Annotated in this window: 46 protein-coding genes and 1 tRNA gene; 22 read left to right on the top strand and 25 right to left on the bottom strand. The window is 54.1% G+C overall.

Annotated features, from left to right (window positions below):
• Both GKAS_RS07730 and GKAS_RS07725 read right to left on the bottom strand, forming a co-directional pair.
• A partial coding sequence (locus tag GKAS_RS07730) for a glycoside hydrolase family 127 protein (RefSeq protein ID WP_035893148.1) occupies positions 1-1,211 on the bottom strand: 1,211 nt, incomplete at its 3' end.
• Positions 1,212-1,221: 10 nt separating this feature from the next.
• Positions 1,222-2,622: an MFS transporter gene (locus GKAS_RS07725; RefSeq protein ID WP_035893146.1), complete on the bottom strand. Its 1,401-nt coding sequence runs from the start codon at positions 2,620-2,622 to the stop codon at positions 1,222-1,224.
• A gap of 239 nt (positions 2,623-2,861) precedes the next feature.
• Here GKAS_RS07725 and GKAS_RS07720 point away from each other — a divergent pair, with 239 nt between their 5' ends.
• Positions 2,862-3,680: an AraC family transcriptional regulator gene (locus tag GKAS_RS07720; protein ID WP_035893145.1), complete on the top strand. Its 819-nt coding sequence runs from the start codon at positions 2,862-2,864 to the stop codon at positions 3,678-3,680.
• Positions 3,681-3,683: 3 nt separating this feature from the next.
• Here the strand turns inward: GKAS_RS07720 and araD are convergent, their stop codons facing one another.
• The 8 genes from araD to yiaK all read right to left on the bottom strand — a co-directional run bounded on the left by araD (position 3,684) and on the right by yiaK (position 11,282).
• Positions 3,684-4,379: an L-ribulose-5-phosphate 4-epimerase gene (gene araD, locus GKAS_RS07715; protein WP_035893143.1), complete on the bottom strand. Its 696-nt coding sequence runs from the start codon at positions 4,377-4,379 to the stop codon at positions 3,684-3,686.
• Positions 4,373-5,233: an L-ribulose-5-phosphate 3-epimerase gene (locus GKAS_RS07710; RefSeq protein WP_035893141.1), complete on the bottom strand. Its 861-nt coding sequence runs from the start codon at positions 5,231-5,233 to the stop codon at positions 4,373-4,375. Before GKAS_RS07710 ends, araD begins: the two co-directional genes overlap by 7 nt.
• A complete protein-coding gene (gene ulaD / locus GKAS_RS07705; RefSeq protein ID WP_035893140.1) occupies positions 5,233-5,889 on the bottom strand; it encodes a 3-keto-L-gulonate-6-phosphate decarboxylase UlaD in 657 nt (218 codons plus the stop codon). Before ulaD ends, GKAS_RS07710 begins: the two co-directional genes overlap by 1 nt.
• Complete coding sequence (locus GKAS_RS07700) at positions 5,886-7,391, bottom strand: FGGY-family carbohydrate kinase (RefSeq protein ID WP_035893139.1); 1,506 nt, start codon at positions 7,389-7,391, stop codon at positions 5,886-5,888. Before GKAS_RS07700 ends, ulaD begins: the two co-directional genes overlap by 4 nt.
• A gap of 83 nt (positions 7,392-7,474) precedes the next feature.
• Entirely contained in the window at positions 7,475-8,803 is a 1,329-nt protein-coding gene (locus GKAS_RS07695; RefSeq protein ID WP_035893137.1) for an MFS transporter, read from the bottom strand.
• A 41-nt stretch (positions 8,804-8,844) separates the two neighbouring features.
• Positions 8,845-9,780: a DUF4862 family protein gene (locus GKAS_RS07690; RefSeq protein WP_035893136.1), complete on the bottom strand. Its 936-nt coding sequence runs from the start codon at positions 9,778-9,780 to the stop codon at positions 8,845-8,847.
• Between the two features lie 25 nt (positions 9,781-9,805).
• Positions 9,806-10,273, bottom strand: coding sequence for a YhcH/YjgK/YiaL family protein (locus GKAS_RS07685; protein ID WP_035893135.1), 468 nt, complete (start codon positions 10,271-10,273; stop codon positions 9,806-9,808).
• 10 nt (positions 10,274-10,283) lie between these two features.
• Complete coding sequence (gene yiaK, locus GKAS_RS07680; RefSeq protein WP_035893133.1) at positions 10,284-11,282, bottom strand: 3-dehydro-L-gulonate 2-dehydrogenase; 999 nt, start codon at positions 11,280-11,282, stop codon at positions 10,284-10,286.
• A 302-nt stretch (positions 11,283-11,584) separates the two neighbouring features.
• Here yiaK and GKAS_RS07675 point away from each other — a divergent pair, with 302 nt between their 5' ends.
• Entirely contained in the window at positions 11,585-12,400 is an 816-nt protein-coding gene (locus tag GKAS_RS07675; RefSeq protein WP_035893132.1) for an IclR family transcriptional regulator, read from the top strand.
• 128 nt (positions 12,401-12,528) lie between these two features.
• On the top strand, positions 12,529-12,990 hold the full coding sequence (locus GKAS_RS07670; RefSeq protein ID WP_035893131.1) for a 4Fe-4S dicluster domain-containing protein: 462 nt from the start codon (positions 12,529-12,531) through the stop codon (positions 12,988-12,990).
• On the opposite strand, the gene GKAS_RS07665 is transcribed toward GKAS_RS07670, so the two are convergent.
• The 4 genes from GKAS_RS07665 to GKAS_RS07650 all read right to left on the bottom strand — a co-directional run bounded on the left by GKAS_RS07665 (position 12,982) and on the right by GKAS_RS07650 (position 19,711).
• Positions 12,982-14,697: a ShlB/FhaC/HecB family hemolysin secretion/activation protein gene (locus tag GKAS_RS07665; protein WP_035893130.1), complete on the bottom strand. Its 1,716-nt coding sequence runs from the start codon at positions 14,695-14,697 to the stop codon at positions 12,982-12,984. The genes GKAS_RS07670 and GKAS_RS07665 overlap by 9 nt on opposite strands.
• 104 nt (positions 14,698-14,801) lie before the next feature.
• Positions 14,802-15,881, bottom strand: a complete 1,080-nt coding sequence (locus GKAS_RS07660; protein WP_246870726.1) for a collagen-like triple helix repeat-containing protein — start codon at positions 15,879-15,881, stop codon at positions 14,802-14,804.
• Between the two features lie 366 nt (positions 15,882-16,247).
• The gene (avtA, locus tag GKAS_RS07655) at positions 16,248-17,501 is read right to left on the bottom strand and encodes a valine--pyruvate transaminase (RefSeq protein ID WP_035893129.1); all 1,254 of its coding nucleotides are present in this window, start codon (positions 17,499-17,501) and stop codon (positions 16,248-16,250) included.
• Positions 17,502-17,674: 173 nt separating this feature from the next.
• A complete protein-coding gene (locus GKAS_RS07650; protein WP_035893128.1) occupies positions 17,675-19,711 on the bottom strand; it encodes an alpha-amylase in 2,037 nt (678 codons plus the stop codon).
• A 306-nt stretch (positions 19,712-20,017) separates the two neighbouring features.
• On the opposite strand from GKAS_RS07650, the gene GKAS_RS07645 reads away from it, so the two are divergent.
• On the top strand, positions 20,018-20,872 hold the full coding sequence (locus GKAS_RS07645) for a protein bax (protein ID WP_035893127.1): 855 nt from the start codon (positions 20,018-20,020) through the stop codon (positions 20,870-20,872).
• Positions 20,873-20,938: 66 nt separating this feature from the next.
• Here the strand turns inward: GKAS_RS07645 and xylR are convergent, their stop codons facing one another.
• From xylR to xylF, 4 genes are all read right to left on the bottom strand, one after another.
• Entirely contained in the window at positions 20,939-22,123 is a 1,185-nt protein-coding gene (xylR, locus tag GKAS_RS07640; RefSeq protein ID WP_035893126.1) for a D-xylose utilization transcriptional activator XylR, read from the bottom strand.
• Positions 22,124-22,193: 70 nt separating this feature from the next.
• Positions 22,194-23,375 (bottom strand): xylose ABC transporter permease XylH, encoded by a 1,182-nt coding sequence (gene xylH / locus GKAS_RS07635; protein WP_035893125.1) that lies wholly within the window; start codon positions 23,373-23,375, stop codon positions 22,194-22,196.
• Entirely contained in the window at positions 23,353-24,894 is a 1,542-nt protein-coding gene (locus GKAS_RS07630; protein ID WP_035893150.1) for a xylose ABC transporter ATP-binding protein, read from the bottom strand. The genes xylH and GKAS_RS07630 overlap by 23 nt, the downstream gene beginning before the upstream one ends.
• Positions 24,895-24,951: 57 nt before the next feature.
• A complete protein-coding gene (gene xylF, locus GKAS_RS07625) occupies positions 24,952-25,944 on the bottom strand; it encodes a D-xylose ABC transporter substrate-binding protein (protein ID WP_035893123.1) in 993 nt (330 codons plus the stop codon).
• Between the two features lie 358 nt (positions 25,945-26,302).
• On the opposite strand from xylF, the gene xylA reads away from it, so the two are divergent.
• The 3 genes from xylA (at position 26,303) to yiaB (ending at position 29,706) form a co-directional block, all read left to right on the top strand.
• A complete protein-coding gene (gene xylA / locus GKAS_RS07620; RefSeq protein ID WP_035893121.1) occupies positions 26,303-27,625 on the top strand; it encodes a xylose isomerase in 1,323 nt (440 codons plus the stop codon).
• Positions 27,626-27,706: 81 nt separating this feature from the next.
• A complete protein-coding gene (xylB, locus tag GKAS_RS07615) occupies positions 27,707-29,161 on the top strand; it encodes a xylulokinase (RefSeq protein WP_035893119.1) in 1,455 nt (484 codons plus the stop codon).
• A 167-nt stretch (positions 29,162-29,328) separates the two neighbouring features.
• On the top strand, positions 29,329-29,706 hold the full coding sequence (gene yiaB, locus GKAS_RS07610) for an inner membrane protein YiaB (protein WP_035893117.1): 378 nt from the start codon (positions 29,329-29,331) through the stop codon (positions 29,704-29,706).
• Here the strand turns inward: yiaB and GKAS_RS07605 are convergent.
• Entirely contained in the window at positions 29,671-30,666 is a 996-nt protein-coding gene (locus GKAS_RS07605) for an acyltransferase (protein ID WP_035893115.1), read from the bottom strand. The two genes, yiaB and GKAS_RS07605, sit on opposite strands and share 36 nt — an antisense overlap.
• 316 nt (positions 30,667-30,982) lie before the next feature.
• Between GKAS_RS07605 and GKAS_RS07600 the strand changes: the two genes are divergently transcribed.
• The 5 genes from GKAS_RS07600 (at position 30,983) to GKAS_RS07580 (ending at position 36,817) form a co-directional block, all read left to right on the top strand.
• Entirely contained in the window at positions 30,983-31,288 is a 306-nt protein-coding gene (locus GKAS_RS07600; protein ID WP_035893113.1) for a YsaB family lipoprotein, read from the top strand.
• Between the two features lie 137 nt (positions 31,289-31,425).
• Complete coding sequence (glyQ, locus tag GKAS_RS07595; RefSeq protein WP_035893112.1) at positions 31,426-32,337, top strand: glycine--tRNA ligase subunit alpha; 912 nt, start codon at positions 31,426-31,428, stop codon at positions 32,335-32,337.
• A 9-nt stretch (positions 32,338-32,346) separates the two neighbouring features.
• Entirely contained in the window at positions 32,347-34,416 is a 2,070-nt protein-coding gene (glyS, locus tag GKAS_RS07590) for a glycine--tRNA ligase subunit beta (RefSeq protein WP_035893111.1), read from the top strand.
• Positions 34,417-34,745: 329 nt separating this feature from the next.
• Positions 34,746-34,898 carry a type I toxin-antitoxin system toxin HokA gene (hokA, locus tag GKAS_RS07585; protein WP_035893110.1) on the top strand — a complete coding sequence of 51 codons (153 nt, stop codon included), beginning with the start codon at positions 34,746-34,748 and terminating at the stop codon, positions 34,896-34,898.
• Positions 34,899-35,197: 299 nt separating this feature from the next.
• Positions 35,198-36,817, top strand: a complete 1,620-nt coding sequence (locus GKAS_RS07580; RefSeq protein ID WP_035893108.1) for an ABC-F family ATP-binding cassette domain-containing protein — start codon at positions 35,198-35,200, stop codon at positions 36,815-36,817.
• Positions 36,818-36,871: 54 nt separating this feature from the next.
• On the opposite strand, the gene cspE is transcribed toward GKAS_RS07580, so the two are convergent.
• Both cspE and GKAS_RS07570 read right to left on the bottom strand, forming a co-directional pair.
• Entirely contained in the window at positions 36,872-37,084 is a 213-nt protein-coding gene (cspE, locus tag GKAS_RS07575) for a transcription antiterminator/RNA stability regulator CspE (protein WP_035893107.1), read from the bottom strand.
• 340 nt (positions 37,085-37,424) lie between these two features.
• A complete protein-coding gene (locus tag GKAS_RS07570; RefSeq protein WP_035893106.1) occupies positions 37,425-38,798 on the bottom strand; it encodes an MFS transporter in 1,374 nt (457 codons plus the stop codon).
• A 420-nt stretch (positions 38,799-39,218) separates the two neighbouring features.
• On the opposite strand from GKAS_RS07570, the gene GKAS_RS07565 reads away from it, so the two are divergent.
• Positions 39,219-39,929, top strand: a complete 711-nt coding sequence (locus tag GKAS_RS07565; RefSeq protein WP_035893105.1) for a DUF3053 domain-containing protein — start codon at positions 39,219-39,221, stop codon at positions 39,927-39,929.
• A 39-nt stretch (positions 39,930-39,968) separates the two neighbouring features.
• Here the strand turns inward: GKAS_RS07565 and ghrB are convergent, their stop codons facing one another.
• Both ghrB and GKAS_RS07555 read right to left on the bottom strand, forming a co-directional pair.
• On the bottom strand, positions 39,969-40,943 hold the full coding sequence (gene ghrB / locus GKAS_RS07560) for a glyoxylate/hydroxypyruvate reductase GhrB (RefSeq protein ID WP_035893104.1): 975 nt from the start codon (positions 40,941-40,943) through the stop codon (positions 39,969-39,971).
• A gap of 138 nt (positions 40,944-41,081) precedes the next feature.
• The gene (locus GKAS_RS07555; RefSeq protein WP_035893103.1) at positions 41,082-41,741 is read right to left on the bottom strand and encodes an OmpA family lipoprotein; all 660 of its coding nucleotides are present in this window, start codon (positions 41,739-41,741) and stop codon (positions 41,082-41,084) included.
• 166 nt (positions 41,742-41,907) lie between these two features.
• On the opposite strand from GKAS_RS07555, the gene GKAS_RS07550 reads away from it, so the two are divergent.
• Positions 41,908-44,241, top strand: coding sequence for a molybdopterin guanine dinucleotide-containing S/N-oxide reductase (locus GKAS_RS07550; protein ID WP_035893101.1), 2,334 nt, complete (start codon positions 41,908-41,910; stop codon positions 44,239-44,241).
• Here GKAS_RS07550 and GKAS_RS07545 read toward each other — a convergent pair.
• Together GKAS_RS07545 and tag are read right to left on the bottom strand one after the other, a co-directional pair.
• A complete protein-coding gene (locus tag GKAS_RS07545) occupies positions 44,219-44,650 on the bottom strand; it encodes an N-acetyltransferase (protein WP_035893099.1) in 432 nt (143 codons plus the stop codon). The two genes, GKAS_RS07550 and GKAS_RS07545, sit on opposite strands and share 23 nt — an antisense overlap.
• Complete coding sequence (gene tag / locus GKAS_RS07540; protein ID WP_035893097.1) at positions 44,628-45,209, bottom strand: DNA-3-methyladenine glycosylase I; 582 nt, start codon at positions 45,207-45,209, stop codon at positions 44,628-44,630. Before tag ends, GKAS_RS07545 begins: the two co-directional genes overlap by 23 nt.
• 157 nt (positions 45,210-45,366) lie before the next feature.
• Here tag and GKAS_RS07535 point away from each other — a divergent pair, with 157 nt between their 5' ends.
• The 8 genes from GKAS_RS07535 to GKAS_RS07500 all read left to right on the top strand — a co-directional run.
• On the top strand, positions 45,367-46,074 hold the full coding sequence (locus GKAS_RS07535) for a hypothetical protein (protein WP_035893096.1): 708 nt from the start codon (positions 45,367-45,369) through the stop codon (positions 46,072-46,074).
• Between the two features lie 173 nt (positions 46,075-46,247).
• A complete protein-coding gene (locus tag GKAS_RS07530; protein ID WP_035893094.1) occupies positions 46,248-47,450 on the top strand; it encodes an L-lactate MFS transporter in 1,203 nt (400 codons plus the stop codon).
• Between the two features lie 213 nt (positions 47,451-47,663).
• The gene (gene eptB / locus GKAS_RS07525; RefSeq protein WP_035893092.1) at positions 47,664-49,355 is read left to right on the top strand and encodes a kdo(2)-lipid A phosphoethanolamine 7''-transferase; all 1,692 of its coding nucleotides are present in this window, start codon (positions 47,664-47,666) and stop codon (positions 49,353-49,355) included.
• A gap of 80 nt (positions 49,356-49,435) precedes the next feature.
• Positions 49,436-49,512: transfer RNA gene (locus GKAS_RS07520), tRNA-Pro, on the top strand.
• Positions 49,513-50,220: 708 nt separating this feature from the next.
• Positions 50,221-51,828, top strand: coding sequence for a dipeptide ABC transporter periplasmic-binding protein DppA (dppA, locus tag GKAS_RS07515; RefSeq protein ID WP_035893091.1), 1,608 nt, complete (start codon positions 50,221-50,223; stop codon positions 51,826-51,828).
• A gap of 160 nt (positions 51,829-51,988) precedes the next feature.
• The gene (dppB, locus tag GKAS_RS07510; RefSeq protein ID WP_035893089.1) at positions 51,989-53,008 is read left to right on the top strand and encodes a dipeptide ABC transporter permease DppB; all 1,020 of its coding nucleotides are present in this window, start codon (positions 51,989-51,991) and stop codon (positions 53,006-53,008) included.
• A 9-nt stretch (positions 53,009-53,017) separates the two neighbouring features.
• Positions 53,018-53,920, top strand: coding sequence for a dipeptide ABC transporter permease DppC (gene dppC / locus GKAS_RS07505; RefSeq protein ID WP_035893087.1), 903 nt, complete (start codon positions 53,018-53,020; stop codon positions 53,918-53,920).
• A 10-nt stretch (positions 53,921-53,930) separates the two neighbouring features.
• On the top strand, positions 53,931-54,132 hold a 202-nt coding region (locus tag GKAS_RS07500; protein ID WP_035893085.1), incomplete at its 3' end, for an ATP-binding cassette domain-containing protein.

Genomic DNA, 54,132 nt, shown 5'->3' with positions numbered 1-54,132 from the left:
GGCTTCACGTGGTCATAAATGTGGTTAAATTGCAGCGTTTTCGGGTGCACTTCTAGCGGGTTAACGTAGAAGAAGTGCTTGCCGTCCAGCGCCATGCCGCCGAGCACCGTGTTGTACAGGGCACGTTCCATGACGTCGGCGTACTGGCTGTCACCTTCCATTTCCAGCATGCGGCGAGCAAACATCATCAGGCCGATCGAAGCGCAGCTTTCAGCATAGACCGTATCGTTCGGCAGGTCGTAGTCACTGCTGAAGGCCTCACCGCTGCTCTGTGAGCCGATACCGCCGGTAATGTACAGTTGGCGCTGTGCCATGTTGTTCCAAAGACGCAGGCAGTCCTGACGTTTACTTTCATCGTTGCTCAGTCGGGCAAGGTGCGCCACGCCGGTCATCAGGTAGACAAAACGCACCGCGTGGCCGATGGCGGTTTGCTGCTCGGCAAGCGGTTGGTGCGCCTGGCTATAAGCTTTGTCTTTCACCATCCAGGCCGGGCCGTAGGTATTCCAGTAGGAGGTTTTACCGCGCTTTTCGTACTCATCATCATAGAAATGCGGCTGTTTACCGCGCTCTTCGACGAAGTAGTTCACCAGCGCCATGTAACGCGGTTCCTGAGTCACTTCGTACAGACGCATCAGCGCCAGTTCAATCTCCGGATGTCCTGGATAGCCGTGGATCTGTTGCTCACCGGTGCCGAAGACCTGATGGATATGGTCGGCCAGGCGACATACCACCTCCAGCAGACGGCGCTTGCCGGTGGCCTGGAAGAAGGCCACGCCCGCTTCAATCATATGCCCGGCGCAGTAAAGCTCATGGCATTCGGCCAGATTGGTCCAGCGCTCTCCTGGCGCCTTCGCCGTGAAGTAGGTATTGAGATAGCCATCTTCACACTGGGCCGCGGCAAGCAGCTCGATAACCTCATCGGCGGTACGTTCCAGCTCAGCATCTGGCTTCTGGCACAGCGACCAGGCGACGGCTTCCAGCCATTTCGCCACGTCGCTGTCCTGGAAGACCATGCCGTAAAATTCTCCCTCCTGCAGCCCGGCGGCGATACGGAAGTTCTCTATCGCGTGGCTCGGCTCAGCGTCGTCTATCCGGTCATTCAGCGCATCCCACTGATAGGGGATCACCACATCTCGCACCAGTTGTTGATATTGGGCGAAGAACGGATCATTCACTTTCAACGTATGTAAATCGACTTCCATAACGGACATGACAAACTCCTCAGGACGAAACGTGACGTGCGCGAAGATCGGTAGCGATGCGCGCCATCATAGGATTATTGAGCTTGCAGGCGCGGATGGAGAACGCCAGCAGCAGATGGAACAGGGCCGGCAGCAGGGTTTCCATCGAGGAGATCCCCGCCAGCGATGAGGCGGTTTGGTTTGCAGCACCTGGCTGATAAGCCACATAAATAAAGACAAGGCTGATAATGCCTGCGCTGGACGCCCAGGCGAGCTTGATGAAAAACAGATTAAAGGCGAAGTTCATGCCGGAAGAGCGAACGCCGGTTTTCCACTCGCCGTAGTCGTCGGAGAAGGCCATCAAGGAGAAATGCAGCGGCAGCGTGAAGCCCAGAATAATGCCGTTACCGAGGATCACGGCGAGCCATAGGGTCTGGTAGGCGGGGCCGGTAGGCAAGAACCACATTCCCGCCGCGATCGCGGCCAGCACCAGGTTGGTGTAGTAGTACAGTTTGACGGTATCAAAGCGGCGCGATAGCAGGTTGATAACCACCGAGCCGAAAATAGAGGCAAACGTCACCATGGTGAAGAACAGCGAGGTGTAGCCCGTCGAGCCGCCCAGCACGTAGGTGATGAAATACATGTAGCCGCCGCCGCGGATATTGAACACGTTAATCAGCAGGAACGACATCAGCAGCATCAGCAGAAGCTGGTCGTTTTTACGCAGCCCGGCGATGTGCTCACGCAGGGTGAACTTGCCCATCATATCCAGCGATACGCGTTCGCGAACCCAGAAGAAGCAGCACAGGAACATCACCGCCGCAATGGCACACAGCACGCCGACGCCATATTGGTATCCCTGCGCGGTATTGCCTTGCCCCAACGCTTTTACCAGCCACGGTAAGCCAACGGAGACTAAAAAGCCTGCCACGCCGCACAGCACAAAGCGCCAGGCCTGGCAGGAGATCACCTCGCTGTGGCGTGTGGTCATGGTGTTGATGAGCGCACAGTAAGGCACGTTGATGGCGGTGTAGCTGACGGAGAGCAGCAGATAGGTACCGAAGGCCCAGGCGATTTTTACGCCCATGCTGGCATCGGGCACGGTAAAGGTCAGCACGCCAACGATCGCAATTGGAATGGCAATCCACATCTGCCACGGGCGGAATCGCCCCCAGCGGCTCTGCGTGCGGTCGGCCAGCACGCCCATAATCGGGTCGGAAATCGCGTCAAAAACGCGAAGTGCCAGGAATAGCGTGCCGACCAGTGCAGGCGTCAGGCCAAAGACGTCGGTATAAAAGAACGTCAGGAAATTCATGATCAGGCAGGTAATAACGGTACCGCCTGCATCGCCGAGACCATAGCCGATTTTTTCGCGGACAGATAATTTATCGTCCAGTGAACCCGGCACGACCTCGCTGGTGGAAATAGGTGTAGCGGTCATGGAGTGCTCCTCGCAATGTGGAGATGTCTGCTTCAGTAGGGATATTGTTGTAATGTCATGACCTGTTTAATTTTGCCTGGAAACCGGGGAGCAACAAGGTCGTAAAGAAGTATAAAAAGAGGGTAATTCCGACCTGATTGGAAAAGTGTGAAGACGATCGGGCGTAAACGGTTTTAATCGTTAATAATCAATTAGAAAGAGTGTTTGTTTTTAGCAAGCAAGCGGGATTATTAATATTTATGCTCAATCTATCCATAGCGCTTCCGATTAAGGTACAAAACGGCGGGCTTTTTATCTCCCGGGGCGTGGGTCGGCATCCGGCCCGCAGACTGCGCTCATGGGAGGTGTTGTTTGTTGAAAAAGGGACGTTAGCGATTCAGGAAGAGGATCGTATTTTTCACGTTGCCGCGGGTGATAGTTTGTTGCTGTGGCCCGGTCGTCGACACGTTGGCATCGAGGATTTTCCCGCGGATCTGAAATTCTACTGGCTCCATTTCGAGGTTAACGTTTCGGTGCCGCCACATCCGTTGTTAACGCAGCTGGCTATCCCGCAGCAGACTACCCTACACGACCCTCAGTACCTGACGTCGCTGTTCCGCCAGTTCCTAAACGAGCAGGAAAAAATTCAGCGCAATGCGTCGCTGGAGCTAATTTTGCTGCTAATTTTGCAGCATATTTCGCTCTCAGCTCAACAGGCGGAGCCAAAGGATGAAGGCGGTGCGGCACTGGCATGGAAAGCGCAGCAGGTGATTCATACGCGCTACCATCTCCCGCTGTCGACCTCCATGCTAGCGCGTGAACTGCACTGCAATGCAGATTATCTGGGGCGCGTTTATCGGCGCGTTTTCCATCTCACTATCACTGAAGCCATACACCGCCAGCGGGTGAGAGCGGCGGAGAAGCTGTTGAGTAATCATGCCCGTTCACTGAAGGAGGTGGCCGAGCAGTGCGGTTTTGCCGATGTCGGGTATTTCCGGGAAATTTTCCGCAAGCATACTGGGCTTACGCCCGCCGCGTGGAAGCGGCGGTACTGTAAGGAACACGTGAATTCGCACTAGCCGTTACTGGCCGTAGTAGGCTTTGGCACCGTGCTTGCGCAGATAGTGTTTATCCAGCAGCTCTGGCTGCATGTCGGGTAACTGTGGCGTTAATTGCCGGGAGAATAGCCCCATATAGGCGCACTCTTCCAACACGACCGCATTGTGTACGGCATCGGCGGCATCTTTACCCCAGGCAAACGGACCGTGAGAATGCACCAGTACGGCGGGAAGCTGCATCGGGTCGAGGTCGCGCTTTTCAAACGTCTCAATGATGACTTCACCGGTCTGGTACTCATATTCACCGTTGATTTCGTCACGCGTCATCAGGCGAGTACAGGGAATAGCACCGTAGAAATAGTCCGCGTGCGTCGTTCCCCACGCCGGGAGATCTCGTCCTGCCTGCGACCAGATAGTGGCGTGGCGAGAATGGGTATGCACGATGCCGCCAATGTCAGGGTAGCGGCGATATAGCGCCAGATGCGTAGGCGTGTCGGATGACGGTTTCTTCTTGCCTTCGATAACGCGTCCGGTCGCGATGTCGACTACAACCATATCTTCCGCCTGCATCACGTCATATTCCACGCCGGAAGGTTTAATCACCATCAGACCGCGTTCGCGATCGACGGCGCTGACGTTACCCCAGGTAAAGGTCACCAGGTGATGTTTAGGAAGCGCCAGATTTGCCGCCAGCACCTCGGCTTTGAGTTGTTCTAACATACGAATCCTCCTTCCTGCATACGGGCTTCAATCCAGCGGCGGGCCTGGATAATCTCCAGTACCGGTTCTTTGGATTTTTCGGTCCACATTTCAATAAGAAATGCGCCGCGGTAGTTCAGCTTTTTCAGTTCGTTAAAAATGCCGACAAAGTCGACGCAGCCTTCGCCGAACGGCACGTCACGGAACTGGCCCGGACACTCTTTGGTGACAGCTAGCGTGTCTTTCAGGTGAATAGCGGCGATGCGATCGATGCCGAGCGCTAGCTCTGCCGGGACGTCGTTACCCCAGGCGCTGAGGTTGCCGACATCGGGATAGACGCTGAACCACGGTGAGGCGAGCAGTTCGTCCCACTTTTTCCACTTACTGATGGAGTTCATAAAGGCGGTATCCATGATCTCGACGGCCAGCATCACCTGGGACGCGGCAGCCTGCTCAACGGCCCAGGCAAGACCTTCGGCAAAGCGCTGCTGCGTGCCGTCGTCATGCTCTTCGTAATAGACGTCGTAACCCGCAAGCTGGATGGTGCGAATACCGAGGTCACGGGCAAGTCTGATGGCTTTCTGCATAATTTCGCGGGCGCGGGCGCGGACCTGTTCATCACGGCTGCCGAAAGGAAAACGACGGTGTGCCGACAGGCACATGGACGGAATCGAAATCCCGGTTTCCAGCATCGCTTCAACCAGCGAGGCGCGCTGCGTGGTGCTCCACTCAAGGCGCGATAAACGCTCGTCGGTTTCGTCCACGGACATTTCCACAAAGTCGAAGCCGCAGCTTTTTGCCAGCACCAGGCGCTCTGGCCAGCTCAGGTCTTTAGCCAGCGCTTTTTCATAAATGCCTAACGGATGCGTGCGCATTATTGACCTCCCCAGATAGCATTAATCTGCTCATGGAAATCGCGGGCGACCTGAACAGGGTCGGCTGCTCCCGCAAGCGCGCGTCCGGCAATGAAAGCCTTCACGTTGATCTCTTTGAAGAGCGGTAAATCGGCAGGGGTGATGCCGCCGGTAATGGAGAGCTCAAGGCCAATATCGGAGAGCGTTTTCATGCGTGCCAGATCGGCTTCTCCCCACTGCTGACCGCTGGCCTGGGCGTCACGCCCGCGGTGGTAAATTGCCTGGCGAACGCCGATGCTGCGCCAGGCTCTGGCGTCGTCAAACGTCCAGTTGCCGAAGAGTTCCATCTGAATTTCTGCCCCTTGCGCCTGGGCGACAGCGTGGCCTTTTTCCACCGTGGCGAGCGGGGCGGCGCAGATGATGGTCATCCAGTTCGCGCCAGCGCCAAAGGCTTGCTGCGCCAGCGTTTCTCCGGCGTCGGCAACTTTCCAGTCGGCGACGATAATCTTATCAGGGCACTGCTGGCGCAGCGCACGAACGGCATGCAGCCCTTCATTCAGGCACAGAATGGTGCCTGCTTCGACGATATCAACGTGGTCGCATAGCAGGGCGACATCTTTCTGAGCGGCCTGAAGCGTGCTGTGGTCGAGAGCGAGTTGCAGTAGTGGGCGATTCATGCGGAGTACTCCTTAATGCGGCTATGGAAGCCTTGAAGTGATTCAATCAGTAATTGGTAGCCACGGTATTTGCGCTGGTAGGCGGCATGCGCCTGTGGATCAGGCGTTATCACGCGGATATCGTGAGTCAGCGTACGTTGTGCCGTGTGGAAATCGGGGTAGATGCCGGTGCCGACGAGGGCGGCGAGGGCAGCGCCAAAGCAGCCGGTCTCTTCGACCTGCGGCAACTCGACGGTCAGGCCACTGACGTCTGCCAGCATTTGCATCCAGACCTCAGAGTGCGCCGGGCCGCCCGTCACGCGCAGCGTGTGGACATCGGTGAAGCGTTCTCGCATACGGTTGAGATGCGTCATGTGGCAAAAGACCACGCCTTCGTATACCGCTTGTAAAAGATGGGCCCGGGTATGCAGCGCCTGCATGCCATAAAAACCGCTGGTCATCTCCATCCCGGCGTTGCTGCCATACAAAAACGGCAGAAAGAACACGCTGCTGCTGGCTTTCGGCAGGCTGGCAACGGCCTGATTAATCTCGTCAAAAGAGATATCGCCCCATTGTGTGGTGAGCCATTCCAGATTGCCGGAGGAGGTAGGGCTCGCTTCGTGGACGATAAATTCGTTGTGCTGGACATAGCGTCCGTAAACGTAGGGGTGTTTTTCGTGGCTTTTCAGGCCGTGCGTAATCCCGCTGGTGACCGCCCAGGTTCCCATGACGGCATTGAGCGTCCGCTCGTCTTTTAACCCTGCGCAGAGTGCGGTGGAAACCACATCAAACAGTCCGCCGACAACGGGCGTACCCGCTGCCAGACCGGTGATGGCGGCTGCCTGAGGTGTGATTTCCCCGCAAATTTCGGCAGAGCCCACGATCGGCGGTAGTGCGGCGTCAATGTCGCTAATCCCCAGCCAATGTGTGAGCTGAGGGTCATAGTCTCCGTCGTTCATGTTGTAGAGATTGGATTCGGAGATATTGCTTTCTTCGCAACTTTTGACGCCGGTGAGGCACCAGCGTAGGTAGTCGTGGCCCATCATCACGCAGCCAATTTGGGCGTAACGCTCAGGCGCATTTTCTTTTAGCCAGCGGAGCAGCGAGGCTGGGTGTCCGGTCCATAACGTCTGGCGGGTGAGCGGATAGAGTTTTTCCGGGATGCCATCCTGCTGCCAGCGCTGGACGATAGCCATCGCCCGGCGGTCGGAGGAGAGGATGGCGTGGCCGAGCGGCTTGTCCTGCTTATCCAGCAAGAATAGCCCCTTGCCCTGCGCCGAGATGCCTACCCCGTTGATCTGGCTTCCCTGAATATGATTTCGCTGCAGCAACCGTGCGATGGTGCTGGCGCAGACATCCCATAGCTGGGTCATATCGCGTTCAGCGTAGCCGGGGAGTGGGCTAAGCGTGTGTAAAGCCTGACGTTCAATGCAGTGTTCTTTACCCTGGCTGTTGTACAAACCGGCTTTCAGATAAGTACCGCCACAATCGATACCCAACCAGAAGGTCTCTTTTTCACTCATCTCTTTATCTCTGCTTTGCCGGATTTGCCGGAATACACTTTCTCTTCAGCCCGATAGCCGTGGCTATCGGGCTGGGGATACCCCTACGCGATGCGTTTACGAGCAGGAACGTGGGGATCGGTAGATGCGCCGGAGGCGAGATCGCATTTCGCCGGTAGCAGTAGCGCCATGAACGCCGCCAGTGCCAGAGAGATAGCGAGGCAATACACGCCAGCATCTTTGCTATAGAGGGTGATTAAGACGCCGACGGCGTAGGGGCCGCAGAACCCGCCCAGGTTGCCAAGGGCGTTGATTACGCCGCGTGCACCGCCTGCCATTTCAGCGCTAAACAGCTTGGCTGGAATGGTCCAGAACACGCCTGCGGCGGATTGCAGGAAGAAGCCACAGCCAACCAGCGCGGTGTAGGCGAGCCAGATGTTGTCTTTCAGGGCTACCGACAGGAACATGCAAAGGGCAAATCCGGCGAGTGGCAGGCAGACAAAGACTTTGCGCTTGCCCGTTTTGTCTGAGAGCCAGGAGAAGAGGAACATCCCGGCAATCGCCCCGACGTAGGGGAGAATGGCGAGCATGCCGACCTGGCCCATGCTGGAATGCGTCAGCTCTTTCAGAATGGTTGGCAGCCATAGGGTGTAGCCGTAAATCCCGGTTTGATAGAAGAAGTTCAGTGCGATCAGTTGCCACATGATTTTGTCGGACAGCACGGCTTTGAGCGAGGCGTTGCGTACCTCTTTTCCGGCAATCGCCAACTGCTCGGCTTTTAGCGTTTCGACGAGCCAGTTTTTCTCCGCGTCACTGATCCAGCGTGCCTCCTGCGGGCGGTCGTAAACGGTCAGCGACCACAGCACCAGCACGACAACGGATAACATGCCTTCGATAATAAACAGCCAGCGCCAGTCGAGAGCGGTAATGAGCCAGCCGGAGAGGGGAGCGGTGATGATCCCGGCAATCGGCACAAACATGATGACTATCGCGTTGGCGCGGCCGCGCTCTGCATCAGGGAACCAGTTACAGATCATCGTCAGCACTACCGGCAGCATGCCACCTTCAGCGACACCCAGTAAGAAACGCAGCACTAACAGCTGCCATTGATTGGTAATCAGGCCCGTAAGCACGGAAATGACGGCCCAGGCGACCAGCGACCAGCCGATGAATTTTTTACCGCTGCCATGAACAGCGATTTTCCCGCCGGGAACCTGCAGGAACATATAACCAATAAAGAAAATACCGCCCGCAAGGCCTGCCATGGTGGCGGAAATACCCAATTCGGCATCCATACCGCCCGGCATGGCAAAAGCAATATTTACCCGGTCCATATAAGAAATGATACAGGCAATCAGAATCGGTGGAATTATTCTTAACCAGCGCTGGCGTGGTATTTCTACAGGTGTAGATGGTAGAGAGGAAGTGTTCATGTTTATATTCTCTGTTAAATAATAAAGGATGTTTTTATTTTTTAATGAGCTGCTTTATTTAAAACACGAATGCCATCGCGCAAAATATCGATGCGATGCTGCACATCTGCCTGTGCATCAATTTCTAATAATTTAATGCCGGAAAATTGTAAGGTAGAGGCTGGTGCGGCCTGGAATAATTCATGGGCGCGATCGGCTGTTAATAGACTCTCTGGACAGAACGGCGCAAACGGGGCGTGAAGATCTTGCCATTCTCCGTAAGGGCCACATTCCGTGGTGCCCGAAAACATGAGCGCACCGAGTTTTCCCGCCCGCTGAGCGGCCAGCGTATGGGCCAGCGGCAGCGCCGGATTACGGCCTTCAATGGCGGAACGCGCCCAGTTGATGCAGACGCTGATATCATATCCCGACAACGCCTCCAGCACTGACTCTAGGGGTAAAAATCCCTTACGCGGTGCGTTTTGATTCATGGCATCGCAGTGTTCCAGCACCAGATTGCATGGCCAGTCCCAGGAGGCGATTTCTTTGATTGAACGCGCAAACGCTCCAGTGGCTTGCGCTACGCTGCTATTGCCCGCTTGCGGCGCGGCCTGGAGTTCGAGGGCGATAATTTTGCCAGGGTGCGACGTATTAATACGGTTAATTTTTTTCAGCAGATGGCGATAGTAGTCCACGCACGCCACACGCTGCGGTTCATCAGCGGAGGCCAGCCCAAAATCACCGTTACCGCCGCCACGACGGCGCATCGTCTCCATAACGGCGGTAACGACAATCTGCCACTCAGCAGGCGTATGGCGGAACAGCCACTCGTCGCCGTAAGGGTGAAGATGTTCAAGACACGGCTGTTCAATGCCCCGAATATCTGGCGTGTCGGCAAGCAATCGCCAGAATTCTTTCTCCTGCTGCTCCCCTTGTTGGTGAAATGAGGGCGCACACGGATACGCACCGATAATATAACCGGTATTATTCGTTTTCATTTGCTACTCCTGACAATATATCGTTTTAATTCAATACAGCCAGCGCCACTTTTACGACAATCTTCCTAATTGGCGTTGTTTTTGTCTTGTTGCATCCTGGACGGTGAACGTCCTGTGGGAAAAACATGGCATAGCTGCCAGGAACCATTTCAATAAATGATTCGTTTTCACTGTGGTGATAAAAAATAATGTCTCGTTGTTCCAGCAATGATTCGCGAATTTCATTATTCCCGGTATCAATGGCAATACCTATTTTCTCTTCACCCCAGGCTAAAAATTGAATATCAAGATAGCGACGGTGAACTTCTGGATAATTTTCCTCTACGGGCCGGGTCGTCATATCGATTATCTGAGCAAAAATATTCCGTCCTTCTATTTCAATCACGCCCGGTTCGCATTGATGGAAATCGGTGGTACGCAGGAAGTTGAGCGCTTTTTCAATCGCTGCCGGTAGCGGGCAGGGATTCGGTTGTGAAACATGGCCAAATATCATGATTCATCTCCTACAGCGCCTGAATTTTGGCCCATACGCTGTCGTCAACGGTGATACCGTTGCGGCGATTTTCTGCCAACAGTCGGGTAAATTCGTGGCCTGGAAGGCGGACGGCCATCTTTTCATCTGCGCGCTCTGCCGTGGTGACGTAATCCATAATGCGCTGCAGTTTTTCGTCCCGACTCGCGCCATCAATAAGCTTATCGACTTCGATCGCCATGAAGATTTGCGAAATGCCGTACTCATCGCTGTTGTCTTCGGTCACTTCGGCAACCGAAGCGCCATCGGAGAGCAGGGTGGCAATCATATCCAGCACGATAGATAAACCGGAGCCTTTCCAGTAACCCATTGGCAGAATGCGACGGTTTTTCTCAATCACGCCGGGCTCTTTGGTGAGCTGGCCTTCATCATCAAAACCACCGTCTACCGGTAACTGACGGCCCGCCAGGCGATTCACTTCCAGCATGCCGTAAGAGAACATCGACATCGACATGTCGATCATGGTGATAGGGTTTGAAGGCACCGCCACAATCAATGGGTTGGTGCCGATACGGCACTCTTTTGCCCCCCACGGCGGCATGACGGCGATGGAGTTCGTCCAGCAGATGCCAATGTAGCCCTTCTCTGCAGCCTGCCAGCCGTAGCTGCCGCCGCGCATCCAGTGGTTGGCATTCCGCACAGCAACCAGACCAATACCGTGATCGGACGCGAGAGAAATGGCGCGATCCATCATCTTTTTCGCCGTCAGGTTGCCGATTGAACGCTGGGCATCCCACTGCTCAATGGCTCCAAGCGTGGTGATACGTTTTGGCTGGGCATCCGGAATGATGTCGCCATTTTCGAGCTGTTGGATGAAGCGAGGAAAACGGTTTACGCCGTGAGAATAGACACCGGATTCGGTTGTGCTGGCGAACATTTCGGCGCAGGCATCGGCGGTTTCAGCGGCAACGCCGCGGGCTAAGAGTACGCGGGTAAACTCGTTTTTAAGGTCTGCGAAGCTTAATAACATACATCGTCTCCGTTAAATCAAGCGTTTTAGCCATTCGGTTAACGCGGCTCAAAGGCCATTTTGTGCCTTCATTTCTGCGTTCCTGACGGTCTAAAGAAACAGCAAAAAGATCGTTTGTTAATCTCAATATTCCACATTGCGAAATCTGATTTCAAATATAGCGATCGTTTTTTAACAAAGCAATCTGTTTCATAATTTCTAAAATGTTGTAAAATCAAATGATTACAAATTATCTGCCAAGATCGTGAACTGAAACACACTTTGCGCTACCATCAGGTCGCGACAGAGACGAGGAGCGGAGCATGAGCAATAAAGCGAGTGATGTGGCGTCGGATAAGGAGAAGCCTGCGGGTAGCCAGAGCCTATTCCGTGGGTTGATGCTGATAGAAATCCTGAGTAACTATCCCAATGGATGTCCGTTGGCGCATCTATCTGAATTAGCGGGGCTCAATAAAAGCACCGTGCACCGGTTGTTACAGGGGCTTCAGTCCTGTGGCTATGTCACACCGGCCCCGGCGGCGGGAAGCTATCGGTTGACCACCAAGTTTATCTCGGTGGGGCAAAAGGCGCTGTCGTCCCTCAATATCATCCATGTCGCTGCGCCGCATCTGGAAACGCTGAATCTCGCGACCGGAGAAACGGTCAACTTTTCCAGCCGCGAAGACGATCACGCGATCCTGATTTATAAACTGGAGCCGACAACCGGCATGCTGCGTACTCGCGCCTATATTGGTCAGCATATGCCGCTGTATTGTTCTGCAATGGGCAAGCTCTATATGGCTTTTGGTCAGGAAGATTATGTGCGGCATTATTGGGAAAATCATCAGGATGAGATTCGCCAGTTGACCTGCAATACCATCACCGGGCTTCCTGCGATGTATGACGAGCTGGCGCAAATTCGCGAGTGCAAAATGGCGATGGATCGTGAAGAAAACGAGCTTGGCGTATCGTGCGTGGCGGTGCCCGTTTTTGATATTCATGGCCGCGTGCCGTACGCCATTTCGATTTCGCTTTCGACCTCCCGACTCAAGCAGGTGGGTGAGCAAAATCTCCTGAAGCCGCTGCGTGAAACCGCGCTGGCTATTTCCAACGAGCTCGGATTTAGCGTACGTAGCTAAGACTTCTGGCAGCTGGACAGATTGACCTGGGCATTTATCAAAAAATGCCCATTCCCCACCTCGGATCAAAGCATATCGCCCAGCCGCTCTGGCACTCTTAGGGTTTATCTCTCGCAACGGAGTGGGGAATGAACCCGTTTATTGTCGCTGATTCCTTAAAGTGCATTGGCTGTCGAACCTGTGAAGTGGCCTGCGTGGTGGCGCATCAGGATGAGCAGGCGTGCGCTAGCGTCTCGCGCGAGGCGTTTCTTCCCCGCATTCGGGTGGTGAAGGGCGGGACATTTTCCACGGCGGTGGCCTGCCATCAGTGCGAAGATGCCCCGTGCGGTAACGTGTGCCCTACCGGCGCTATCCATCGTGAAAACGGCGTGGTGGCGGTCGAACAGGCGCGATGCATCGGCTGTAAGAGCTGTATGCTGGCGTGTCCTTTTGGGGCGATGAACGTCAGCGTGCAGGCGCGACGACCTCAGGCGATAAAGTGCGATTTATGCCGCCACCGTGAAGACGGCCCTGCCTGCGTGGCGGCTTGCCCGACGGGAGCGCTGGCCTGTGTTGACGTCAGCCAGCGCCCGGTGCCGGGGTTAATGTAGGTTGTTGAAGTTCCAACTGAACGTCAGGCTGTAGCGCCAGTCACGGTTGTGGCTATCGGTGGGCACATCGCCGACCGGGCGCGCGGCCTCGACCGTCACGCTGTAGTGTTTGTTATCAGCAAGCATCACCCCGGCAGCAACAGACGCAAGCCGCTGATGTGGAAGCCCCGGCGCGTTGAACCAGGTTTGGGCGGTGTCGGTCAGCACGTACGGCTGCACGGTGGCAACCCAGCTGTTCTCTTTGATCGGATGTATGTAGCGAAGCTCAACTTGCCCGCCGTAGCCGTAGTCACCGCTGGCTTCTCCGTCCTGATAGCCACGCCCAAAGCGCTGGGCACCGAAGCTGACGCGTTCGGGTTCAGGCAAATCGTTATCCGACCAGTCACCTTCCATCGAGGTGGAGAGCCGCCATTTGTCGGTGATCATCCAGGCCGCATCAATATTGCTTTTCCACAGCGTGAAAGAGAGATCGTTGCCAAATGCAGGCGCTGCATCTGCCATGGATGAAATGTCCACGCCCTGGCGCAGCGTCAGCTTGCCGTTAATGCTGGCGCGGTCAAACGCCTGCAGACCGTTGATGCCAAATTCAAATGCCGGGTAACGAACGTGGCTTTTGAGGTCGATGCTATCGACTGTTTGCGTGTTCTCAACCTGGCGGACGTGGTTGTCGTTACGTCGGTCGGTATAGTCCACACCTCCGTTGACATTGAGCTGCTGCTTGCCGGTTAAGATAATCGGATAGCTGAACATCGCGCCGCCGTTATATTGCGTGGTCTCCTGTCGGGAATCTAAGTAGCCGCCCGAGTAGTACTGTAATGGCGTATAGTCCCGTGGGTTGTCGCGGTAGTAGCTACCTTTGAGCTGCATCATCAGCCCGTCGTCGGTCAGGAACTGTTGATAGTTAAGCCCTAAGTAGGATTTCCGCGTTGAGCTATCGAGTGGAATCAATGTCGCCAGCCCGAGCTGATCGCCATAGCTGGTCAAGTTACTCAGCGACCCGGTAACGAACGCCATGTTCTGGCTACGACGAGTATCAATGGTCGATGAAATATCCCAGATATGCGGCTGGATACTTTTGGCCTGCATGGCCGCGGCGCCATAGATGTTCTGCGGTAGCTGTGCGCTGGCATCGACGGTGACGCCGGGAGTTCGGGTCATTAATTGGGTATAGCGGTCGAAGGTAGCCTGCGTCAGCGGCTTTTCGGCCATGATTTTGGCGGCCAGTCGCTTTAAACGCTCAGCCAGATTCGGGTTGTTCGTTTGAATGTCGCTGTGTGCAACATAGCCCTCCACCAGGACGATTTTGATCGTGCCGTCATGAAAGTTGTCATCGGGAAGCCAGGCGTAGGATAGCGGATAGCCGTCGGCGCGGTAGCGCAGCGTAATATTATTAATGAGCCCGACCAGCGTTTTTAACGGGACCTGTTTGTGCGCGTAGGGAACAAAAGGCTGCAATAACTCTTTTAATGGATATACGGTGCCGCCAATAAACTGAATATGATCGACTTTAATAAGTGTTTCTGGCGTTAATTTATTTTTGGGAACGCTTACGGTTAAACTTGGTGCTGCAGCAGGAAGGGCTTGAGGCGTACTGTTATGTTCCGCTTTGGCCGGGTTATTGGGGTCAATCAATGCGGGTAATGTATCTGCTCTGGCTATATTAAGCAGAACAACCCCCGATAGCGCATAAGCCAGGGTCGTTTTCATGACGCGTTCCTTGTGTATTTTATTGTGCAAGGATGATTATTGTTATTCTGCTGAAAAACGTGCCCCCATTGCGGGGGCACGGAAAGCATTAATAAATATATAGCTTATTTTTTTAACGTTAACCCGCCGAGCAGACCACCTAAAGGATTACTGGTCGTCGTGGTAGTTGAAGAACTGCTGCTGGCGCTGGCGTTAGCAGAGGTGCTAACGTTGAGTGTATTCGTTAATGAACTGACCGTACCGCCCAGTGAAGCGCTTGCCAGCAGGCCGCCGCTGCTGGTCTGGGTGCCGGTAGGTTTCACTAAGCCACCGGTATCAGTCACGATATTCCCGACGCTACTGACGACCTGTCCGACGCCGCCAAGCACCGGTGTGGTGGTGCTGATGTTGTTACCAACTCCGCTCACGGTGGTGCCCACCTGGGTGAGCAGACCGTTAACCGGCGTACCTAAACCGGTCGTTGTCCCGACGCCCTGGGTGACACCCTGGACACCAGACAGCGTGTTATTAACGACAGAGGTGACGCCCGTTGTGGCGGCTACCGCGCCTGGGCTTTGCAAGGTGCTGGTTAAGCCAGTACCTGTGCTGCTGACAATCTGACCTGCGCTATTCACCACGTTGCCAACAAGGCCGGTCACGCCCGCGACTGGGGTACCTGAGGTGCTGGTAGAGAGATTATTACCCACGCCGGATACCGTGTTCCCCAGTACAGTAACGGTACTGGTGGTGCCCTGCAGCGTTGTCCCCACGCCGTTAGCGTTTGATGAGTTGCCTACACCGTTGGTGACGCCCGTCCCTAAAGTATCAACCGCGTTACCTACACCGCTGACGGTGGTTGAAATGGTTGACGTGACCGGGTTGTTACCTGCCGTGCTAGTCAGTTGACTGCCCAGACCGCTCAACGTATCGCCTACGCCGGACACCGCTTTCCCGGTTTCACCCAGAATGCTGCTGCCCGCCGTTTGACCACTACCAGAGCCATTTCCGTTGCCGCTACCATCACCGCCGCCGCTACCATCGCCGCCACCGGAGCCGTCGCCGCCGCCAGAACCACTACCCGTCGTGGTACCGTTTTTGGCCGTTGAGTGAGAACCCCCGCCGCTTCCGCTACAGGCAGAGAGTGAGAATGCAAGAAGCACCGCCATAGCAATTATGCTTAATTGGCTAATTTTTTTAGAGGCCATGATCTTATCTCCACCAGTTAAAAACGCCGAGTGCGTATTAGTCAGTGTATGGCGGAAATTAAGCCTTGCATGGGGCGTTTCTTTTCATACGAAAGTATGGAAAAGTCCGATTTAACTTAAGCGTAAACAAAGTCTGCTATGTAAATTAATATGCTCTTATGAAACATGTTCTTACTTTGAATTTAACATATTAAGCGGCGGTGAATAATAGGTTTTACTGTTAAGCGTTAATTAAATGGCGGTGGGAAATTGAGAGTAATCCGAGTGAATTAAAGAGGGTGGTTTTCTGGTTTTTATTCTTTAAATAACTATCAAGATCACAGAAAAATATCAGCCTCTGATTTTCAGAGGCTGATATATCGTATATTACTGGTTTTCTTTCCAGGCTAATTCTATCTCTTCGGCGAGGATTTTAACGCCCGCTTCGATCTTTTCTGGATCCGGTACATAGTTCATGCGCATGCACTGGTGAGTATGGTCCCAGGGTTTATCCAGCCCTGGGAAGAAGAAATCACCAGGTACCATCAGGACGCCGCGTTTTTTCAGGCGCTGGTAGAGCAGTTCGGTGGTAATCGGCAGGTCTTTGAACCATAGCCACAGAAAAATCGCGCCCTCGGGTTTATGGATAAGACAGCGGTCTTCCGGTAAATAGCGGCGGATAGTGGCGATGGTTTCCTGCACGCGCTGATAGTAGAAAGGCTTAATCACCGTTTCTGACAGGCGCAACAGATCGTGTCGTTTAATCATTTCACACATGATAGCTGGCCCAATACCACCCGGCGCCAGGCTGATAATGCCGTTCATGTTGCTGATGGCGGTGATGATTTTCTCGTCGGCGATGATGATACCGCAACGGCTACCCGGCAGGCCGAGCTTAGACAGGCTCATGCACAGCACGGTATTCGGGTTCCACAGCGGAGTTGCTTCGCTGAAGATAATGCCCGGGAACGGCACGCCATAGGCATTGTCGATAACCAACGGTATCCCGTGTTGGTTCGCCAGAGCGTCGAGCTGTTTGAGCTCTTCATCGGTAATGACGTTACCCGTTGGGTTTGTTGGACGCGAAACGCAGATCATTCCGGTGTCTTTGCCAATCGGCAAATTATCGAAATCAACGTGATATTTAAACTGCCCTTCCGGGAGCAGCTCAATATGCGGGCGGGTTGAGACGAACAGATCGTCTTCCAGACCGGAATCCGCGTAGCCGATGTATTCGGGAGTCAGCGGAAACAAAACCTTGCGGGTAGAACCATCCGCGCATCGACCTGCGAACAGATTGAACAAGTAGAAAAACGCGCTTTGGCTGCCATTTGTTAGTGCAATATTCTGTGGGCCAATATCCCAACCTAATTCATTACGCAGCATATCGGCCAGGGCGGTAAGCAGTTCATTCTTGCCCTGAGGACCATCGTAATTGCACAGCGCTTCAGAGACTTTGCCGCTTTCCAGCATCTCCGCCAGCAGGTTATTGAAGTAGGCGTTCATCTCAGGGATCTGCGCCGGGTTACCGCCGCCTAGCATGATAGCCCCTGGGGTGCGTAAACCGTCGTTGAGGTCTTCCATCAGGCGGGTAATGCCTGAATGGCGGGTGAACTTGTCGCCAAAAAGTGAAAATGTCATAGCTGAATTTCTATTGCTTGTTCTGTGATGTGGGTAACGATAACGCCACTGACGATGGGGTGCAAATGCGCTTGATGAACGGGTTTTAGAGAATAAATCGATGTATTTGTATTTTAATAGTCTTTTATTCTAAAGAGGCCCGTATGGCTGATGCGGGCCATGATAAGAAAAAATTATGGTTTGCCGGCCCACACGACCATCACTTTATCGTGGTCCGTTTCGCGGATAAAACCGTAGCCCTGGTCGAGCGTGAGCGTGGTTTGTTTACCGGCACCGATGGCAGGGTGGCGCGCGCGGAACTGGCCCAGCGTCTGCCAATGTTTAACCTCGGCTGCGGATTTACCGGTGACATCCTGCCAGTTCATCTGCGAGCGCGTGCCCTGTAGCGGATCTGAACCGGTAGGGCCGAATGGACGACTGGACTCATCGCCGTAGAAAATCTGCACCGCGCCGGGAGCCAGTAGCAGAAGTTCGGCGGCGTTATTGCCTTTCTCCCGGAACAGGCGGGTATCGTGAGAGGAGAGGTAGCTCAGCACGTTGAAGCGTTGGAGTTTGTCGGCCATTTGTTGCCAGGTCATATCGATACTGGAGAGACAGTCGGTCGCTTTCGCCGCCTGGTCCTGGTAATCGAAATTGATCATGGCGTCAAAGCCGTGGCGGTAGTAATCGCTCTCCATCACCCCGTGTCCCCAGGCTTCGCCGGTCATCCAGAACGGCGCGTCGTCGAGCGCTTTCTGCGGGTTGGCTTTTTTCCACTCGGCCAATGCGGCGACCGATTGTGTTTTAAGCTGCTGCCATGCCGCCATCTCAACGTGTTTCGCCGTATCAACGCGGAAGCCGTCAATACCATAGTCGCGTACCCATTGGCTAAGCCAGTGGGTGAGGTAGTCGCGTGGGGTGAAGCCATCGATAGCTTTTGCGTGGGTATCGGGCTTGTTACGGTAGAAATTCGGCAACCCGCTTGGCGTGGTGGATTCGGTTTTCAGATCCGGCAAAAACGCCAGCGACATTGTCAAATCGTCAAAGCCGGGATTGTCGTAGTCGCCAATATCTGTGCGGATCCACGCTTTGCCCCACCATTTTTCCCATGCGGCTTTATCGCTGAAGTTGATGTAATCGTTAAAGCTGTGCCAGGTCTGGCCCGGGCCGGGCTTCCAGTTTGTCCAGTGATCCCCGAGCGTTTTGGTGATTTCATCACCTTTGAGGTAGAGCGCACCAAACTGGAACTGCTGCATGTCGGCCAGAGTCGCGTAGCCGGTGTGGTTCATCACGACGTCAAACAGGATGCGGATGCCTCGCTGGTGTGCGCTATCAACCAGCGCGCGCAGATCCTCTTCGTTGCCCATATTGGCATCCAGTCGCGTCCAGTCCTGGGTGTAATAACCGTGATAAGCATAGTGCGGGAAATCGCCTTTTGTGCCGCCACCTACCCAACCGTGGATTTGCTCAAGTGGGGAGCTAATCCACAGTGCGTTAACGCCCAGACTCTTCAGGTAGTCGAGCTTGCTGGTTAAGCCTTTGAGGTCGCCGCCGTGGAAGGTGCCGATTTCCTCCATGCCGTCTTTGTGTCGCCCGTAGCTATTGTCGTTGCTAGGATCTCCATTTACGTAGCGGTCGGTCAGCACAAAATAAACCGTGGCGTTATGCCAGCTAAACGGCGCGGCGGTAGCGACGTCAGCGCGTTCAAGCAGTAATAATCCATTGCTGTTTTCGTCCGGGCGTAGCGTGATTTTTCCCTGCTTTACCGTCGCCGTCTGGCCGCTATAAAAGTCGCGAACGAGGCTGCCTTCCGGGAAGGTTTTGCCGACATCCAGCGTCAGCGGTTTGCCGTCCCAGCGCGGGCACTGGCGTACGTTGACCTGTTCTGCGGTGCTCTGTGTCTCACTTTGTACGGCGATAGTGAGCGTAGGCGTGCCGGAGCGGGTATCGACCTCCAGCGTGTAGTTGCCATCGCGGAAAAGACGCCACTGTGGCGCATCCCCCTGGCAGGGTTCCAGAGAGAGCATTTGGTTAAGACGAATCCCAGATGTGGGCTGCCAGCACTGTTGGTCAAAATTCAATCTTAACGGTCGGGTACCCTTCGTGAGCGTTTTTTGGCTACTGAATTTCCCCGTGCCGTCCGCTGCAAAAGTAGGAAAGCCCTCGGTGGACCAGTTTGCAGCACCGGCGAAAGTGGGAATCAGTAGCGGTATCAGGGCAGCGAATTTCATTCCAGGATCCTTGTGCCATCGGGTTTTACCAAGTTTGCCAGCCGTTTATCGTGCTGTACTCCTCCTGGCGAAAGGAGGAGATAAAGGGCTGAGTGATGGCGGTCAAAAAATGAACTAAAATGAGAGGTGGATGACATTTTGCCTGCGCAATTTGTCCTATGCTGAATCGCGTCCACGCGTCGTTTCGGAATCGGACTATTTCCTGAACGTGCGTTGGCGGGGTATTTTTGGTATAATTTGAGATTCAGCTCTCAATTTTTTGAAATAATAAGGCGTTGGAATGATTAAATCCGACCAGGAGACCTAATGATATCGACTCCCATTCGACGATATGGGGCCGCGATACTTATGTTACTCATCTGTACATTTTCAGGTGGGGTGTTTGCAACAACACACACGGTAACGAAGCATCCGAAAGCCTCGGTAACAAAGCATACGAAGGCGACGGCACCAAAAGTAACAAAGGCAAGTTATAGTAAGGCAAGCAGTAAACAAGAGTATTCTCGCAATAGTGTAAAGAGCAGTTCACTTCCTGATTTGCGAAAATACCCTTCCGGAACCCCAAGGAAAAGAGCGTTTCTCCGGACGGTAATGCCTTATATCACAAGCCAGAATGCTGCTATTACGGCGGATCGTAACTGGCTGGTTTCTAAGCAGTACGAAGGCCGTTGGTCGCCGTCTGAACGTGCGCGCTTGAAAGATATCGCTGCCCGCTACAAAGTCAGCTGGAACGGTAATACCCGCAAGGTGCCGTGGAATTCGCTGCTTGAGCGTGTCGATATTATTCCAGGCAGTATGGTCGCTACGATGGCTGCTGCAGAGAGCGGCTGGGGTACCTCTAAGCTGGCGCGCGCCAATAACAACCTGTTCGGCATGAAATGCGGTAAGGGCTGTAAAAATGGTGCAGGTTCAGTGAACGGCTACACCAAGTTTGATTCCGTAAAGGAGTCCGTTCAGGCCTACGCAGCTAACCTGAATACGCACCCGGCTTATGCCTCGTTCCGTAAATCTCGCGCTCAGATGCGTAAGTCGGATCAGGAACTCACCGCAACGGCGATGATCCATAAGCTGAAAGGTTATTCGACCAAGGGTTCAAGCTACAACGACTACCTGTTCGCGATGTACCAGGACAACCAGCGCCTGATCGCCGCACACATGTAATCAACGCTACAGTTAAAAAGGCCTTCCAATGGAAGGCCTTTTTTTATTCCGTCGCCAGTAAAGGGATCAGGTCTGAATCAACAGCTCGCTATGCTGTTCACGATACTCTTTCGGCGTGGTGTCGTACTCTTTCTTAAACACCGAGTAGAAATATTGCAGCGAGGGGTACCCGCACATCTGCGAGATTTCGTTAATCGACAGTGAAGTCGACACCAGCAGACTGCGTGCCTTCTCAAGTTTTTCGCTGTGGATGACCGCGTGAATCGTTTCCCCTACCTCTTCCTTAAAGCGTTTCTCAAGGTTAGAGCGTGAAATGCCTACAGAGTCCAGCACCTGTTCCACCTTGATACCTTTACAGGCGTTGTTGCGGATATAGTGCATGGCCTGAATGACGGCCGGGTCGTTCAAGGAGCGGTAATCAGTAGAGCGTCGTTCCATCACGCGCATCGGCGGCACCAGCACGCGCTGAAGCGGCAATACCTCGTTGTCTAGCAAGCGCTGCATCAGTTTTGCCGCCTGATACCCCATCTGTCGCGCGCCTTGTGCAACCGATGAGAGCGCGACGCGTGAGAGATAGCGGGTCAGCTCTTCGTTATCGATGCCAATGACGCACAGTTTTTCCGGTACGGGGATATGCAGATGCTCGCAGGCCTGCAAAATATGACGGGCTCGTGCGTCGGTGACGGCGATGATGCCGGTTTGCGGTGGCAGCGTTTGTAGCCAGTCGGCCAGTCGATTTTGCGCATGTTGCCAGTTTTCCGGTGCGGTTTCCTGGCCCTGGTAAATGACGCCGCGATACTTCTCTTTGGCTACAATCTGGCTAAACGCGTATTCTCGCTCTTCGGCCCAGCGCTTACCGCTAGCTGAAGGGAGCCCGTAAAACGCGAAGCGATGCACCCCTTTCTCTTTCAAATGTAAAAAAGCGCTTTCAACCAGCGCGTAGTTATCGGTCGCAATATAGTGAACGGGAGGGTACTGCTCCTGGCGATGATAGGAACCGCCGACGCCCACAATCGGCACGTTGACATCGGTGAGCAGGGCTTCGATGGTTGGGTCGTCGTAATCGGCAATGACGCCGTCACCCAGCCACTCTTTAATGTTTTCGATACGCGCGCGGAAATCTTCCTCTATGAAGATATCCCACTCGGATTGTGACGCCTGTAAGTATTCGCCTACGCCTTCAACCACCTGTCGGTCAAAAGCTTTATTGGCATTGAATAACAGCGTCACGCGGTGACGTTTTCCAAACATGGTTCAGGGTTCCTCGTGAATCATGATGGGTGTTGCCGTCATGAGAGACGGCAACACCACGGCTGGACGATTAAGCGCGCCGTTTGGTGGCGGAGTCCATCCAGACGGCGAGTAATAAAATTGCACCTTTGACGATATATTGCCAGAAAGTGGGAACGTCCATCATACTCATTCCGTTGTCGAGCGAGGCCATAATAAATGCTCCCATCACCGCGCCGGCAACGCTACCGACACCGCCCGCGAGGCTGGTGCCGCCGATTACGCAGGCGGCAATGGCATCCAGTTCGGCAATGTTCCCGGCAGATGGTGAACCCGCCCCTAGACGTGAGCTAAGAATAAGCCCGGCAATGGCGACCATCAGGCCGTTGATAGCAAATACAGCCAGCTTATTACGCTCGACGTTAATACCGGAAAGCCTCGCGGCTTCGATATTGCCGCCGATAGCGTATATGCGTCGGCCAAAAGCGGTGCGCGTAGCCATAAACATTCCCGCCAACAGCAGCAGCGTGAGCAGCAGAACCGGCGTTGGCACGCCACGATAATCGTTGAGCAGCCAGATAGCGCCCAGTACGATAACCGCCGTTAACGCCTGACGGCCCACCACGCCGCTGGATGCCGGAGTGCCCAGTCCCAGCGACTGACGCCGCATGCGCCCGCGCCACTGCCAGGCAATAAACGCCATCAGCCCAATAGCGCCAAAGGTGAAGCCAATACCGTTCGGCAGGTAGCTTTGACCAATTTGCGACATCGCCGCGCTGGTCGGTGAGACGGTCGTACCGTTGGTTATCCCAATCAGAATGCCGCGGAAGGCGAGCATCCCGGCGAGCGTCACGATAAACGATGGCACTTTCCGATAGGCGACCCACCATCCGTTCCAGGCTCCCAGCACCAGCCCCATCGCCAGCGTGACGATGATGGTCAGCGGCAGCGGCCAGCCGAGCCAGACATCAAAAATAGCGGCGGCGCCGCCCAGCAGGCCCATCATTGAGCCGACAGAAAGGTCGATTTCAGCAGAGATAATCACGAATACCATACCGACGGCGAGAATGCCGGTGATGGCAGTCTGGCGCAGCAGGTTGGAGACGTTACGTGCGCTGAGGTAGGCGCCGTCGGTGGTCCAGGTAAAGAACAGCATAATCACCACAATGGCCGCGATCATGACGAAGACCTGGAGGTTGAGCGATTTGAGCCGCAGCGCAGGAGCGGATGCAGGGGCCGCCAGCTTGATTTCAGACGGGTTGTTTTTCGACATGACGTTCACTCCTTAAGGCGGCTTCCATCACTTGTTCCTGAGTCAGACCGTTATTGACCAGGTTGGCTTTTAATTTCCCCTCGTGCATGACCAGCACCCGGTCGCTCAGACCCAGTACTTCCGGCAGTTCGGAGGAGATAACGATGACGGCAATGCCTTGCTGCACCAGTTGATTAATCAGCTTGTAGATTTCGTACTTTGCGCCGATATCGATACCGCGCGTCGGTTCATCAAGAATGAGAATGCGCGGATTAAGCAGCAGGCAGCGTGCCAGGATGGCTTTTTGCTGGTTCCCGCCGCTGAGCCGACCGATGGCGAGATCCGGTGATGAGGTTTTTACTTTCAGCCGCTGGATAGACTGTAAAATGCACTGCTGCTCTTTGGCATCATCCAGGCTGCTCAGTGCGCCGCTGAAGTCGTTGAGTGCGGCAAGCGTGATATTTTTTCCAACCGCCATCACCGGCACGATGCCGTCTTTTTTGCGATCTTCCGGCACCATCGCAATGCCGTGGCCGATGGCCTGCTGGCAGTTACGGATGTCCACTTGCTTGCCATCAATAAAGACGTTGCCTTCCCAGCGCCCGCGCCAAACGCCAAACAGGCACTGGACGGCCTCGGTGCGCCCGGCCCCCACCAGGCCAGCGATGCCCAGAATCTCCCCGCGTTTAAGGCTAAAGGAGATGTCGTTCACGCGCTTAATATGCCGGTTCACGGGATGCCAGGCGGTAAGGTGCTCCACGCGCAGAATTTCATCGCCAGCCGTATGTGGCTCGCTCGGATAGAGCGCGGTGAGCTCGCGCCCAACCATCATGGTGATAATGTCGTCTTCGGTCATGCTGGTCGCATCACGGGTACCGATATGCTGGCCATCGCGGATCACGCAGATGGTGTCAGAGATCGCTTTCACTTCGTTGAGTTTGTGGGAGATATAAATACAGGCGATGCCATGATTTTGCAGATCGCGAATGATCCCCAGCAGCACGGCAGTCTCTTGTTCCGTGAGCGAGGCGGTGGGTTCGTCCAGAATAAGCAGCCGTACCTGCTTGTTCAGCGCCTTGGCAATTTCAACCAACTGCTGCTGCCCCAGGCCTAAATCACCCACTCGCGTATCGGGTGAAATCGCGAGGTTCACCTGCGCCAGCAGTTTTTCGCAGCGCAGCGTCATGGTGTCGTAATCCAATACGCCGTGGCGGCTAACCTCAGTGCCGAGAAAAATATTTTCCAGCACGGTCAGATGCTTAACCAGTGCCAGTTCCTGGTGAATAATGGCAATGCCTTTGCGCTCGGTATCGCGAATATGCGTGGGCTGTAGCGTCTCGCCAGCAAAAACAATTTCACCCTCGTAGCTGCCATGGGGGTAAATACCGCATAGCACCTTCATTAACGTAGATTTTCCTGAGCCGTTTTCGCCGCACAGGGAAATCACTTCGCCAGGGTTTAATCGCAGGCTGACATTATCAATCGCCTTCACCACCCCGAAGGTCTTGGTGATGCTTTTCATTTCGAGTAAATAGGGCATAAGTGCTTGTGCTCCGCGTAAGCCTGGCTGCCCCAGCGCGAGGCTGGGGCGGGCCATTTAGAGTTCGCTCTTCTTATGGAAACCATCTTTTACAACGGTGTCGTCAATATTGGTTTTATTGACTTCAATTGGGGTGAGCAGGCGGGACGGTACATCCTTCAGACCATTATTCAACGTGGCATCGGCTTTTGGCTGCTTGCCGTTACCGAGCTCAACGGCGATTTCTGCTGCGCTGTTGGCCAGTAAGGTGATCGGTTTATACACGGTCATGGTTTGCGTGCCGTTGATAATACGTTTCACCCCTGCCAGATCGGCATCCTGACCAGAGATAGCTACTTTGCCAGCCAGACCCTGAGCGCTGAGCGCCTGAATAGCACCGCTTGCGGTGGCATCGTTTGACGCCACAACTGCATCGATTTTGTTATTGTTGGCGGTGAGGGCGTTCTCCATAATTTTCAGCGCATTTTCCGGCAACCAACCGTCAACCCATTGATCGCCGACAACTTTAATTTTGCCATCATCAATATAAGGCTTTAATACTTTCATCTGTCCGGCGCGGAAAAGTTTGGCATTATTATCAACCGGTGAACCACCCATCAGGAAATAATTACCCTGAGGTACCTGATTAACCAGACTTTGTGCCTGCATTTCACCGACTTTTTCGTTGTCGAAGGAAATATAAAAATCAATATCCGCATTATTGATCATGCGGTCGTAAGCTAATACTTTAATGCCTTCTTGTTTCGCTTCTTTAATTACGTTGCTAAGTACTTGCCCGTTATAAGGAATAATGACAAGGACATCTACACCGCGGTTGATCATATTCTCGATCTGCGACATTTGTGTCTCTTCATTGCCGTTAGCAGATTGCACAAAAACCTGTGCCCCCAGCTGTTCAGCCTTATTCACGAAGATGTCGCGGTCTTTTTGCCAGCGCTCAAGGCGCAGGTCGTCAATAGCCATACCGATTTTTACTTCTTTGGCACTACTCACCATGCTGGTGAGAAGTAGCGATGCGCAGAGTGTGAGGCAAAGGTTCTTTATCTTCATAATCGTAATGCCTTCTGTAGGGATAGGTGATGAGATTGGCGATAAAAGAAACGGAGATGACTTAACACGCAGCAAATTTTTAACATGTAAATTCTGGCTGGCAATTACAGATTTTTATCTTCCTATTACGATATTTCGTTTAATTGTCAAATTTTGACCGTGATCTGATTTTAAAATCACCGTATGCAAAATTTACTCACATAAAGCGAGGCAGATTCCTATTTATTTTGCGAGCCAGCGCACATTTGTGGATTCTCTTAATAGCAGTGTGAAATAACGTAATTGAGCTAGTGCAAATCAGAATTCAGTATTACAAAACGAATTATTCCTCGCCGCCTGTCAGATTATGGAGTTCATTATGCAAGCTTATTTCGACCAACTGGATCGCGTTCGTTTTGAAGGCCCAAAAACTGAGAACCCGCTGGCTTTCCGCCACTACAACCCGGACGAGTTAGTGCTGGGCAAACGTATGGAAGACCACCTTCGCTTTGCTGCTTGCTACTGGCATACCTTCTGCTGGAACGGTGCAGATATGTTTGGCGTTGGCTCATTTGACCGCCCATGGCAGCAGCCTGGTGAAGCGATTGAGCGTGCGAAACGTAAAGCTGACGTGGCATTTGAATTCTTCCACAAACTGAATGTGCCTTACTACTGCTTCCACGATGTGGACGTTTCTCCGGAAGGCGCGAACCTGAAAGAGTACCTGAACAACTTTGCGCAGATGGTGGATGTGCTGGCAGAGAAACAGCAGCAGAGCGGCGTGAAGCTGCTGTGGGGTACCGCAAACTGCTTCACTAACCCACGCTATGGCGCAGGTGCGGCAACGAACCCAGATCCAGAAGTCTTTAGCTGGGCTGCGACTCAGGTATTCACCGCGATGAATGCTACCCATAAGCTGGGTGGTGAAAACTACGTCCTGTGGGGCGGTCGTGAAGGTTACGAAACGCTGCTGAATACCGATCTGCGCCAGGAACGCGAGCAGATTGGCCGCTTCATGCAGATGGTGGTTGAGCACAAACACAAAATTGGTTTCCAGGGTACGCTGCTGATTGAGCCGAAACCTCAGGAACCGACTAAACACCAGTACGACTACGATGCTTCCACCGTTTACGGCTTCCTGAAGCAGTTCGGTCTGGAAAAAGAAATTAAGCTCAACATCGAAGCAAACCATGCGACGCTGGCTGGCCACTCGTTCCATCACGAAATTGCGACGGCGATTGCGCTGGGCCTGTTTGGCTCCGTGGATGCCAACCGCGGTGACCCGCAGCTGGGCTGGGATACCGACCAGTTCCCGAATAGCGTGGAAGAAAACTCGCTGGTGATGTATGAAATTCTGAAAGCGGGCGGCTTCACAACAGGTGGCCTGAACTTCGATGCGAAGGTTCGTCGCCAGAGCACCGATAAGTATGACCTGTTCTACGGCCACATCAGCGCAATGGATACCATGGCACTGTCGTTGAAAGTCGCTGCCCGTATGATTGAAGGCGGTGAACTGGATAAACGTGTGGCGAAACGCTATGCGGGCTGGAACGGCGAGCTGGGTCAACAGATCCTGAAAGGCCAGATGTCCCTGCAGGAGCTGGCAAAATATGCCGAACAGCATCAGCTGGCACCACAGCACCAGAGTGGCCATCAGGAGCTGCTGGAAGGGCTGGTAAACCACTACCTGTTCGACAAGTAAGTTAATCACCGCATTTCGCAGTATAACGTGCCCGGGAGCGTGAGCTTGCCGGGCATCGTACCACTTAAAGGAGCAGTCGCGATGTATATCGGCATAGATCTAGGCACGTCTGGCGTTAAGGCGATTCTGCTTGATGAACAGGGAACCGTCCTGGCGTCACAGACGGAAAAACTGACGGTTTCCCGTCCCCACCCGCTATGGTCAGAACAGGACCCAGAGCAGTGGTGGCAGGCAACGGATCGTGCTATCAAAGGACTCAGCCAACTGCACAGCCTTCAGGGCGTAAAGTCCTTGGGGATTGCAGGGCAAATGCACGGTGCGACGCTGTTGGACAAACACCAGCGCGTGCTGCGCCCGGCTATCCTGTGGAACGATGGACGCTGTGCTGAAGAGTGTGAGCTTCTGGAAGCGAAGGTGAAAACGTCGCGGCAGATAACCGGTAACCTGATGATGCCTGGTTTTACTGCACCGAAGCTGCTGTGGGTACAGCGCCACGAGCCTGAGATCTTCAGTCATATCGATAAGGTACTATTACCAAAAGATTATTTGCGTCTGCGTATGACCGGTGATTTTGCCAGTGATATGTCCGACGCGGCAGGCACCATGTGGATGGACGTCGCGAAGCGTGACTGGAGCGATGAGATGCTCGCCGCTTGCCATCTGACCCGTGACAACATGCCGGCGCTGTATGAAGGTTGCGACATCACTGGAAAATTGCTGCCATCGGTTGCCAGCGCATGGAATATGCCTGCGGTGCCGGTAGTCGCAGGTGGTGGTGATAATGCCGCTGGCGCCGTCGGCGTGGGCATGGCGGATGCCGGTCAGGCGATGCTGTCGTTGGGCACCTCAGGCGTTTACTTTGCGGTGAGCGAGGGGTTTCTGAGCAAGCCAGAAAGCGCCGTACACAGTTTCTGCCATGCGCTGCCTGGCCGCTGGCATTTGATGTCGGTGATGCTGAGCGCCGCGTCTTGCCTGGATTGGGCTGCAAGGTTGACCGGCCTGACAACCGTGCCTGCACTGATTAGCGCAGCGGAAAATGCGGATACCAGCGCGGATCCAATTTGGTTCTTACCGTATCTTTCCGGTGAACGCACGCCGCACAATAACCCGCAAGCGAAGGGTGTCTTCTTTGGCCTGACGCATCAGCATGGCCCTGCCGAGCTGGCAAAAGCGGTGTTGGAAGGCGTGGGTTATGCATTGGCTGATGGGATGGATGTGGTCCATGCCTGCGGCGTGACGCCAGAAAGCATCACGCTTATCGGCGGCGGTGCGCGAAGCCCATGGTGGCGGCAGATGCTGGCAGATATTAGCGGGTTACAGCTGGACTACCGCACCGGGGGTGATGTTGGCCCGGCGCTAGGTGCAGCACGGCTGGCACAAATCGCCGTGAATCCGGACAAGCCGCTGTCAGACTTACTGCCGCAGCTTAAGCTGGAACAAACACATTATCCGGATGCTCAGCATCATGCTGTTTATCAGCAGCGCCGTGAGACCTTCCGCAAACTGTATCAGCAGCTCCTGCCGCTGATGTCCTGATGATAAATCCCTCCTGCTTGCAGGAGGGATTTACTCGCGCAATTAAATCGACGCAAACAATAAAATAATTGCATGGTTTTATTCTGAAATGCTCCCCTGAATCCCTTTTTCAGTGTTGTCAGTCTCCCGTTTCCCATAATGTGCATTTGATGGATAAGGAGATTCTAATGAAACGTTCTGTGCTTATTTCATGGCTATTCATGCTGACTGGAGCCCTGATTTACCTCATTGGGCTTTGGCAGGCTTGCCCGTTATTAAGTGGAAAAGGCTATTTTCTGGGCGTGCTGATGACCGGCATGTTCATCGTCTATGCCTACCAGCGTGAAGTGAGGCGTGGCCTGATGGACGAGGGTTTTGCCTCTGTCTGCCGGATGGTGGCGCTGATAACTAGTGGGCTACTGCTGGTGGGATTGTGGAATGCGCCACTCTCACTGGTCGAAAGAGGCGCATATCTTGCGGCATTCTGTCTTTGTATATCGGGTCAGTATCTTCTGATGCGGGTTGCGGAATTAGCTGACCAGCCTACGGGTATCGACACGCTGTAGCAGCATAGAAAGCATAAGGCTCCCGGCAAGCGTTGCGCTGAATATCCAGAAAATATCCAGGGCCGGCCAGCGTTTTAATTCCAGACCGCCGGTACGTAAGGCGTAAATAATCAGCGCGTGAAAGCCATAAATACCCAGCGAATGTTTTGAAATAAACCCGAGTCCCGGAAGCACTCGCGCGTTCAGGGTGTTTTTAACCAACGTCAGCAGCGATGTGGCGCAGATAAAGACCATCGGGCCGCAGTAGACGTACCAGGTATCGGCGAAGTTGCCGCGCCATTGCAGTTCGTGCAGCGTACCCCGAGATATAACCCATACGGAGGCCGCAAACAGCAGCGCGCAGCACCAGGACAGACCTTTTTTATCGGTTTCCATCATGCCAATTGCACGTCCTAGTAGCCCGTAAATAACGTAATAGAACGTATCGCCGTTGATATACAAATTGACTGGCAGCCATTCGACGCCGTGAGCGCTTAGCGAAACGGTATTAGGGTTCGCCACCAGGCCAATCACGACCATTAACGCCAGCAACATTTTGCCGCTAATGGTTTTGACCTCAATCAACGGCGAAACCAGATAAATAACGATGATGGCGAAGAAAAACCACAGGTGATAGAACACCGGTTTTTGCAGGATATGCTTCAAGGAGCTTTCAACGCTGATATGAGTAAAAGAGGCAATAAACAGCAGCGCGACGGCGCTATAGAACAACAGGCAGAGTGCAATGCGCAGAAAATGGCGCGGCTGTGCGCTACGCGGGCCGAAAAACAGGTAGCCCGAAATCATAAAGAAGAGCGGCACGCTGACGCGGGAAGCGGAGTTTAAGACGTTGGCAAAGTCCCAGCTTAGCGGACTCACGTCGTGCGGGTGGGTGATGTACCAGGTCGTGGTATGGATCATCACCACCATCAGGCAGGCAATTCCGCGTAAGTTCTCAATCCAGTTAATCTTTGCTTGCATCAGATACCTATTTTTCCGCTATAAATAAGAACCTATCCCATTAGGCTATTTTATTCGCCATTTTGAGGTCGTGCAGTGCTCAAAATCCTCACGTACTACGTGTACGCTCCGGTTTCTGCGCGCTGTACGACCTCAAACTGGCTTCAACAATTACGCCTACTGGGATAGGTTCTAAGGTCAGACTCGCCCCAGTGTTAGCTATCTCACTGGATAATTCCGAGTTTCTCGCCCCGCACTTGTGATGGTGTCGCAATCTTCGCACAATGCGGCGGTAAGAAGGGGTAAAGCCTAAAATAACAGCCCGGTAAGATAAATAATGATGATGAAGTCTCTCTCTACTTTGCTGGCGCTTATTGTGCTTGCAGGGTGCTCGTCGGCCGAATCGCCGGCTGTGCAAAAATCACAAAATGCGCGAGTGAATCCCGAGCGTTCGCTTTCTATGGAGCAATTGTGCAAAGACAATGCTGCTGAGCGCTATAACACCGCGACGAAGAAAATTGATGTCACCGGGTTTGAACGTTTTCAAGGCAGTTATGAACTCCGCGGCTATACGGCGCGAAATGAAAGTTTTGTCTGCTCTTTCGATGCCGATGGCCGATTTTTACATCTCTCCATGAGCTAAAACGGGTGGGTTCGTGGTAAAAACGGGCCTGTTTTCCCAATTTAGTCTAAACAACCTCGTTTCATACTGTATATCTCGCAGCCAGCGGGTATACTGACTCCTTCCTTTAAATCCACACGTATCCAGCACGAAATCATATGCAAAAGTTTGATACCAGGACCTTCCAGGGCCTGATCCTGACCTTACAGGATTACTGGGCTCGTCAGGGCTGCACCATTGTTCAACCACTGGACATGGAAGTTGGCGCCGGCACCTCACACCCAATGACTAGCCTGCGTGCGTTGGGGCCAGAACCGATGGCGACTGCCTACGTGCAGCCTTCTCGTCGCCCAACCGATGGCCGCTATGGCGAAAACCCGAACCGTTTACAGCACTACTATCAGTTCCAGGTAGTGATTAAACCGTCTCCGGACAACATCCAGGAGCTGTACCTCGGATCACTGAAAGAGCTGGGTATGGACCCGACCATCCACGACATTCGTTTCGTGGAAGACAACTGGGAAAACCCAACGCTGGGTGCCTGGGGTCTGGGTTGGGAAGTGTGGCTGAACGGTATGGAAGTGACGCAGTTCACTTACTTCCAGCAGGTTGGCGGTCTGGAATGTAAACCGATCACCGGTGAGATCACCTATGGTCTGGAACGTCTGGCAATGTACATTCAGGGCGTAGACAGCGTTTACGACCTGGTCTGGAGCGACGGCCCGTTGGGTAAAACCACCTACGGCGACGTATTCCATCAAAACGAAGTGGAGCAGTCCACTTACAACTTCGAATACGCGGACGTGGACTTCCTGTTCACCTGCTTCGAGCAGTACGAGAAAGAAGCGCAGCAGCTGCTGGCGCTGGAAACTCCGCTGCCGCTGCCTGCTTACGAGCGTATTCTGAAAGCCGCCCATAGCTTTAACCTGCTGGATGCGCGTAAAGCCATCTCTGTCACCGAACGTCAGCGCTATATCCTGCGCATTCGTACCCTGACCAAAGCAGTGGCAGAAGCTTACTATGCTTCCCGTGAAGCCCTCGGCTTCCCGATGTGCAACAAGAATAAATAAGAGGCGGCCATGTCTGAGAATACTTTTCTGGTGGAAATCGGCACTGAAGAGCTGCCACCAAAAGCGCTGCGCAACCTGGCTGAATCCTTTGCCGCGAACGTCACGGCAGAGCTGGATAACGCGGGCCTCGCGCACGGTAACGTTGAATGGTTTGCTGCCCCACGCCGTCTGGCGCTGAAAGTGGCAAATCTGGCATCTGCGCAAGCGGATCGCGAAGTTGAAAAACGCGGCCCGGCAATCGCCCAGGCGTTCGACGCTGAAGGTAAACCAAGCAAAGCGGCTGAAGGCTGGGCGCGCGGCTGCGGTATTACCGTCGATCAGGCTGAGCGCCTGACCACTGACAAAGGCGAATGGCTGCTGTATCGCGCGCACGTGAAGGGCGAAAGTACCGAAGCGCTGCTGCCGAACATGATTGCCAACTCGCTGGCTAAACTGCCTATTCCTAAGCTGATGCGCTGGGGAGCGTCCGACGTACACTTCGTGCGTCCGGTGCACACCGTGACTCTGCTGCTGGGTGATAAAGTCGTTCCGGCGACCATCCTCGGCGTACAGTCCGATCGCATCATCCGCGGTCACCGCTTTATGGGCGAGCCTGAGTTCACCATCGACAATGCCGATCAGTACCCGCAAATCCTGCTGGAACGCGGCATGGTGATGGCTGACTACGAAATGCGTAAAGCCAAAATCAAAGCTGACGCTGAAGAAGCGGCACGTAAGATTGGCGGCAACGCTGATCTCAGCGAAAGCCTGCTGGAAGAAGTCACCTCGCTGGTGGAATGGCCGGTGGTGCTGACCGCGAAATTCGAAGAGAAATTCCTCGCGGTACCAGCTGAAGCGCTGGTTTACACCATGAAGGGCGACCAGAAGTACTTCCCGGTTTATGACAACGCGGGCAAGCTGCTGCCAAACTTCATCTTCGTGGCAAACATCGAGTCGAAAGACCCGCAGCAGATTATCTCCGGTAACGAGAAAGTGGTTCGTCCACGTCTGGCCGATGCGGAGTTCTTCTTCAATTCCGACCGTAAAAAACGTCTGGAAGATCACCTGCCGCGCCTGCAAACCGTGCTGTTCCAACAGCAACTGGGTACGCTGCGCGACAAAACTGACCGTATTCAGGCGCTGGCCGGCTGGATCGCGGGTCAGATTGGTGCTGACGTCAACCACGCGACCCGTGCGGGCCTGCTGTCTAAGTGTGACCTGATGACCAATATGGTCTTCGAGTTCACCGACACCCAGGGCGTGATGGGCATGCACTACGCACGCCACGATGGCGAAGCGGAAGATGTTGCCGTTGCGCTGAACGAACAGTACCAGCCGCGCTTTGCCGGTGATGACCTGCCGTCTAACCCGGTTGCCTGCGCGCTGGCGATTGCGGACAAGATGGACACCCTGGCGGGTATCTTCGGTATTGGTCAGCATCCGAAAGGCGACAAAGACCCGTTTGCGCTGCGTCGTGCTGCGCTGGGCGTGCTGCGTATTATCGTTGAGAAGAACCTGCCGCTGGATCTGCAGACCCTTACCGAAGAAGCGGTGCGTCTGTACGGTGACAAGCTGACCAACGCTAAAGTGGTGGATGAAGTTATCGACTTCATGCTCGGTCGTTTCCGCGCCTGGTATCAGGACGAAGGCTATACCGTTGACACCATTCAGGCGGTACTGGCACGTCGCCCAACCCGTCCAGCAGACTTCGATGCTCGTATGAAGGCCGTGTCCCACTTCCGCACTCTGGAAGAGGCCTCTGCGCTGGCTGCGGCTAACAAGCGTGTATCCAACATCCTGGCGAAATCTGACGAGACGCTGAACGATATCGTTCACGCTTCCGTGCTGAAAGAAGCGGCGGAAATCAAGCTGGCGGGCAACCTGGTTGTGTTGCGCGACAAGCTGCAGCCGTACTTTGCAGAAGGTCGTTATCAGGAAGCGTTGGTTGAACTGGCATCCCTGCGTGAGCCGGTGGATGAGTTCTTCGAGAACGTGATGGTGAACGCAGAAGATAAAGACGTGCGTATCAACCGTCTGACGCTGCTGTCGAAACTGCGCGATCTGTTCCTGCAGGTAGCGGATATTTCCCTGCTGCAGTAATTGTTCTGTTAATAAATAAAAACCTGCTCTCGGGCAGGTTTTTTTGTACCTTAAATATGATTAGGGGAACGATTAATAATTCTTTGATTTATTTAAATCGACATAATTATTGATAGGCGAGAAATATTTTAGGAATACATCAAAGAAAGGTATTTTGATATTTAAGGTAGAATGATTGCGGGTGCTTGAGACTGTCTGTCTCAGGTATTCACCCGATGGCAGACAGAGAAAAGCCCCACCTGACGATAAATCAAAGTGAGGCCAACTCTATGCCTAGACCACATAAGGTTAGCCTCTTACTTGTTGAAAATCAACACAGGAGGCAAAGGATGCCGCAAAAATCTATGTTGTATAGTTTGATAGTGATATGTCTCACTATTCTATTATTTACCTGGATGGTTCGTGATTCATTATGCGAGTTGCATATTAAGCAAGGAAATAATGAGTTAGCGGCATCTTTAGCCTGCGATATGAAACAGTAAGGGCGTACGGCGGGGAGAATTCCCCGCCGCTATTGCGGTGTTATGCAGGCTCAATGCACCCTATTTTTTTACAAATTAATATTAAGGCTTCCCGTTAACGGGAGGCTTTTTTTGTGGATAGGAAGGTTGCGCAAAAAAGAACCTTGAAATGACTGGCGCAATACGTTTATCCTTTGCCGCGACGAATCCCTCGTCTCACTGAGGCACACTGAAAATGGACAAACACACCTGCTGAATTCGAATCCTTGCTGGGCGCTTGCCGCAAGCAGGGGAACTATTGATTTCATTCAGGAGTGCTTATGGCCCATTGTGCGCAATCCCCTTCTTTTATTTTACATCAGGTTACCTGTCAGTTTGCGACGGGTGATACCCTTTTCGGCCCGCTAAGTTTATCGCTGGAGCGTTCACACTGTGGCCTTGTCGGGCGTAACGGCGTGGGCAAATCGCGGCTGCTGCGGTTATTGGCTGGCGTCGATGAACCTTCCACCGGACATATCGAATGTTTCGCGTCCCGGGCTTACGTCGCGCAGCAACATGCGGCCTCCGAGGAGACCACGCTGGCTGAGCTGCTGGGTTACGGAGCCGTTTTCGCCGCGCTGCAGCGTCTTGAGCAGGGTCAGCCGTACGACGACGATATCGAAAGTCTGGATGGTTTCTGGGATCTGCCGGACCGGCTTCGCATCGCCTTTCAGGACGCGGAACTGGGTGAGTTTAACCCATTAAGTCTGGCCGGCTCCTTAAGCGGCGGTGAGCGGGTGAAAGCGCTGCTTTGCGCAGCGTTTACCTCTGGCGCCAATTTCCTGCTGCTCGATGAACCGACCAACCATCTGGACCGGCCGGGGCGCGAGTGGTTCTATCGACAGCTTGATGCCTGGCAGGGTGGGGCACTTGTCGCGAGCCACGACCGGGAGCTGCTGGCACGGATGCCACGTATTATTGAGTTGACCCCTACGGCGCTTCGCAGCTATGGCGGCAGCTACGTAGAATATCAGCAGCGGCGTGATGCGGAGCAGCAGGCGGCGCGAGCCGCGCTCGAGCATGTTGCCACTGAACGTCGCCGCACGCGTGCCAGGCAGCACAAAGAGCATGATGATTGCCAGAGACGTTCAGCGAAAACCCTGCGTACCGTTGATGCTCTCAATATCGCGTCATTTGAGCGGGTGAAGTACAAAGGGGCGGCGCGAGAACGGCCTGGCACTTTGCTGCGCCAGCATCGTGAGCAGCAAAGTGCGCTGGATAATGCCGTAAAGCAGGCTCGGGAACGCGTGGAAGAGGATACGCCAGTGATGTTCACACTGCCCGGCAGTGAAGTGCCCAGCGGTAAGCAGGTGCTGGTGCTGGAATCGCTACAGCTGGCACATCAGACGCATTCTGCCCTCGACTGGCGCATGGACGGCCCGATGCGAGTGGCACTACGTGGCCCTAATGGCTGCGGAAAAACGACGCTGCTCAAAACCCTGATGGGACTTGAGACACCGCTTGCCGGGCGCAGCCAGCTCTCTGTCTCTGCTGCCTGGCTGGATCAACATCTTAGCCAGTTCGATCTGTCGTTATCGGTAATGGCGCATCTGAGGGCGGGCGACACGCCGCTGGAAGAGGGCGCGCTGCGTACCCGGCTAGCGCAGCTACAGCTTGGCGCGGACAAAGTGAATCTACCGTTAGCGGCACTCAGTGGGGGAGAACGATTAAAAGCGGCGTTGGCCTGCGTGCTGTGGCGGCGAGAGGCGACGCAGTTATTACTGCTGGATGAGCCGACTAACCATCTTGACCTGGCATCGGTGCAGGCAATTGAAGCTGCGCTGGTTGATTTTCCAGGTGCGATGCTGGTGGTGTCTCACGATGAGGCGTTCTTGCAGGGGCTGAAACTGACGCATGCGCTGGAGTGGCATGAATCGGGGTGGCATTTTTCCGCGCTATAGATAAAAAAAATCCCCGCCATAAGGCAGGGATTTTCAATTCTTAGCGGCGTTAACTTACAGGGAAGTTACGTTGCCAGCTGCTGGGCCTTTAGCGCCGTTCTCGATGGTGAAGGAAACTTTCTGACCTTCGTCCAGAGATTTGTAGCCATCGTTCTGGATAGCAGAGAAGTGTACGAACACGTCTTTAGAACCATCGTCAGGAGTGATGAAGCCGAAACCTTTATCAGCGTTGAACCATTTTACGATACCAGTCATTTTACCGGACATAGAAATTACCTTTAAAAATTAATTGAGCCTTTCGGCGATATGGCATGCTTTACAGAATTTAAAGCGTAAAGGAATGTCGCTACGAGGGGTACCAATGGATAACCTTGAAGGGAACTGCTTTACTCAACTGCTTTGTGGTCTGTATGTCAAACCGTGGATGTATTAACGCATAACTCTCACCGCAAAAGCAAACGTTATCTGCACATAATTTACTATGCTCCTGGGGGGTAGGCAGAGTAATTGATGTTTAATGGTTTGATAAATATGAATTATTATCAGTTGTGAGTGTGTTGTAAAAAAATATCATTTAGCCCCGGCAGCGCACTGCCGGGGCTAAATATCAGACTTTTTGCGCCGATTCAGTCAACGCTGCCGCTGCGTTGTCGCCTTGATTGTGCTGATTTTTACCGGCGATGTACTTCACCATCAGCGCGATGGCCGACAGGACCGCGGGTATGGCCAGCAGAGCGAAAATGGTTTTAAAGGAGAGCTCTGCCTGCATCAGGAACGCACCGCTAAATGCGCCGAGGATACCCCCAAAGCGGCCTAGTCCCAGCATCCAGGCAACGCCGGTTGCGCGGCCCTGCGTTGGGTAAAACCCTGCGGCCAGCGCTGGCATGGATGACTGCGCGCCGTTCATAATCGTTCCGGCGATAAATACCATGACGCCCATCAGCACCAGATTACTGGTTGAGAAACCGACCAGACAGACAAAGACTCCGGTTAGCAGGTAGCCTACGGCAACGACTTTATTCGGGTTGATTTTGTCCATCAACGCGCCTAATACCAGCACGCCAATCCCCCCGCCGAGTGGGAACAGCGCGGTAATCACGGAAGCCTGGCTCAGCGTTGCGCCAGTCTCACGAATTAACAGCGGCAGCCAGCTGGTCAGCAGATAGAAGATAAGCAGACCCATAAAGTAGGTCAGGCACAGCATGATGGTGCCCACCAGGTAGCGCGGCGAGAAGATAACCCCCAGCGCTGACTGCTCCTTGACCTGACCTGCCTCTTGCAGGACAAACCGGGTGTTTTCTGGCAGCGCGGCAATGCGGCGCAGAATATTGGCAATCTGCTGTTGAGAACGGTTTTTTACTGCCAGATAGCGAGCCGATTCTGGCAACATGAAAATTAACGCGACTGCCAGCGCCAGCGGCATGACGCCGCCCAGCACCAGTACGCTCTGCCAGCCGTAGTGTGGAATCATCCATGCAGAGATAAACCCACCGAGTGAAGATCCAATCGGGAAACCAACGAACATCAGGTTCACCAGCAGTGCGCGACGGCGCTCCGGCGCGTACTCGCTCATGAGCGTCGCGGCGTTTGGCATGGCGGCACCCAGCCCCAGCCCGGTTAAGAAACGTAGAACGGTCAGCTGCGTCAGCGAAGTGGCGAAGGCGGTAATCAGACTGAAGCCGCCAAAGACCAGGATCGATAACACCAGCACTTTTTTGCGCCCAATGCGGTCGGCCATCGGCCCTGCGGTCAGCGCGCCGACGGCAAGGCCTACCAGCGCGGCGCTCATCACCGGACCAAGGTCAGATTTTTGTACGCCCCACTCCTGAACCAGATCGGATGCGATGAAGCCAATAATGGCGGTATCGAAGCCGTCCAGCGCGACGGTGATAAAGCACAGCACCAGAATCATCCACTGGTACTTTGAGAAGGGATGGCGGTTGATAAAAGCCTGAATATCCGTTGTTGTCTGTGTTGTCATGCGGTAATTCCTGCTAAGCGGTGCGAGGAAGTGGTTTTTTCAACGCTTATCTTTCTCGCCGGTATTGAGGTAATTGGGCGATTATCGAACGTTTTGTCGTTAATCGTTCATTAAATAAAATCACTTATGCAGCAGGACAACAATCCACGGTGGCCAGGAAGTGTGCGATTATCGTTCTCTCAATGCGAAGTGGGTGCATTGATGGGTGAAAAACAAAGGAATATCATATTCTTATGTCTATTTAGTTATCGTGATTTCATCGTGATAAATGTGATGTATGCAACAATCAATTAACAATGTGCGCGAACCGCTGGAGAACGTATGAAAAAGGTATCTTGCGGCGCGGCTCTGGACTATCCTTGTCACCGTTGGGCACGCGTGTGCCGGTTTGCGCTTTTTTTTGGCTGAAGGAGTATTAAAATGGCGTCAGGAAAGTCCTGCTCTCGCTGGTTTGCGCCTGTTGCGGCGATATTAATGGTGGTTAGCCTGAGTGGGTGTTTTGATAAGGAAGGCGATCAGCGTAAAGCATTCGTCGATTTCCTGCAGAATACGGTAATGCGTGGCGGTGAACGCCTGCCGACGCTGACCGCTGACCAGAAAAAACAGTTCGGACCGTTTGTTTCAGACTATGCCGTCATTTATGGCTACTCACAGCAGGTAAGCCAGGCGATGGATGCCGGTTTACGTCCGGTTGTCGATAGCGTTAACGCGATTCGCGTACCGCAAGATTACATGACCCAGCGCGAACCGCTGCGTCAGGCTAATGGTTCACTGGGTGTGCTGAGCCAGCAGCTGCAGAATGCGAAAATGCAGGCTGATGCCGCGCATGCTGCGTTGAAACAGGCTGATGATCTCAAGCCTGTATTTGATCAGGTTTACAGCAAAGTCGTGACCGGCCCGTCCGATGCGCTGCAGCCGCTGATTCCCGCTGCGCAGGTGTTTACCCAGCAGCTGGTGCAGGTCGGTGATTTCGTGGCGCAACAGGGCACTCAGGTGAGCTTTGTCGCGAACGGTATTCAGTTCCCGACTTCACAGCAGGCGAGTCAGTATAATTCACTGATTGGCCCGCTGGCGGCACAGCACCAGGCGTTTAGCCAGGCGTGGACCGCGGCAGTTAACGCGACAAAATAAGCATTATGGCTGCCCGGCATCACGTCGGGCAGCGTCGTTTTACCCCGCAACCTGCGGGTTCACGCAGTTCTTCTCAACGTTCCCTTTCAGCGCATCAATCAGGTTATCCACCGCACAGGCCGCCATGTTGTAGCGGGTTTCATGCGTCGCGGAACCGATATGCGGCAGCGCCACCACGTTAGGCAGCTTCAGCAACAGCGAGTCCACCGGCAACGGCTCTTGCTCAAACACGTCCAGCCCCGCGGCGTGGATATCGCCGTTTTGCAGTGCGGCAATCAGCGCCTGTTCATCCACTACCGGGCCACGACCGGCGTTAATGAAGATGGCGGATGACTTCATTCGTGCGAACTGCTCTGCGCCGAACAGATGGTGGGTTTCCTCGGTGAGCGGCAGGATCAGGCAGACAAAATCTGCCTCGGCCAGCAGCGTATTTAAATCACAATAGCGGGCGTTAAAGCGCTCTTCCGCCTGTGGATGGTGGCGTCGTGCATTGTAGAGAATTGGCATATTGAAGCCGAAGTGCGCGCGCTGGGCGAGTGCCATGCCAATGCGGCCCATCCCGACTATCCCCAGCGTCTTGTGATGGACATCGATGCCGAACCAGTCCGGGCCGATGCCCTGTTTCCACTCGCCTGCTTTTACACGCTCGGCAACTTCAACCACGCGACGAGCAGAGCTTAATACCAGCGCCATCAGCGTATCGGCCACGGTTTCAGTCAGCACGGTTGGCGTGTGCATCAGCAGAACGCGACGATTGTTCAGCGCATCTACATCAAAATTGTCATAGCCCACGGAAATGGTGGAGGCGGCACGCAGCTTCGGCATGTTCTCCAGCAAAGCGGTATCTACGTTTTCGCTGGAACCCAGCAGCCCAACGGCATTCGCAAAGGCATCGGCGTGCTGCTGTACGGTCTCTGGGTGCAGGTTTGGCACGCGGGTGACGGTGAAGTTGTCGTTCAGGCGTTGTAACAAATCGTCGGGCAGGGCTTTGTAGAGAATAACGGACGGCTTCATGGGGATCTCCATGGATTGAAGAGAGAAGAGTTGATCGTTAGCAGGCTTAACAATCCCACAGTGGGGCGAAAAGTACCAGCCCAGAAAATGGGGAGGGATGAACGCCGGGCATGGGGCAAGCCCTGTCCGGCGGAGGGGTTACTGCGGGCTTAAGGTGATTTCTACGCGACGGTTCTGCGCTTTGCCTTCGGCGGTGCTGTTGCTGGCGATAGGATTCGCCGGGCCCATGCCGGAAGTGCGGATGCGGGCAGCGGCCACGCCCTGAGTGATAAGCGAGCTGGCTACGGAGTCAGCGCGCTGCTGGGACAGCGTCATGTTCAACTGCTGGCTGCCGGTGCTGTCGGTATAGCCGACCACGTTCACGGCGGTTTTTTCGTACTCTTTCAGCACCATTGCCACGCCGGTCAGGGTATTGGCACCTGCTGGTTTCAGCGTAGAAGAGGAGCTGTCGAAGGTGACGTTGTTTGGCATATTCAACACGATGTTGTTGCCATTACGCGTAACGCTCACGCCGGTTCCCTGCATTTTCTGACGCAGCTTGGCTTCCTGGGCATCCATGTAGTAACCCACGCCACCGCCGACGGCTGCACCTGCGGCGGCGCCAATCAGCGCACCTTTGCCGCGATCGTGTTTAGAGGATGCCAGTGCGCCGATACCCGCGCCCACTAAGGTTCCGAGGCCTGCGCCGATGCCGGTTTTGCTGGCTTCCTGTTCGCCAGTGTACGGGTTGGTGGTACAGCCAGAAACTGCCAGTGCGCCGCTAACCAGGGCCGCAATCATGAGCATGCGTTTTTTCATCTTATTTCCTTAATCCTTTTTATTCTTTGCCACGGCAGGTGTGGCGGTTGATTATGACGTGCAAAACCGGGGAAAATTCCCGGGAGATTTTGTCTTTTTGTAAAAAACATTGAGCGATGAACAAAACATCGCCGAATCACCTGCATCAGCTATCCAGGAGCACGCTTTGCCACACTCACCGACCACGAAAACTATCCTGACCGCTGCCCATTGGGGCCCTATGCTGGTTGAAACCGATGGCGAGCGCGTGCTCTCTTCGCGCGGTGCGCTGAAAACGTCGTTCGATAACTCGTTGCAGAGCGTGGTGCGCGATCAGGTACACAGTAAAACGCGGGTGCGTTACCCGATGGTGCGTAAAGGATTTCTGGCTTCACCGAGTCGCCCGCAGGGGATTCGCGGGCAGGATGAGTTTGTGCGAGTGAGCTGGGATGAGGCGCTGACGCTGATAGATAGGCAGCACCGCCGCATTCGCGAAAGCTACGGGCCGTCGTCGATTTTTGCGGGCTCCTACGGTTGGCGTTCTAACGGCGTACTGCATAAGGCGGCGACGCTGCTCCAGCGCTACATGAGCCTGGCAGGCGGTTACACCGGGCATCTGGGCGATTATTCTACCGGCGCGGCGCAGGCCATCATGCCGCACGTGGTGGGCGGCAATGAGGTCTACCAGCAGCAGACCAGCTGGCCGATGGTGCTGGAGCATACTGACGTGGTGGTGCTGTGGAGCGCCAACCCGATGAATACGCTGAAAATTGCCTGGAACGCTTCCGATGAGCAGGGGCTCCCCTATTTTGAACAGCTGCGGAAAAGCGGTAAACGCCTGATCTGTATCGATCCGATGCGATCGGAAACCGTCGCGTTTTTCGGTGAGTCGATGGAGTGGATAGCGCCACATATGGGCACGGATGTGGCGCTGATGCTGGGCATCGCCCATACGCTTTTGGTGAATAATTGGCACGATGCGGACTTTTTATCGCGCTATACCACCGGGTTTCCGATTTTTGCTGATTATCTGCTGGGTAAAGAAGACGGTGAGGAAAAATCCGCCGTGTGGGCTGCGACGATTTGCGGTATTAGTGCAGATAAAATCCGCGAATTGGCAGAGATATTCCATAAAAATACCACCATGCTGATGTCCGGCTGGGGGATGCAGCGCCAGCAGTTTGGCGAACAAAAGCACTGGATGCTGGTGACGCTCGCCGCCATGCTGGGGCAGATTGGTACGCCGGGCGGTGGCTTTGGCCTCTCTTATCACTTCGCGAACGGCGGTAACCCGACGCGTCGTGCGGCGGTGCTGGCCTCGATGCAGGGCACGGTGAAAGGCGGCGTTGATGCCGTTGATAAAATCCCGGTAGCGCGTATCGTCGAGGCGCTGGAAAACCCCGGCGCACCGTACCAGCATAACGGGCTGGATCGACACTTCCCGGATATTCGTTTTGTCTGGTGGGCGGGTGGCGCTAACTTTACCCATCATCAGGACACCAACCGGCTGATTCGCGCCTGGCAAAAACCGGAGCTGGTGGTCATTTCCGAATGCAACTGGACGGCAGCGGCGCGTCACGCCGATATCGTGTTGCCGGCCACGACCTCGTTTGAACGTAATGACCTCACCATGACCGGTGATTACAGTAACCAGCATCTGGTGCCGATGAAGCGGGTGGTGATGCCGCGTGATGAAGCACGCGATGATTTTGAGGTGTTTGCTGACCTCAGCGAACGCTGGGAAACAGGTGGGCGGGCGCGCTTTACGGAGGAGAAGAGCGATCTCCAGTGGCTGGAAACCTTCTACCACATTGCCGGGCAACGCGGGGCCAGCCAGCAGGTGACGCTGCCGCCGTTTGCCGAGTTCTGGCAGGCCAACGAACTGATTGAGATGCCGGAGAGTGAACAGAACGCCGCTTTTGTCCGATTTGGCGCGTTTCGCGCCGATCCACAGGCGAACCCGTTAAGCACGCCGAGTGGCAAAATTGAGATTTACTCTGAGCGTATTGCCAGCTTCCAGTATCCCGACTGTCCGCCGCACCCGATGTGGCTGGAGCCTGATGAATGGCACGGTAACGCGGAGCCGGAACAGCTTCAACTGCTTTCTGCCCATCCCGCGCATCGCCTGCACAGCCAGCTCAACCATACGACGCTGCGTGAACGCTATGCGGTCGCCGGGCGTGAGCCGTTAACGCTGCATCCGCAGGATGCGAAGGCGCGGCAGATTCAGGATGGCGATCTGGTGCGGGTCTGGAACCATCGTGGGCAGGTGTTGGCGGGAGCGGTGGTGAGTGAAGACATCAAGCCCGGCGTTATCTGTCTGCACGAAGGGGCGTGGCCAGATTTAGACCTCGAGGCGAACGGTATCTGCAAAAATGGGGCGGTGAATGTGCTGACCAAAGATATCCCCAGCTCGCGGCTGGGGAACGGGTGTGCGGGAAACACGGCGCTGGCCTGGATTGAAAAATACACCGGCCCGTCGCTAATGCTAACGGCGTTTAATCCGCCTGCCAACGCATAATCCAGGTAGGATGCCGGGTCTCGTCCTGCCACGCGCTGTCTTCAATACGAAAACCCTGCGCGTGGTAGAAATTCACCGCCCGGCAGTTCTTCTGGTAGACCTCCAGGCTGAGGTCGGAAAAATGCTGCTTCGCCATGCTGAGCAGCGCACTGCCAATCCCCTGATGAAGCTGATTCGGGGCGACAAACAGCGCGCCAACGAAGCGCGTGTCAATCACGCTGACAAAGCCCTGTAGCCGTTGTTCGTCCTCCCAGACCCAGGTTTCGGCGGCGGGGAGGTAGGTGTCGCGCACGATGGGCAGGCTCTCTTGCCAGTATTGCTCGGCGATAAACGGATGCGCATAGGTGGTGCTTTCCAGCCAGAGCCCCAGCAACGGCTCGAACTGGTTAGTGTTCCATTTTCTTATCATGCTGAACTCCTGGATAGCAGAAGCAGTGGGTGACGTGGTCATTGACCAGCCCACAGGCCTGCATGAAGGAATAACAAATTGTGGTGCCAACAAACTTAAAGCCGCGTTTTTTCAGCGCTTTAGATAATGCGTCTGACGCGGGCGTAGAGGTAGGAATTTCCCCGAGTGCGGCGGCCTGGGTGACAATGGGTACGCCATCGACAAACGACCAGACAAAATCGCTAAACGATTCGCCGTTGGCCTCCATTGCCAGAAACGCGCGGGCGTTACCGATAATGGCCTGAATTTTACCCCGGTGACGGATGATACCGGCGTCCAGTACCAGTCGCTCAACGTCGTCTTCGCTCATCGCCGCGACCTTAACCGGATCGAAGTGATGAAAGGCATGGCGATAATTTTCGCGTTTTTTCAGCACGGTTATCCAGGAAAGCCCTGCTTGTTGACCCTCGAGGCAGATCATCTCAAACAGAGCCTGGTTATTTCTTTGGGGGACACCCCATTCGGTATCGTGATACGCGATGTAAAGTGGATCCTGACTTACCCAACCGCAGCGTTGCATTTGATTCTCCCTGTTTTTGTTGATGGGTCACGCCTGGCAATAAAACCCTGCACTTCGCTTGACGCTGATAAGAAAACAGTAATAGTTATTACAGGGATTTTTTTCCCTAAAAACATAACAATAATTGCCGAATCTGGCTCTTTAGTGGAGTCAATTAATGAATAATAAGAAATGCACTGGCTTCTGGCGATGTGTCGTGCCGGCATCGTGTTACGCGTGGATGTTACTTTCCCCACATGCGAATGCCTGGCAACAGGAATATATCGTGTCTGATGCGCAAAGTAATACTACCGAGCGCTATACATGGGATAGCGATCACCAACCGCGCTACGATGACATTCTTGCAGAGCGTATTGATGCGTTGCAAGCGGGCGCCGGGCTTAATACGAGCCTCCCGGATAACAGCCCGCAGGACGCCACTAAAACCATGAGCATCGGCTGGAATTTTCCGTTGACGGAAAGTATGACCATGGGGCCTGTCGCCACCTGGCACTACGACGGCTCGCCGGGCTTTATGTGGAACGAATTTGGCGACACGGTGAATAGCGTTTCGCAAAGCGATGCGCTGTGGCATGCGAGCGTAAGTACGCTGGGCTGGCGCGTTGATTCACATCCGTGGCAAGGGATCCGCCCTTGGGCACAGGTAAGCTACAACCAGCAGTTTGGTGAGAACCAGTGGAAGGCGCAGTCCGGACTAAACCGCACGCCAACCTCAGCTCAGGACGGCAATTGGGTTGATGTGACTTTGGGGGCAGATATGTTGCTTAATTCACATCTGGCTGCCTATGCCGCACTTTCTCAGGCCGATAACATGTCTGCCGGAACGAACTACTCCTACATGATGGGCGTGAGCGCGCGCTTCTGATCTACGATGTTTATCTGACGAAACCCAGCGGCAGGTGATGATTTGGCAATGCCATTCATGCCGCCGCTGATGCATTTCATTCCGTCCTGAATGCAGTTCATGCCTTTTAAAACCCGCGAAAATGCTAACTTCGTTATCGTTGGCAGCAGTTAATTTAAGAAGGCATCATCATCATGAACGCTGCAACTAAAAATCATACCCGCTGGCTGACATTGTTCGGCACCATCATTACTCAATTCGCATTAGGTTCTGTTTATACCTGGAGCCTGTTCAACAGCGCATTGTCCACCAAGCTGGATGCATCCGTTAGTCAGGTGGCGTTCTCCTTTGGTCTGTTAAGTCTGGGCCTGGCACTTTCTTCTTCCGTTGCCGGTAAATTACAGGAACGCTTTGGCGTTAAACGCGTCACCATGGCGTCTGGGATCCTGCTGGGTATCGGCTTCTTCCTGACCGCACACGCTAACAATCTGATGATGCTGTGGCTGAGCGCTGGCGTGATTGTCGGCCTGGCGGACGGTGCGGGTTATTTACTGACGCTTTCCAACTGCGTGAAGTGGTTCCCGGAGCGTAAAGGCCTGATTTCTGCATTCTCCATCGGTTCATATGGTTTAGGTAGCCTTGGTTTCAAATTCATCGATAGCCAGCTGCTGGCAACCGTTGGGCTGGAAAAAACCTTTATGATCTGGGGCGCTATCGTACTGGTGATGATTGTCTTCGGTTCTATGCTGATGAAAGACGCACCGAATCAGCCAGTGTCCACCACCAACGGCGTTGTGGCGAATGATTTCACGCTGGCAGAATCCATGCGCAAACCGCAGTACTGGATGCTGGCAGTGATGTTCCTGACCGCCTGTATGAGCGGCCTGTACGTCATCGGTGTCGCAAAAGATATTGCTCAGGGTATGGTGCATCTGGATCTGGCCACTGCCGCGAATGCGGTAACGGTTATCTCCATTGCTAACCTGAGTGGTCGTCTGGTGCTGGGTATTCTGTCTGACAAAATTGCCCGTATCCGCGTTATCACCATTGGTCAGGTTATCTCTCTGGTGGGGATGGCAGCGCTGCTGTTCGCGCCGCTGAATGAAGTGACCTTCTTTGCGGCTATTGCCTGCGTCGCCTTTAACTTCGGTGGTACCATCACCGTCTTCCCATCGCTGGTCAGTGAATTCTTCGGTCTGAACAACCTGGCAAAAAACTACGGCGTGATTTACCTTGGCTTCGGTATCGGCAGCATCTGTGGTTCCCTGATTGCATCAATGTTCGGTGGGTTCTACATCACATTCTGCGTTATCTTCGCCCTGCTGATTCTCTCTCTGGCACTGTCTACAACGATTCGCCAGCCAAAAACAGAAATTATGCAAGAAGCTCACGCTTAATTATTACCTTTCCTCCTAAGTCGATTCTGACCAAATATATTGTAAATATTTGGTCAGATCACATTCTCACCGCATACTTTTCCCCTTTCTTGTTGTCTACTTACCGCGCTTGCATGTGATGCCTGTATTGGCATGACGCTTATATTAATTGGTCCATAGATAGTGTGATTTGGCACCAGTTTTTCTGTTTCCCTTTTTTCTGGGTTTTTTTGAATGCGATATATAAAAGCGATGTCCCAGCAGACGCTGAGTCTCCTGCTGGCGGTCTACATCGGCTGGTTTATGAATTTCTCCGTATTGTCCCGTCGGTTTGAGGGGTATCTGCAGGACTTCAGTTTCGAGAAAGGTCTGTTCATTGTTATTGAGCTGGTCGGTACGCTGCTGGTGAGCTTCTTCTTATTCCGTGTGCTCTCTCTTGGTGGGCGCCGGTTGTGGAAGGTGCTGGCAACGCTGGTGGTGCTGATTTCTGCCGGTGCCAGCTATTACATGACCAATCTGAACGTGGTGATTGGCTATGGCATTGTGGCTTCGGTCATGACCACGGATGTCGATCTGTCGAAAGAGGTGGTGGGCTGGCACTTTATCAGTTGGCTGGTGCTAACCAGCATCGTACCGCTGGCGTTTATCTGGATTAACCAGGCACGTGATACGCTGCTTTATCAGCTGCGTACGCCGGGGCAGCGTATTCGCGGCATCGCGGTGGTGCTGCTGTCAGCGCTGTTGGTCTGGGGACCAATTCGTCTGATGGAGATCCATCTGAAGGAGACCGAGCGGCTGTCGCAGGTGGATCTGCCGAGCTATGGCGGCGTTCTGGCGAACTCTTACCTGCCGAGTAACTGGGTGGCGGCACTGGGTCTTTATGGCTGGACACAGATTGATGAATCAACGGATACCCGCGAGCTATTCGACCCGTCGAAGAAATTCACCTATGTAGCACCAAAGGATATCGATGACACCTACATGGTGTTTATCATCGGCGAAACGACGCGCTGGGATCACATGGGCCTGTTCGGCTACGAGCGGAATACCACGCCGGGGCTGGCAAAAGAGAAGAATCTGGTCGCGTTCCGCGGCTACTCCTGCGATACCGCCACCAAGCTTTCGCTGCGCTGTATGTTTGTCCGCCAGGGCGGCGCAAGCGATAACCCGCAGCGTACGCTGAAAGAGCAGAACGTCTTTGCGGTGCTGCATCAGTTGGGCTTTACCGGCGATCTACTGGCGATGCAAAGCGAGCTGTGGTTCTACAGCAATACGATGGCGAACAACATCGCCTATCGTGAGCAGATTGGCGCAGAGCCGCGTAACCGGGGTAAGAGCGTGGACGACATGCTGCTGGCCGATGAGCTGCAAAACGTGCTGGCGCGTCAGAGCGATAAAGGTAAGCACCTTATTATCATTCATACCAAAGGTTCGCACTTTAACTATACCCAGCGCTACCCGCGCAATTTTGCGCAGTGGAAGCCTGAGTGCGTGAATGTGGACGATAAGTGCAGTAAGGCGGAGCTGATTAACTCCTACGACAACTCCATTACTTATGTCGATCACTTCCTGGTGAACGTGTTCGACCAACTGCGCGATAAGAAGGCGATTGTCTTCTTTGCCGCGGACCACGGTGAGTCGATTAACGATCATGAGCGTTTGCACGGTACGCCGCGTATGATGGCGCCGCCAGAGCAGTTCCGCGTGCCGATGATGGTCTGGATGTCGGATAAATATCTGCAGAATCCGGACCACGCGAAGTCGTTTGCTTACCTGCAACAGCAGGCGGAGATGAAGCAGCCGAAGCGTCACGTGGAGCTGTACGACACGATTATGGGTTGTCTGGGTTATACCTCGCCAGATGGCGGTATTAATGAATTCAACAACTGGTGCCACGTGCCTGAAAGCAAGAAAACGGCGCAGTGATGAGTTCTTCACCGAACAAAAGGCATGGGTTTAATAAGGGATTGACGACCCAAAAACGCAGCAGTAAGATCTGCGGCGTACGGTGATTGGCGCAGCCTGGTAGCGCACTTCGTTCGGGACGAAGGGGTCGGAGGTTCAAATCCTCTATCACCGACCAGATTGGAAAGCCTGCTGAATAAGCAGGCTTTTTGCGTTTATAGCACCTGGTAGCTTGGACGCGGCGTTTACATTGACTCCGAGGAAGCCCCGGCGGCGCTTCGCTTGGCCGGGCTACACGTTCTGCGATTGTAGGCCGGATAAGGCGTTTACGCCGCCATCCGGCAACACAAACGCTTCCCCTGCCTGTTCACAATTTTGTGACATATTCCATTGTATTTTCGTATGCATAGACGAATCTTTTTTTTCGCTGCTTATGGCTAAGCTCAGCATTTTCCGCTGTGCGTTTTAACGTTCGCGGCATTAATCGCTCAGATTATCATCATATCGAAATAAATTTTTCACATAATGGCTAATTGTTAATCGCTGAATGTTGCAAATTATTAAGTGGATTACTCTGCCTTCTTGCCCATAGCATAAATTTCTCTGCTGAAAATAGTGCTTCGGGGTTTTTTTAATCTTTGCCCATCCATTCTCACCTTCAATACAAATCCCGGATAACTGTATTGACGTTTTCACATTCTGTTGACAGATTGTAGGGCATGAGGGGCATTTCATGGAGAATCCGCACTGCAACTCAGATGTTCCAGTGAAAGGAATCCCTCGCCTCTAAATGCATCGACCCAGCCGGTTCAAAAATAAATAAGGTCAGGCGGTGTAACCCAATGCAAAGGGTAAAAACAACACATAATCACATTGGAGCAGAATAATGAGTATTTCCTTGAAGAAGTCAGGGATGCTGAAGCTGGGTCTCAGCCTGGTCGCTATGACCGTTGCAGCCAGCGTACAGGCAAAAACCCTGGTTTATTGTTCAGAAGGCTCGCCGGAAGGCTTTAACCCACAGCTCTTTACGTCTGGTACCACCTATGATGCCAGCTCCGTACCTATCTATAACCGTCTGGTTGAATTCAAAACTGGTACCACGGAAATCGTCCCGGGTCTGGCTGAGAAATGGGACATCAGTCCGGACGGCAAAACCTACACCTTCCACCTGCGTCAGGGCGTGAAGTGGCAGGACAATAAAGACTTCAAACCAACGCGTGACGTGAACGCCGACGATATCGTCTTCTCCTTCGATCGTCAGAAAAACGCGCAGAACCCGTACCACAAAGTCTCTGGCGGCAGCTATGAATACTTTGAAGGCATGGGCCTGCAAGACCTGATTAGCGAAGTGAAAAAAGTCGACGATAATACCGTTCAGTTCGTACTGACTCGCCCAGAAGCGCCGTTCCTGGCTGACCTGGCGATGGACTTCGCGTCTATTCTGTCAAAAGAATATGCTGACAACATGCTGAAAGCCGGCACGCCGGAGAAAGTTGACCTGAACCCAATCGGTACCGGTCCATTCCAGCTGGTTCAGTATCAGAAAGACTCTCGTATTCTGTACAAAGCGTTCCCGGGCTACTGGGGCACCAAGCCGCAGATCGATCGTCTGGTCTTCTCCATCACGCCTGACGCTTCCGTACGTTACGCCAAGCTGCAGAAGAACGAGTGCCAGGTCATGCCGTACCCGAACCCAGCTGACATCGCGCGCATGAAAGAAGACAAGAACATCAACCTGATGGAACAGGCAGGCCTGAACGTTGGCTACCTCTCCTTCAACACCGAGAAAAAACCGTTTGATGACGTGAAAGTACGTCAGGCGCTGACCTACGCGGTCAACAAAGAAGCGATCATCAAAGCCGTTTATCAGGGTGCAGGCGTTGCTGCTAAGAACCTGATCCCGCCAACCATGTGGGGCTATAACGACGACGTCAAAGACTACAGCTACGATCCGGAAAAAGCTAAGGCGCTGCTGAAAGAAGCGGGCCAGGATAAAGGCTTCACCGTTGAGCTGTGGGCGATGCCGGTACAGCGTCCGTACAACCCGAACGCTCGCCGTATGGCTGAGATGATTCAGGCTGACTGGGCGAAAATCGGCGTACAGGCCAAAATCGTGACCTACGAGTGGGGCGAATACCTCAAGCGCGCGAAAGCGGGCGAGCACCAGGCGGTCATGATGGGCTGGACCGGCGACAATGGGGATCCGGATAACTTCTTCGCGACGCTGTTCAGCTGCGCGGCGGCAAAAGACGGTTCTAACTACTCTCGCTGGTGCTACAAGCCGTTTGAAGATCTGATTCAACCGGCACGTGCAACCGACGACCACAACAAACGCATTGAGCTGTACAAACAGGCTCAGGTGGTGATGCACGATCAGGCTCCAGCGCTGATCATCGCTCACTCCACCGTATACGAGCCGGTGCGTAAAGAAGTCAAAGGCTATGTGGTTGATCCATTAGGTAAGCACCACTTCGACAACGTATCTATCGAATAATAAAGACGATGCCTTAACCGGCAGCGCAACGCTTCCTGCCCCCCTTGGGGTGGGAAGCTGCGCCGTATCTGCGCCTCTCGCGTTTAAGAAAGGCGGCAGATTTGTGAGCAATACAGACGACCTGTGACCAGGCGGGCCGTCATTAGAGAGAATCAGGGTTATGTTGCAGTTCATCCTCAAACGATTGGGTCTGGTGATCCCGACGTTTATCGGTATCACCCTCCTCACGTTTGCCTTCGTGCATATGATCCCCGGCGATCCGGTGATGATTATGGCGGGCGAGCGTGGTATTTCCCCTGAGCGCCATGCCCAGCTTCTGGCCGAACTCGGCCTGGATAAGCCGATGTGGCAACAGTACCTCCACTATATCTGGGGCGTATTGCACGGTGACTTAGGCATTTCATTGAAAAGCCGACTCCCGGTGTGGGATGAGTTCGTGCCGCGCTTTAAAGCGACGCTGGAACTCGGTATCTGCGCCATGATTTTCGCCGTCGCCGTGGGTATCCCGGTGGGCGTGCTGGCCGCGGTTAAGCGCGGTTCCATCTTCGATCACACCGCTGTTGGCCTGGCGCTGACCGGCTACTCCATGCCGATTTTCTGGTGGGGCATGATGCTGATCATGCTGGTTTCGGTGCACTGGAACCTGACGCCGGTCTCCGGACGCGTCAGCGACATGGTGTTCCTTGATGACTCCAACCCGCTGACCGGCTTTATGCTGATTGATACCGCCATCTGGGGTGACCCGGGCAACTTTATCGATGCGCTGGCGCACATGATTCTGCCTGCTATCGTGCTCGGGACCATTCCTTTAGCGGTTATCGTGCGTATGACTCGTTCTTCCATGCTGGAAGTGCTGGGCGAAGACTATATCCGTACCGCGCGTGCCAAGGGCTTAACCCGCATGCGCGTGATCATCGTTCATGCCCTGCGTAACGCCATGCTGCCGGTGGTGACCGTTATCGGCCTGCAGGTGGGTACGCTGCTGGCAGGTGCAATTCTGACGGAAACCATCTTCTCCTGGCCGGGTCTGGGCCGCTGGCTGATTGACGCGCTGCAACGCCGTGACTATCCGGTGGTGCAGGGTGGGGTGCTGCTGGTCGCGACGATGATTATTCTCGTCAACCTGCTGGTTGACCTGCTGTACGGCGTGGTGAACCCGCGTATTCGGCATAAGAAGTAAGGGGCCATCATGACACAAGTAACTGAAAACAAAACGGTGTCCGCACCGGTGCCAATGACCCCATTCCAGGAATTCTGGCACTACTTTAAGCGTAACAAAGGCGCGGTTGTCGGCCTGGTTTACGTGGTTATCGTACTGGTTATCGCGATCTTCGCGAACTGGCTCGCGCCGTATAACCCGGCAGACCAGTTCCGCGATACGCTGCTGGCACCACCGGCGTGGCAGGAAGGCGGTACATGGGCGCATCTGTTTGGTACCGATGACGTGGGCCGCGACGTGCTGTCCCGTCTGATGTACGGAGCTCGCCTGTCGCTGCTGGTGGGCTGCCTGGTGGTCGTGCTGTCGCTGATTATGGGGGTGGTGCTGGGGCTGGTTGCTGGCTACTTCGGCGGCCTCGTCGATAACATCATTATGCGCGTCGTCGACATCATGCTGGCACTGCCGAGCCTGCTGCTGGCGCTGGTGCTGGTAGCTATCTTCGGCCCATCAATTGGTAACGCCGCGCTGGCGCTGACCTTTGTCGCCTTGCCGCACTACGTCCGTTTAACCCGCGCCGCTGTGCTGGTGGAGGTTAACCGCGACTACGTGACCGCTTCTCGCGTGGCGGGTGCCGGGGCGATGCGCCAGATGTTCGTCAACATTTTCCCAAACTGCCTTGCGCCGCTGATTGTTCAGGCCTCGCTCGGTTTCTCTAACGCCATTCTCGATATGGCTGCCCTCGGCTTCCTGGGGATGGGCGCACAGCCGCCTACGCCGGAGTGGGGCACCATGCTCTCTGACGTGCTGCAATTTGCGCAAAGCGCCTGGTGGGTCGTGACCTTCCCTGGGCTGGCAATTTTGCTGACGGTACTGGCGTTTAACCTGATGGGTGACGGTCTGCGTGACGCGCTCGATCCCAAACTGAAGCAGTAAGGGGACCGAGATGGCGTTATTAAATGTAGATAAATTATCGGTGCACTTCGGCGACGAAGGCACACCGTTCAAAGCCGTAGACCGCGTGAGCTACAGCGTAAATCAGGGCGAGGTTGTCGGCATCGTCGGCGAATCTGGTTCGGGTAAATCCGTTAGCTCGCTGGCGATTATGGGGCTGATTGATTATCCCGGCCGTGTGATGGCGGAAAGCC

Origin of the sequence: Kluyvera ascorbata ATCC 33433 (assembly GCF_000735365.1) — a bacterium.
Taxonomy (GTDB): Bacteria; Pseudomonadota; Gammaproteobacteria; order Enterobacterales; family Enterobacteriaceae; genus Kluyvera; species Kluyvera ascorbata.
This window is presented reverse-complemented; position numbering and strand designations above follow the sequence as displayed.

Bases quoted from the DNA above. Each gene is read 5' to 3' on its own strand.
- GKAS_RS07630 (WP_035893150.1), bottom strand. From the start codon at position 24,894: ATGCCCTATTTACTCGAAATGAAAAGCATCACCAAGACCTTCGGGGTG.
- GKAS_RS07565 (WP_035893105.1), top strand. From the start codon at position 39,219: ATGGCGTCAGGAAAGTCCTGCTCTCGCTGGTTTGCGCCTGTTGCGGCG.
- dppA (WP_035893091.1), top strand. From the start codon at position 50,221: ATGAGTATTTCCTTGAAGAAGTCAGGGATGCTGAAGCTGGGTCTCAGC.
- xylA (WP_035893121.1), top strand. From the start codon at position 26,303: ATGCAAGCTTATTTCGACCAACTGGATCGCGTTCGTTTTGAAGGCCCA.
- GKAS_RS07555 (WP_035893103.1), bottom strand. From the start codon at position 41,741: ATGAAAAAACGCATGCTCATGATTGCGGCCCTGGTTAGCGGCGCACTG.
- yiaK (WP_035893133.1), bottom strand. From the start codon at position 11,282: ATGTTATTAAGCTTCGCAGACCTTAAAAACGAGTTTACCCGCGTACTC.
- GKAS_RS07700 (WP_035893139.1), bottom strand. From the start codon at position 7,391: ATGAGTGAAAAAGAGACCTTCTGGTTGGGTATCGATTGTGGCGGTACT.
- GKAS_RS07545 (WP_035893099.1), bottom strand. From the start codon at position 44,650: ATGATAAGAAAATGGAACACTAACCAGTTCGAGCCGTTGCTGGGGCTC.
- GKAS_RS07605 (WP_035893115.1), bottom strand. From the start codon at position 30,666: ATGCAAGCAAAGATTAACTGGATTGAGAACTTACGCGGAATTGCCTGC.
- GKAS_RS07570 (WP_035893106.1), bottom strand. From the start codon at position 38,798: ATGACAACACAGACAACAACGGATATTCAGGCTTTTATCAACCGCCAT.
- araD (WP_035893143.1), bottom strand. From the start codon at position 4,379: ATGTTAGAACAACTCAAAGCCGAGGTGCTGGCGGCAAATCTGGCGCTT.
- GKAS_RS07725 (WP_035893146.1), bottom strand. From the start codon at position 2,622: ATGACCGCTACACCTATTTCCACCAGCGAGGTCGTGCCGGGTTCACTG.
- GKAS_RS07660 (WP_246870726.1), bottom strand. From the start codon at position 15,881: ATGGCCTCTAAAAAAATTAGCCAATTAAGCATAATTGCTATGGCGGTG.
- GKAS_RS07710 (WP_035893141.1), bottom strand. From the start codon at position 5,233: ATGCGCACGCATCCGTTAGGCATTTATGAAAAAGCGCTGGCTAAAGAC.
- xylR (WP_035893126.1), bottom strand. From the start codon at position 22,123: ATGTTTGGAAAACGTCACCGCGTGACGCTGTTATTCAATGCCAATAAA.
- avtA (WP_035893129.1), bottom strand. From the start codon at position 17,501: ATGACATTTTCACTTTTTGGCGACAAGTTCACCCGCCATTCAGGCATT.
- tag (WP_035893097.1), bottom strand. From the start codon at position 45,209: ATGCAACGCTGCGGTTGGGTAAGTCAGGATCCACTTTACATCGCGTAT.
- GKAS_RS07580 (WP_035893108.1), top strand. From the start codon at position 35,198: ATGGCCCATTGTGCGCAATCCCCTTCTTTTATTTTACATCAGGTTACC.
- dppB (WP_035893089.1), top strand. From the start codon at position 51,989: ATGTTGCAGTTCATCCTCAAACGATTGGGTCTGGTGATCCCGACGTTT.
- GKAS_RS07530 (WP_035893094.1), top strand. From the start codon at position 46,248: ATGAACGCTGCAACTAAAAATCATACCCGCTGGCTGACATTGTTCGGC.
- dppC (WP_035893087.1), top strand. From the start codon at position 53,018: ATGACACAAGTAACTGAAAACAAAACGGTGTCCGCACCGGTGCCAATG.
- GKAS_RS07690 (WP_035893136.1), bottom strand. From the start codon at position 9,780: ATGAAAACGAATAATACCGGTTATATTATCGGTGCGTATCCGTGTGCG.
- xylF (WP_035893123.1), bottom strand. From the start codon at position 25,944: ATGAAGATAAAGAACCTTTGCCTCACACTCTGCGCATCGCTACTTCTC.
- ghrB (WP_035893104.1), bottom strand. From the start codon at position 40,943: ATGAAGCCGTCCGTTATTCTCTACAAAGCCCTGCCCGACGATTTGTTA.
- GKAS_RS07695 (WP_035893137.1), bottom strand. From the start codon at position 8,803: ATGAACACTTCCTCTCTACCATCTACACCTGTAGAAATACCACGCCAG.
- GKAS_RS07670 (WP_035893131.1), top strand. From the start codon at position 12,529: ATGAACCCGTTTATTGTCGCTGATTCCTTAAAGTGCATTGGCTGTCGA.
- glyS (WP_035893111.1), top strand. From the start codon at position 32,347: ATGTCTGAGAATACTTTTCTGGTGGAAATCGGCACTGAAGAGCTGCCA.
- hokA (WP_035893110.1), top strand. From the start codon at position 34,746: ATGCCGCAAAAATCTATGTTGTATAGTTTGATAGTGATATGTCTCACT.
- glyQ (WP_035893112.1), top strand. From the start codon at position 31,426: ATGCAAAAGTTTGATACCAGGACCTTCCAGGGCCTGATCCTGACCTTA.
- cspE (WP_035893107.1), bottom strand. From the start codon at position 37,084: ATGTCCGGTAAAATGACTGGTATCGTAAAATGGTTCAACGCTGATAAA.
- GKAS_RS07650 (WP_035893128.1), bottom strand. From the start codon at position 19,711: ATGAAATTCGCTGCCCTGATACCGCTACTGATTCCCACTTTCGCCGGT.
- GKAS_RS07720 (WP_035893145.1), top strand. From the start codon at position 2,862: ATGCTCAATCTATCCATAGCGCTTCCGATTAAGGTACAAAACGGCGGG.
- xylB (WP_035893119.1), top strand. From the start codon at position 27,707: ATGTATATCGGCATAGATCTAGGCACGTCTGGCGTTAAGGCGATTCTG.
- ulaD (WP_035893140.1), bottom strand. From the start codon at position 5,889: ATGAATCGCCCACTACTGCAACTCGCTCTCGACCACAGCACGCTTCAG.
- eptB (WP_035893092.1), top strand. From the start codon at position 47,664: ATGCGATATATAAAAGCGATGTCCCAGCAGACGCTGAGTCTCCTGCTG.
- GKAS_RS07665 (WP_035893130.1), bottom strand. From the start codon at position 14,697: ATGAAAACGACCCTGGCTTATGCGCTATCGGGGGTTGTTCTGCTTAAT.
- GKAS_RS07645 (WP_035893127.1), top strand. From the start codon at position 20,018: ATGATATCGACTCCCATTCGACGATATGGGGCCGCGATACTTATGTTA.
- GKAS_RS07535 (WP_035893096.1), top strand. From the start codon at position 45,367: ATGAATAATAAGAAATGCACTGGCTTCTGGCGATGTGTCGTGCCGGCA.
- xylH (WP_035893125.1), bottom strand. From the start codon at position 23,375: ATGTCGAAAAACAACCCGTCTGAAATCAAGCTGGCGGCCCCTGCATCC.
- GKAS_RS07675 (WP_035893132.1), top strand. From the start codon at position 11,585: ATGAGCAATAAAGCGAGTGATGTGGCGTCGGATAAGGAGAAGCCTGCG.
- GKAS_RS07685 (WP_035893135.1), bottom strand. From the start codon at position 10,273: ATGATATTTGGCCATGTTTCACAACCGAATCCCTGCCCGCTACCGGCA.
- GKAS_RS07600 (WP_035893113.1), top strand. From the start codon at position 30,983: ATGATGATGAAGTCTCTCTCTACTTTGCTGGCGCTTATTGTGCTTGCA.
- yiaB (WP_035893117.1), top strand. From the start codon at position 29,329: ATGAAACGTTCTGTGCTTATTTCATGGCTATTCATGCTGACTGGAGCC.